A 57,671-nucleotide genomic window follows, 5' to 3' on the forward strand; every position below is an offset into this window, starting at 1 on the left:
TTCGGGCGAGGCGCAGCGCATGGAAACAACGGGGCGATCTCCGCCCAGAGGGCGTCGGGCAACAGCTTCTTGGCCATGCCCAACACAACGCCAAATATGGTTAACAAATCGTTTTGTTAGGCGCTCTTAGAGCCTTCTCTGATTGGGGTCGTTGAGGTCAAGCTGCTCGTTCAGGTCGCCCGGTCTTGGCTTGTCCGGCTCGTGTCGCCCCCTGGGTCACACGCTTCTCTTCGCGGTCGGCGCGAGCCTCTTTGAAGGCCAGCCGCCGCATGATGGGGTCAGAAGGGCGAGGCGTCTCAATCTGTTTCACGGCCTTGGGGTGTTTTGCCCCAGGTTCTGGATTCTCAACGAGATCGCCTTGCCCATCGTCCCCACGGGAACGATCCGGTTCACCCTTTCGGGATCATGGGTGGTATCCTTGGGTGGTGTCCTTGCGTGGTGTCTTTTGCCCCCCGTTTCGGCACTGCGGCGTCATGCAGCGGCCATGGCTCCATTGGCGGGGTCTTTGCCCCAGCAGAACTGCGAACCGTCACTCCACATGCGGTGGAGGATGACGGCGACACGCTCCCTGTCGCAGAGTGATTGCCTCTGGTGAGATGGGCCTGGAACAGGACGGGGCCGAAGCCCTCCCGCGCACCATGGCCGCAGATGCAGTGGGCGGAGGCCCCCGGGTCACCGGCGGTTCATATCCCGCAGATCATGAGATTGAGGGCGGGAAGATCAGAAGGAAATCCCGCCGCCCACCACCAGCACCTGCCCGCTGACATAGTTGGATTCCGGCGCGCAGAAGAGATAGACGCCGTCGGCGGCTTCCTGCGGCGTGCCGGCGCGGCCCAGCGGAATGAGGCTGCGGAAGCCGTCCAGCACCTTGGGCGGCAGGCCGATGGCCACCTCGTTGCCCTCCACGGTGATGGAGGCCTTGGTCTCGGTGGCCGCCGTCATCCGCGTCTCGATGAGGCCGAAGGCGACGCAGTTCACATTCACCTTGAAGCGCCCCCACTCCCTGGCCAGCGTCTTGGTGAGGCCGATGACGCCCGCCTTCGCCGACGCATAATTGGCCTGCCCCATGTTGCCGCCGGTGCCGGCGATGGAGGAGATGTTCACCACCTTGCGGAACACCTCGCGCCCCTCGGCGGCTTCCTGAGCCGCGCGGATGCGGATCGGCTCGGCGGCGGCGCGCAGGATCTGGAACGGGGCCTTCAGGTGCACGTCGAGGATGGCGTCGAACTGCGCGTCGCTCATCTTGCCGATCAGGCTGTCCCAGGTGTAGCCGGCATTGTTCACGATGATGTCCACGCCGTCGAAGGCCGCGATGCCGCGATCAAGGAAGCTTTGGGCGAAGCCCTTCGCCGTCACCGATCCGGGCACGGCGACGGCCTCCCCGCCCAGCGCCAGAATCTCGGACAGGACGGCCTCCGCCGGCTCCGCGTCGAGATCGTTGAGGACGAGGCGCGCGCCTTCGCCCGCCAGTTTCAGGGCGATGGCGCGGCCGATGCCGCGGCCGGCCCCGGTCACATAGGCGACCTTGCCCGCAAGCTTCTTCATGACTGCGCCCCTCAAAGGTCCCGGTCAGCAAGCGCGAGGACAGCCGCGCCCGCAAGCTTCTGTTCGCCCGCCTGGTCGCGGACGGCAAGGTCGAGGCGCGCCCGCCGCTCCCCCTCCGCCTCGAACAGCTCGGCCACCGTCGCGGTCAGGGTCAGGCGGTCGCCGAGATGGGTCATGGCGAGGAACCGCGTGCCGAACGAGCGCAGGGCGGTGAGGGGGGCGTTCGCCGTCAGCAGCCGGCTGAGGGCAGCCATCACGAACATGCCCTGGGCGAACACGTCCTTTTCCCCGGCGGCGTGGGCGAAATCGCTGTCGATATGGATCGGGTTGTGGTCGCCCGACGCCCCGGCATAGAGCGCCAACTGGGTACGGGTGACGGGAGCGAGTTCCAGCGTGGCGAAGATGTCGCCGACCGCGAGGGCGAGGGCGGGGGCCGCGAGATCTGTCATGGTTGCGAGCCCCTAGCCGTTGCGGATCACAAGGGTGGTCTTCAAATCGGCGACACGCCGGCCGGCCTCGTCCTCCACGGCGGTCTCGCGCAGCACGAATTCCAGCGCACCGTTCTTCTTGTCGTAGATGTCGGCCACGCGCTGGGTGAAGGTGAGCCGCTCTCCGGCGCAGGCCACCCGCTTATAGGCAAAGGATTGCTCACCGTGCAGGAGCCGCGCGAAGTCAAGGCCCAGGCGGTTGAAGAACAGGAACGGCTCCGGTCCCTCCATCTCCAGGCAGAACAATTGCGTCGGCGGGATCGGCAGGGAGGCATGGCCGGCCGCGCGGGCCGCCGCTTCGTCGGTGAAGACGGGATTGGTCTCGCCGATGGTGCGGGCGAAGAAGCGGATGCGCCCCTTCTCCACCTCCACCGTGAACGGATCGAACACGTGGCCGATGAAGCTGCGGTCGATCATCGCGCGCGCCGGTCCGCCGTATAGAGCGTGACCACACAGGCGCCGCCGAGGCCCAGATTGTGTTGGAGCGCGACCCGCGCGCCCTCCACCTGCCGCGCCTCCATGGTGCCGCGCAGCTGGCCGGTCAGCTCGAAGCACTGGGCGAGCCCGGTGGCGCCCAGCGGATGGCCCTTGGAGAGCAGCCCGCCCGAAGGATTGGTGACCACCTTGCCGCCATAGGTGTTGTCGCCGTCGAGGATGAACTTCTCCGCCCCGCCCTCGGGGCAGAAGCCGAGGCCCTCATAGGTGATCAGCTCGTTGGCGGTGAAGCAGTCGTGCAGCTCGGCCACGTCCACGTCGTCGGGGCCGAGGCCGGACTGGGCCCAGACCGAGGCCGCCGCCGCGCCGGTCATGTCGTAGCCGACCACCCGCATCAGGTCCGGCTCGAAGCTGGAGGGAAAGTCCGTGGTCATGGCCTGGGCGGCGATGGTCACGGTGGTGTCGATGCCGTGGCGCCGCGCGAACTCCGGCGTGCAGAGGATGGCGGCCGCCGCGCCGCAGGTAGGCGGGCAGCATTGCAGGCGGGTGAGCAGGCGCGTCACCGGCGGCGAGGCCATCACTTCCTCGACGCTCACCTCCTTGCGGAAGATGGCGCGGGCATTGTGGACCGCATGGCGGCTCGCCTTGGCGCGGATGGCGGCGAAGGTGGTGTCCCTGGTGCCGTACTTCTTCTGGTGGGCGATGCCGGCGCCGCCGAACATCTTCGGCGCCATGGGCACGTCGCCATCATAGGCCACCTCGGTGGCGACCCTGATGAAATCCTCCAGCGGCCCCGGGCGGTCCTTCCAGTGCTCCACGAGGGCGCCCGGCTGCATCTGCTCGAAGCCGAGCGCCAGCACGCACTCGGCCTGCCCGGAAAGGATCGCGTTGCGGGCGAGCCACAAAGCGGTGGAGCCGGTGGCGCAATTGTTGTTCACGTTCACCACCGGGATGCCGGTGAGGCCCACGCCGTACAGCGCCTTCTGGCCGCTGGTGGAATCGCCATAGACGTAGCCGACATAGGCCTGCTGGACCCTGGCATAGTCGATGCCCGCGTCGGCGAGGGCGCTGCGGACCGCTTCCCCGGCCAGCGCTACGTAGCTCGGGCTCTCGCTCGGCTTCACGAAGCCAGTCATGCCCACCCCGCCGACCACCACCTGTGCCATGCGTTTCCCCTGAATTTCGTGTTGTGCCAATGCTGTGGCTCGAACCGGCCGGGCGGTCGCGCCGCCGCCCGCTCATGCCTGTGCGGCTTATCGGTTTGTCGGACAACCTATTCCAGCCGCCCCCGGCCTTGTCAACGCGTTGGAACGAGAACCGGGCCGGCGGTGCGGCAACGCGTGCTCTTTCTTGAATTTAGAGCGCGATTCACCGATCAGATTGAGTCAATCTGATCGGATCGCGCTCTAGAGCACGCGCCGATCAGCTTGCATCGCAAGCTGATCGGGCAACGCGCTCTCTTTCTTGAACTTAGAGGGCGATTCACCGATCAGATTGAGTCAATCTGATCGGATCGCGCTCTGGCGTCAGGCGGCCGGCGTGAGGTGGGCGGACGCGGCGGCCTCCTCCTGCGCCACCTCGCGGCGGGCGGCGTGGTATTCTGCGATCAGCTGGCGGCAGAGCTCGGCTGCCGGCAGCACCTCGCGCACCGAACCGACGCCCTGCCCGGCCGACCACACGGTCTTCCAGGCCTTGGCCTCGCTGGCCATGTCCAGCCCGCCCTCGTGCGTCGGCTGGTCCAGGTCGATGCCGGCGGCGGCAAGGCTCTGGCGCAGGAAATTCGCCGGCACGCCGCTGACCTTGGGGGTGTAGACGATGTCGTCCGCGCTCGCCTCGACCACCATCTCCTTCTGGGCGTCGGGCACCATGCATTCCCGCGTGGCGATGAAACGGGTGCCGAGATAGGCCATGTCGGCGCCGAGCATGCGGGCGGCGGCGATGTGGCGGCCGGTGCTCATGGCTCCGGACAGAACAATGGTGCCGGTGAAGAAGCTGGCGATCTCGGGGATGAGGGCGAACGGGCTCAAGGTGCCCGCGTGTCCCCCGGCCCCCGCGCACACGGCGATGATGCCGTCCACGCCGGCCTCTGCCGCCTTGCGGGCGTGACGGATGCTGATCACATCGTGGAAAATCAGACCGCCATAGCTGTGCACCGCATCCACCACCTCGCGCACCGCGCCGAGGGAGGTGATGACGAGGGGCACCTTGTGCTTCACCGTCAGCTCGATGTCGGCGGCAAGGCGCGGGTTCGACTTGTGGACGATGAGGTTGACCCCGTAGGGCGCCGGGTGCGGGCCGGCCTGCGCCGCGGCGGCGAGCCGCTCCTCGATCTCGCCGAGCCAGGCCGCATAGGCTTCGCTGGTGCGCGCATTGAGGGCCGGGAAGGTACCCACGAGCCCGCTGCGGCACACCTCCACCACCAGGTCGGGGCCGGAGGCGAGGAACATGGGCGAGGCGATGGCCGGGATGGCAAGGTCGCGGAAGGCAGCGGGCAGGGCCATGGGGTTTCCTCCGTATTGTGGGCGAGGCTCAGCGCTTCGGCTGGCGTCGTTCTGGGGTGCGGGGCGCGAGCCCCTGGATGAGAAAATCGGCGGTCTGGTGGGCGATCTCAGCCGGCGAGAGGGGCCCGCCGGGCTTGTACCAGTGGGCGATGGCGTTCAGCGCCCCGGCGATGGTGAAGGCGGCGGTCCGCACGTCGCACGGGGCGATGGAGCCGTCGTCGATGCCGCTCGCGATCACGCCGCGCAGGGCCTGGTCGATCTGCGATTTCAGGCGCCGCAGCTCGGCGCGGTTCTCAGGGGAGAGGGCGGTGTCCGGGGTGCGGGTGATGCTCATGCCGAAATCCATGGTCATGGCCTCGGCATATTTCTCCATCAGCGCGCGCAGCCGTTCGAGGCCGCTGGCACGGGAGCCGGGAACCGGCGCCGCCGCCGCCTCGATCATCTCGAGGCCCATGCGGCAGCATTCGAACAGCACATCGTCCTTGCTGCGGAAGTAATGATAGAGGGTCGGCTTGGTCACGTTCAGCTGCCGCGCCACATCGTCCAGCGAGGTGGCGTGGAAACCCTTCTCGTTGAACAGCCGCGCCGCCGCCTTCAGCACCGCCTCGCGCTTCAAGGCCCGGTCGTGCCCGCGCTGCGCGGGGGAGCGCCAGGGCGAGGGTTCGGCCTGGGCGGTTCCGGTCTGTTTGGAGGGCGCCATCGCAGGGTCCGCTGGAGAAGGGGAGGCCCGCAGCCCGAGAGCGCGGCTCTACCAGTCAGAATATATGTTACTTATGGGTAACATCCAGGTCAAGCACGCCCCCGCGCAGACTCCAGGTGCCAGACTCCAGGTGCCAGGCGCGGCGGGTCTCAGTCTTCGGCGTAGGTGCGGTCGATGGCCTGGTCGATGGACTTGCCGATCAGCTCAAAGCCGCGCTTCCAGTCGTTGATGTGCCGCCGCATCCAGAGCACCGCCTTTGCCTTGTCGCGGGTGCGCAGGGCCTCGATGATGGCGGCGTGGGCCGCCACGTTGCGCTCGGCGGCGTGGGTGTTGCGCCGGAACAGCATCTCGGTGGTGGGGAAGAACAGCTTGTTCTCCGGCTCGCGGGCAAACTGGAGCACGCGGTTGCCCGAGGCGCGGGCGAGGATGGCGTGGAACTCGAGGTCAAGCAGGGCCAGTTCGGAGGGCTTCTTCATCGCCTTCTCCGACTTCTTCATGTTGTCTTCCAGCTTGGCCAGAAGCGCGTCGGTGATGCGCTCAGCGGCCAGCTCCGCCACCGCGGTCTCGATGGCCATGGTGGATTCCCACAGCTCGCGGAAGGTAATCTCATTCAGCACGAAGGCGCGGCTAATGTCTCCGGCGAACCGGTCGTAATGGGGCACTGCGGCAAACAGCCGGCGGCTGGAATCGCGCCGGATCAGGCCGCTCTGCTCCAAAAGCCTGATGCCCTCACGCACGGTGGAGCGGTTGACGCCGAACTGGCGCACCAGCTCCGCCTCGGTGCCGAGGGCATCGCCGGGCCGGACCCGGCCGGAGACGATCTGGCGCTCGATGGCATCCGCCACCAGCTTGTAGGCCGGTGCCGGCGTGATGGGCGCAAACATGCCGCAGGCGGGTTCCGCCGTCCCGGCCTCGCGCGCCTCCTTGGTCTGCGCCATCTTTCGCTCTCGTCCCTCGTTTCCGGCCATCAAGCCTCGTCCTGAGATAGGCTGGTTGGCGAATCCTGTCGAGGCGCCGCTTCCATGCGCTCTTCGCCGCCCGCGACCAGAAGAAGGACACAACCGCGAGCGCGGCGCTTGACACGGGCCGCCATTTGGCTGCTGCTGCACGTGCACATGGTTTTCCATCGGCGCGCGGCGACGTGTGCCGGCGGATATGGGAACGGGGAAGGGCCTGACCGCCCGAAGCCCCGACCGCCCCCGCGACTGTGAGCGGCGAGTAGCCTTCCTTGATGCCACTGGACCAGAGCCTTTCGGGGCGAGGTCTGGGAAGGCGGATGGTTGCGACGACCCGCAAGTCAGGAGACCGGCCATGGGCGCGTGTTCAATCTCACGCCGTCGGGTGAGACGGCAAAGGAGCCTTCAATGCATATCGAACCCGGCCTTGTGGACGGCGGAAAGATCTGGCTGAGCTACGTCACCGCCGCCGGCGCTGGCGGCTACACGATGAAGCTCGCCTTCGACGCGCTGCGGGAGCGCGGGGCGCTCTCCCTGCTGTCGCGCAGCGCGGCTGCGACGGCGCTGGTCTTTTCCTTCTTCGAGGTCCTGCCGCACTATCCGGTGGGCGTCTCCGAGGTGCACCTCATTCTCGGCTCGACCCTGTTCCTGATGTTCGGGGCTGCGCCGGCCGCCATCGGCCTCGCCCTGGGCCTGCTGATCCAGGGCCTGTTCTTTGCGCCGTTCGACCTGCCGCAATTCGGCATGAACGTCACCACCCTTCTGGTCCCGCTGTTCGCCCTCACGGCGCTGGCGCCCCGGATCATCGCGCCGAACACGGCCTATGTGGACCTGAAGTACCGCCAGGCGCTCGCGCTCTCCACGACCTATCAGGCCGGCATCGTCGCCTGGGTGGCGTTCTGGGCGTTCTACGGGCAGGGCTTCACCGTCGAGAACACCGCCGCGATCTCGTCGTTCGGCGGGGCCTACCTGCTGGTCATCATCGTCGAGCCGCTGGTGGATCTCGCGGTGCTGGCGGCAGCCAAGGCCCTCAATCGCTGGAAGGGCAGCGCGCTGCTCGAGCGCCGGCTCTACGAGGCGGCCTGACCGCCTCCCGATCGCCCAATGAGGCGGCGCCCGCAGGCGCCGCCTCCCTGTGTCTCAGTCCGGGGCATGGAGCGGCAGGCCGAGCCGGGCGCGGCGTTTCAGCCACGGGCTCGGGCGATAGCGCGGGTCGCGGTAGAAGTCGCCCATGGCCTCCAGGATCGCGAGGATCCGGCCGGGCCCCATCTCGTCGCCGAGCTTCAGCGGTCCGCGCGGATAGCCCAGCCCGAGTTCGACCGCGCGGTCGATGTCTCCGGGAGCGGCGATGCGCTGCTGGGCCATGTCGGCCCCCACATTCACGATGGCCGCGTGGATGCGCTGGGCGATGAAGCCCGGACTATCCTTGATGAAGGTGACGGCGGCGCCATCGGCCGCGAACAGCGCATGCGCCGCCGCGCGGACCTTCGGATCGGTCGCCGGGCTCGCCATCACCGTGCGCCGCCGGCCCAGCGTCGAGGGATCTATCGCCACCACGCGCGCCGGATCGAGCCCCTCCGCCAGGGCCGCCGTCCCGGCATCCTCTCCCCAGGGTGTGACCACCGCGATCGCGCCCGGGGACGGCCCCGCCCCCTCCTCCATCCTCGCCCCGGATGCGGCGAGGATGGCCCGAAGCGTCGCTTCTGCGGCCGGGTCGCGACGACTGATCCACATCCTCAGGCCGGAGGGGTCGATGGCCGGCGCCGGCGGCTCGGCCGGCTTCTGCGCCTTGCCGTCGGCATAGGCGTAGAAGCCGCGGCCCGTCTTGCGCCCCAGCAGCCCGCCGAGCCTTCGGGTGGCCACCAGCACCGAGGGACGGTAGCGCGGCTCCTCGTAATACTGGTGGTAGATGGCATCCATCACCGGCTGCGACACGTCGAGGCCGGTGAGATCGAGAAGCTCGAACGGGCCGAGCCGAAATCCGGCGGCCTCGGTCATCACCCGGTCCACGTCGGCGACATCCGCTATGCCTTCGGAAACGATCCGCAGCGCCTCCGTGAGGTAGCCGCGCCCCGCGTGGTTGACGACAAAGCCCGGCGTGTCGCTCGCCCGCACGGGATAATGCCCCATGCGGCGCGCCACTGCCGACAGCCTTTCCAGCACCGCCTCGGCGGTCAGCACGCCGCCGATCACCTCCACGATCTTCATCAGCGGAACCGGATTGAAGAAGTGGAAGCCGGCAATGCGCTCGGGCACGCGCGCGGCGGCGGCGAAGCCGGTCACGCACAGCGAGGAGGTGTTGGTGGCGATGATGCAGTCCTCGCGCACCGCCGCCTCGACCCCGGCGAGCACCTGGTGCTTGATGTCCATGCGCTCCACCACGGCCTCCACCACCAGGTCGCAGGCCGCGAAGGCAGCGTAGCCCGGCTGCGGCCCGGCCGGTGACGCAGCGATGCGCGCGATGGCGGCGTCCGCCGCGCCGGACGAAAGCTGCCCTTTCTCGGCCTTGCGACGGATCAGGGCGCCGCAGGCGGCCACGGCCTCCGCAACCCGCGCGGGCTCGGCGTCCGCCAGCAGCACGCGCATGCCCGCTTCGGCCGCGACCTGGGCGATGCCCCGCCCCATGATTCCGGCACCGACGATGCCGATCGTGGTGTCGGTACGGGTTGCGTCGTCACTCATGTTGACCCCACGGACCACCAGAGAAAAATCCCGCTCCGGCCGAAGCGGCCGGCAACGTCTGCCCCTCCCGCCTCAGCCCTGAGGCGCCTTCCTGCGCGCGGCGAAGAACGCCTCCCTCAAGGCTTTGGCCTGCGGGCTGTCCCGCAGCGCGAGGAAGGCGGCGCGCTCGACGGCGAGGCCGGCATCGAGCCCGTGCTCCATGCCGGTCTCCACCGCATTGATGAGGTGCCGCCAGGCGATCTGGTCACCCTGCGCCCGTTCAAGCTCCGCGCACAGGTCCGCGATGACCGCGCGGTTCCGCTCGCGGTCCCCGAGCGCGCTCGGGCGTCCGCCGCAGGGCACGGCGGCATGGCCCTCCCGGCGCAGCGTTCGGGCAAAGCCAAGCGCGGCGCCGAGGAGGTCATCGGTTTCCACCACGCGGTCGATGGCGCCCATGGCATGGGCCTGCGACGCCTCCACCGGCGTGCCGGAGAGAAGCAGGCGCAGGGCCGGCTCGACGCCGATCAGGCGCGGCAGGCGCTGGGTTCCGCCCGCGCCGGGAATGAGGCCGAGGCGGATTTCCGGCAGTCCCATTTTCGCCGACGTCAGCGCCACCCGAAAATGAGCCGCCAGCGCCACCTCGAAGCCACCGCCGAGGGCCGAGCCGTGGATGGCGGCGATGACCGGCTTTCGCAGCGCCGCGATGGCCCGGAGCACGTCCGGCAGCGCCGGCTCCAGTGGCGGCTTGTCGAATTCCGAAATGTCGGCGCCGGCGATGAAGGTGCGGCCGGCACAGCGCAGCACCACCGCCTCCACCGCCGGATCGGCTTCGGCCGCGCGGATGGCGCCGAGAAGCCCGGCCCGCACCTTGTGGGACAGGGCGTTGACCGGCGGATTGTCCACTGTCACGACCGCGATGGCGTCCGTCACCTCGGTGCGCACCACAATATTGTCCGTCATCGCCATCGCTCCGGGAAACCGCGTCAGCGGGCGAGAAACGCGGTGACGCGCCGGCGGGTGCCCGGTTCGCGCATCAGCGCGCCGATGCCCCCGATCTCGGCCTGCGCGCCGTCCGCCGCGATGGCCGCGGCGATGCCGATGCAGCGCTTGGCTTCCCGCAGCGCCTCGGGCGAGAGCGCGGCGATACGCACGGCCACCTCGTTCGCCTTCTCCGCGAATTCCGCCGCGGGCACCGCCCACTGCACGAGGCCGAGGCGCTCGGCCTCCCGCCCGTCGATCACGTCGCCCGACAGGATGATGCGCGCGGCAACGCCCGGGCCGCACAGCCGGGTGAGCCGCTGCGTGCCACCGGCGCCGGGCAGCAGCCCCACCTTGGCCTCGGGCAGGCCCAGTTTCGCCTCCCAGGCGGCGATCCTGAGATCGCAGGCGAGCGCAAGCTCGAGGCCGCCGCCCAGCGCGTGGCCCTCGATCTCGGCCAGCGTCACCGCGGGAAGCGCCGCCAGCCGGTCGAAGACCTCATGGAAGCGGCGGACGGAAGAGACCATCTCCTCCGCGCCGGTGTCGCGCGCCACGCGGGCGGCCACCATTTCCAGATCCGCCCCGGCGCAGAACAGCTTTCCCCGGCTGCGGAACCGCAGCAGCGAGACCTGCCCATTGGCCTCCACGCGCGCGATGGCCGCGAGCAGCGCATCGAGCATGGCATCGTCGATGGCGTTGACCGGAGGGCGGCACAGGGTGACGGTGGCCACCGCACCGTCGAAGGCGAGCGTCAGCCGATCGTCGCCGCCGCGCGGAGCCAGGGAAGTCATGGGCATGCCTCGTGATCGGGTTGCTTGCAACGGCGGAGCCGCATCATCCATCGCCCGGCGGCGCGCTGGCGGCCTCCCGCGCCGGGCGCCCCTGAGAACCCGGCGCGGGAGGATCCTTCCGGCCCGTGCCGGCGTCAGCCGACCATGCTCAGGCCGCCGGACACCGACAGCACCTGGCCGGTGACATAGGCCGCCGCATCGGAGGCGAAGAAGGTGATGGCGCCGGGCAGGTCCTCCGGGTCGCCGATGCGGCCGAGGGGGATGGAGCGGCGGAACGCCTCGGCCAGCTTGTCGGCATTGCCCGCGCCCTTCTTGTAGCCCTCGAACAGCGCGGTCTGGGTGGGGCCGGGACAGACCACGTTGAAGGTGATGCCGTCACGGGCATGCTCGCGCGCGAGGGTCTTGGAGAGCGCCACGAGCCCGGCCTTGCAGGCGGCATAGACCGCCTCGCCGCTCGACCCCACGCGCGCCGCGTCGGAGGCGATGTTGACCACCCGCCCCGCCTTGCGCGCCACCATCAGCGGCAGCACCACGTGATGCATGTGGAGCGCTCCGACGAGGTTGATGGCGATCAGGCGCTGCCAATCCTCCGGCGAGGTGGCGAGGAAGGGGCGGAACACGTCCCAGCCGGCATTGTTGACGAGCACGTCGATGGGGCCGAGGTCCGCCTGCGTCGCCGCGACGGCGGCTTCCACCGCGCCGCGATCGGTGATGTCGCAGGCATAGGCGCGGGCGACGCCGCCCTCGGCCTCGATCTGCGCCGCCGTCCGCGCCGCCGCGTCGAGGTCCCTGTCCATCACGGCCACATGGCCGCCCTTGGCAGCAAAACGTCTTGCGGTCGCGCCGCCGATACCGCCGCCACCACCGGTTATTACGATCACACGTTTTTCGAAATCTTTCACGGCAGACGCTCGCTTCAAACTAGACGCCGGCATTATGGGCCGACAATTTGATATGTCAATTTATTGATATAAAATTGTGTTGCGTTGGAAGGGGTCATCTCCTAACCGGCGATGGAGAGAGGGCCGCAATCATGCCGCGTCGCAAATCCATGTCCGAGCCCAGTGGCTTCGAGATCGCCAACAGGCTGTTCTTCCGCCTGTATCAATGCTCGAATCTGCTGCACAAGAACGGCACCCGCTACATGGGCGATTTCGGCGCCACCACCCAGCAATGGGCCGTGCTCGGCGCGCTGGCGCGCCCGCTGGTGCGCGAGAAGGGCATGAGCGTGAAGGACCTGATCGAGTTCCTCATGCTCAGCCGCCAGAACCTCACCGCGGTGCTCGACCGGCTGGAGGCCCGCGACTGGGTGGAGCGCGTGAAGGACCCGGAGGACGGCCGCAGCCGCCTCGTCCGCCTCACCTCCGAGGGCAACCGGACCTGGGATGCCATGCAGGGCACCATCGAGGCCTTCTATGCCCAGGCGCTGACACCCCTGAACGATGCCGAGCAGGTCCAGCTCTACCAGCTCCTCGACCGCCTGAGGGACGGCCTCAACGACGTCTGACCCGCCTCACGACGCCTCCAGCAAACCGGGCCCCTCGCCGAGGCACGCGAGGTGGTGGTCCACGTCGCCGAACTCCTTGTCGATCATGGTCAGCCGCTTGAAGAGATGGCCGACCTTGTATTCCATGGTCATGCCGATCCCCCCGTGCAGCTGGATCGCCTGCTGGCCGATGAAGCGGCCGGAGATCCCGATCTGCACCTTGGCCGCCGAAAGCGCCGCGGCGCGCCGGACCGCATCGGGTTCCGCCACCGACATGACCGCATAGAGCGCCATGCTGCGCGCCTGCTCCAGCGCCACGAACATGTCCGCCGCCCGGTGCTGGAGCGCCTGGAACGAGCCGATGGTCACGCCGAACTGGGTGCGGGTCTTCAGGTAGTCGACCGTCATGGCGAGGGCTTCGTCCATGGCGCCCACCGCCTCCGCGCACAGCGCCGCGATGGCCTCGCCCACGGCACGCGCGATGACCGGAAAGGCCCCCGCGGGATCGCCGATGACGTCCGCGTCGGCGACGAAGACATCATCGAGGCCGATGTCCGCCGCGCGCCGCCCGTCATGGGTCGCATAGGCGGTCACGCTCACCCCGGCCGAGGCCGGATCCACCAGGAACAGGCCGATGCCCTGCGCCTCGGTCCGCCCGCCCGCCGTCCGGGCGGAAACCACGAGCCGGTCGGCGATGCCCCCCGCCACCACCAGCACCTTGCGCCCCGTCAGGCGATAGCCGCCGTCCACGCGCACCGCGCGGGTCGCCACGTCGGACAGGGCCCAGCGCGCCTGCGTCTCGCCATGGGCGAAGGCGAGGACGAGGCGCCCCTCCGCGACCTGCGGAACGAGATGCGCCCGGAGCGCCGCCGACGCCCCATGGCGCAGCACCGCGCCGGCCAGCACCACGGTCTGCGCATAGGGCTCCAGCGCCAGCGCCCGCCCGATGGCTTCCATGACGATCATGGTCTCCACCGGGCCGCCATCGAAGCCGCCGTCCCCGGCGGCGAAGGGCAGGCCCAGCAGGCCGAGATCCGCCATCTGCGTCCAGGCCTCCCGGCTCCAGCCCGGCGCGGAGCCGAGGACCTGCATGCGCCGCTCGAAGCCGTAGGACTTCGCGAAGGCGCGATCGACGCTGTCCTTCAGGAGGTTTTGTTCCTCGGAGAATTCAAAGTTCATGTGTCACGCTCCCGGCGTCACAGCCCGAGGATGGCCTTCGCGATGATGGTGCGCTGGATCTCGTTGGATCCGCCATAGATGGAGAGCTTGCGCAGGTTGAAGTAGGTCGAGGCGCCGCCGCGGGCCCAGTCATGGCCCTGCGGCCCCTCGTCCGCGTGGCGCACCAAAGCGGCGGGGCCGATGAGGTCCATCAGCAGCTCGGTGGTGGCCTGCTGCAGTTCCGAGCCGCGGATCTTGAGGATGGAGGAGGCCGGATCGGGCTTGCCCTCCCCCCGCCCGCGCTCGGCGGCGATGACGCGCAGCTGGGTCATCTCCAGGGCCTTGATCTCCACCTCGAGCGCGGCAAGCCGGCGGCGGAAGACCGGGTCGGCCATGCGCGGCTCGCCAGCGTCGCAGGGGGCCGTCGCGAGGTCGCGGATGCGGCGCGCGCGGGCCTTGGAGAGGCCGACCCGCGCCTGCCCGTTGCGCTCGTTGCCCAGCAGGAACTTGGCGTAGTCCCAGCCCTTGTTCTCCTCGCCCACGAGGTTTTCCGCGGGCACGCGCACATCCTCGAAGAACACCTCGTTGATCTCGAAGCCGCCGTCGATGGTCTCGACCGGGCGCACGGTCACGCCCGGCGTCGTCATGTCCACCAGCAGGAAGGAGATGCCGTTCTGCTTCCTGGCCGAAGGATCCGTGCGGGCGAGGACGAAGATCCAGTCGGCGTGCTGGGCGAGCGTGGTCCAGGCCTTCTGGCCGTTGACCACGTAATGGTCGCCGTCGCGCACCGCGCGGGTCTTCAGGCTCGCGAGGTCGGAGCCTGCGCCCGGCTCCGAGAAGCCCTGGCACCACCAGTCGTCGAGGCGGGCGATGCGCGGCAGGAAGCGCTCCTTCTGCGCCCGCGAGCCGAAGGTGTAGATCACCGGCCCCACCATGGAGGTGCCGAAGGACAGGGTCTCCGGCGCGGGAAACTGCTGGACCTCGTCGCGGAAGATCATCTGCCGGATAGGATCCCAGCCGGTGCCGCCCCACTCCAGGGGCCAGTGGGGCACCGCCCAGCCCCTGGCATGGAGGATGCGCGTCCAGGCGACGAGTTCCTCCTTACCGAGCCGGCGGCCCTCTCTCAGCTTGCGGCGAGCCTCCTCCGACAAGGCGGAGCCAAGAAAATGCCGGACCTCGCCCCGGAAGGCGATCTCCTCATCGGTGAAGCCGAGCTGCATGGGTGTTCCTCCGGGTTCTCACGCCTGTTCGCCGCGGGACGGCACGACAGGCGCAAGATCTGGCGCCCGCTCACGCCTTCTTCGCCGTCACGTGCCGGCGGAAGTCGGGCTTGCGCTTCTCGCGGAAGGCGACGCCGCCTTCCCTGGACTCGTCGGTGTCGTAATAGAGGCTCAGCGCCGCCATCCCCATGGAGGAGATGCCCCGGATACTTTCCGTGTCGGCGTTGAAAGAGCGCTTGGCCAGGGAAAGGGCGGTCGGGCTGCGCTCCAGAAGCTCGGCGCACCAGCGGTCCACCTCCGCGTCCAGTTCCTCGTGCGGGACCACCGCGTTCACGAGGCCCATGGCCAGCGCCTCGGCCGCGGTGTAGCGCTTGCACAGGTACCAGATCTCCCGCGCCTTCTTCTCGCCGACGATGCGGGCGAGGTAGGCGGTGCCGAAGCCGGGATCCACCGAGCCCACCTTGGGGCCCACCTGGCCGAGCTGCGCCTTGTCCGAGGCGATGGTGAGGTCGCAGATGGTGGCGAGCACGTTGCCGCCGCCGATGGCGAAGCCGTTGACCCGGGCAATGACAGGCTTGGGCACGTCGCGGATGAGGCTCTGCAGTTCGTCGATGGGCAGGCCGATGGTGCCGCGCCCGTCATACTGGCCGTCATGGGCGCTCTGGTCGCCGCCGGTGCAGAACGCCTTGTCGCCGGCGCCGGTGAGCACGATGACGCCGATGGACCGGTCCCAGCCCGCCGTCTGGAAGGCGTGGATCAGCTCGTCCACCGTCTGGCCCCGGAAGGCGTTGTACTTGTCCGCGCGATTGATGGTGATGCGGGCGACGCCGGCCGGGCGCACTTCGTAGAGGATGTCTTCATAGGTCATCGGGGCTTCTCCGGAGACGTGCGATACGGATAGGGAAGGGTCCGCCGGCTCAGTTCCCGTCCCGCGCCATCTCGCGCAGGCGGAATTTCTGGATCTTGCCCGACGGGGTCTGCGGCAGCGCATCCACCACCTGGAGCCGCTCGGGGATGTACTGCATGGCCATCTTCTGGGCCTTGAGATACTCGACCATGTCTTCAAAGCTGAAGCTCATGCCCGCGCGCGGGATGACGAAGGCACAGGCCCGCTCGCCGAGGCGGGAATCCGGATAGCCCACGATCGCCACCGCCGAGACGGCGGGGTGCTTGAAGAGCAGGTTCTCCACCTCGACCACCGGGATGTTCTCGCCGCCGCGGATGATGATGTCCTTGGAGCGTCCGGCAATACGGATGTAGCCGTCGGCATCCATGCGGGCGATGTCGCCGGTGTCGAACCAGCCGTCGCGATCCACCTGCGCGAGGCCGGGGCGCTTGAGGTAGCCGACGAAATTGGAGCAGCCGCGCACCTGCAGCATGCCGTCCTCGCCGACGGCCAGCGGCTGCCCGGACACATCCACCACCCGGACCTCCATGCCCGGCAGCGGGCAACCGTCGGTGGCGGTGACCTTCTCCTGCGGATCCTCGAGGCGGGTGGTGGTCACCGCGCCGTTCTCCGACATGCCCCAGGCCGAGATGACGGCGGCGCCGAGCGCGTCCTGCGCCTTCGCCACCAGCGGCCGCGGAATGGGCGCCCCCGCCGAGACGAAGACGCGCAGGGTGGGCGTCCTGGTGCCGGTGCGGATGCAGTGGTCGGCGAGGTCGTTCAGGAAGGGGGTCGCCCCCATGGTGAAGGTGGCGCCCTCCTGCGTGATCTGGCGCGCCATCTCCTCGGCGACGAAGATGTCCTGCAGCACGGCGGTGGCGCCCAGCATGGCGGGCAGCACGAGGCCGTACATGAAGCCCAGCTGGTGGGCCATGGGCGAGGGCATATGCACCACGTCGTCCGGCCCGAGGCGCAGCCGCTCGGCGAACGGCACCAGGTTGGCCAGCATGGTGTTGGAGGTGTGGCTCACGCCCTTCGGCTCGCCGGTGGTGCCCGAGGTGTACAGCAGCTCGATGACCGCATCCGGCGACAGGCGACGGGCGGCGAGGGTCGCGCGCTCCGCCTCGGTGATGTCGGCGGCCAGCAGCCGGTCGAACGCCTCCTCGCCCTCGCCATCCACCACGAAGACGTACGCCAGCGACGGCAGCTGCGCCTGCACCGCCCTGGCGATGGCGCCATGATCCACGTTCCGGAACCGGTCTGGAACGACGAGGACCTTCGTCTCCGCGAGCCCCAGCATGAAGGTGAGCTCGCGCTCGCGGAAGATCACCATCAGCGGGTTGGAGACGGCGCCGACCTTGAGGCAGGCGAGGTGCAGCACCGGGAACTGCCACCAGTTCGGAAGCTGGAAGGCGACCACGTCGCCCTCCCCCACCCCGCGCCGCATGAGGCCGATGGCGAGCCGGTCGGAGAGGGCATCCAGCTCGCCATAGCTGATGCGGACCGTATCGCCGGCCTCCGCGCGGCTGGCGATGACCGCCGGCTTCCGCGGCCCGGCGGCCACGTGGCGGCGAAAGGGGTCGAGCAGCGTCTCGTCGCGCCACAGACCGGCCGAGGTCATGGCATCGCGACGCGTTGCCGGCATCAGATCGAACGTCATTGGGTTATTTCCTCCCGGCCGCATCCTGCGCGGCGTTTGCGCCGTCTTGACTTCAGCTGGAGGCCGCCTTCAGCGCCTCGCGGGCGATGATCATCTTCATGATCTGCGCGGTCCCGTCGCCGATCTGGAGGCCCAGCACGTCGCGCAGGCGCTGCTCGAACGGAAGCTCGGTGGAATAGCCGGCGTGGCCGTGCATCAGCAGGCAGGTCTGCACCACCTCGAAAGCGAGCTTGGGCGCCCACCACTTGCACATGGCGGCTTCCCTGGTGTGGGGCGCGCCGGCGTCCTTGGCGGCGAGGGTGCGGTAGCAGAGCAGCCGTGCGGCCTCCACCATGGTCTCCGCCTCCGCCAGCGGAAAGGTCACGCCCTGGTTGTCGGCGAGCGGGCGGCCGAACGCCTTGCGGTCCTTCACATAGGCCCAGGTCTCGGCCAGCGAGACGCGGGCCACGGCGAGGCACTGGAGGCCGATGAGGGCGCGCGAGAAGTCGAAGCCCTGCATCACCTGCACGAAGCCCGATCCCTCGGCCCCCAGCCGGTGGGAGGCGGGGACGCGGACCTTGTCGAAGAAGATGGAGCCCCGGCCGATGGCGAGCTCGCCGATGTCGTTGAAGCGGGTCCGGCTGATGCCGGGCAGCCCCATGTCCACCAGGAAGGCGGACACGCCATGCGCGCGCTCGGCGGCGGTGCCGGTGCGGGCGAAGACCACGGCCCAGTCCGCCTGGTCGGCCATGGAAATGGAGGTCTTCTCGCCGTCGAGGAGATAATCCTCCCCGTCGCGGGTGGCCTTCAGGGCGAGGGAGGCGGCGTCCGAGCCGCCCCGGGGCTCGGTGAGCGCCAGGGCGATGAGCAGCTCTCCGGCGACCACCTGCGGCAGGATCTCCGCGGCAATGGCGGGCGCGGCGTGGCGGGCGACGATGGCGCCGCAGAGCGAGGAGAGGAGCTGGATGTAGCCGACGTTGAAATCCCCTTCCGAGATGGCCTCGAGGACCACGCCGGCGGTGACGTGGTCGGCGCCGAGGCCGCCATATTCGGTCGGGAACTCCACGCCGATGAGGCCGAGCGCGCCCATCTGCCGGCGCAGCTCCAGCGGCACGCTCGCGCTCAGCTCGCGGGCCTTGTAGCCGGGGGCGAGGACATCGGCGGCGAAGCGCCGGGTCGTCTCGGCGAAGCTCGCCTGGTCAGCCGTCAGGCCGAACGGGACCTCCGGGGCGGTGTCCAGGGGGCGGGATGCTGTCACGTTCATGGTCGCTGCCTCAGGCGGGGGCGAGGAAGGACGCGGCGGCCCGCCCGGCGTTCCGCACGCTTCTCGCGGGCGGCACCGGCGCCTTGGCGACCCGTCCCGCCCCGAGCATCCCTCACCTAATATATAAATACATTGTTATAACTTCCGGCAACCTTATGGCCCTCGAATTTTAATGTCAAGACATTGATATATTTTTCGGCTTCCGGGAAAGTCCGCCCCTGCCTCCACCTCCTGAAGGAAGCCAGGAACCCCATGCATCCCTTGATTTTCGATGGCCTTCGCAGCCCCTTCGGCCGCCATGCCGGCGCGCTGGCAAACGTGCGCCCGGATGATCTTCTCGCCGGCGTGATCTCCGCCGTCCTCGCCCGCAGCCCGCTCCCTGCGGAGGAGATCGAAGACGTCATCGCCGGCTGCACCAACCAGGCCGGCGAGGATGCCCGCAACGTGGCCCGTCATGCCGGCCTCCTGGCCGGTGTTCCGGAACGCGCGGGCGGCATCACCCTCAACCGGCTGTGCGGCTCGGGGCTTGCGGCGGTGGCGGACGCGGCGCGGGCGATCCGATGCGGCGAGGGCGAACTGTTCATGGCGGGCGGCGTCGAGGTGATGAGCCGCGCCCCCTTCGTCATGGGCAAGGCGACGAGCGCCTTCAGCCGGGAGGTGGCGGTGTTCGATTCCACCATCGGGGCGCGCTTCTCCAATCCGCGGATCGACGCCGCCTTCGGCACCGATTCCATGCCCCAGACCGCCGACAACATCGCGGCGGAGCTCGGCATCGGCCGCGCGGAAACGGACGATTTCGCCCTGCGCTCCCAGCAGCGCTACGAGGCCGCCCGCACCGCCGGCTTCCATGACGGGGAGATCGCCCCGGTCGCCGTTCCGCACGGACGCGGCAAGCCAGCGGTCATCGTGACGGCCGACGAGCATCCCAGGCCCCAGACCACGTCCGCCTCGCTGGAGAAGCTGCCGCCCCTGTTCGCGGGCGGCGTGGTGACCGCGGGCAACGCCTCCGGCATCAATGACGGCGCGGCGGCGCTCCTGATCGGTTCGGAGCGGATGGCGGCGCGTTTCGGCGCGCGTCCGCGCGGGCGCATCCTGTCGGCGGCCGTCGCTGGCGTCGCGCCGCGCGTCATGGGCCTGGGGCCGGTGCCCGCCACGCAGAAGGCTCTGGCGCGGGCGGACCTGACGCTGGCGCAGATGGACGCGATCGAGATCAACGAGGCCTTCGCCACCCAGGTCCTCGGTTGCCTGCGGGGCCTCGGCCTTGCAGCGGACGACCCCCGCGTCAATCCCAATGGCGGTGCGATCGCCATCGGCCATCCGCTGGGCGCCTCGGGCGCGCGCCTCGCCTTGACGGCGCTGCGGCAGCTGGAAGCCACCGGCGGCCGCTACGGGCTCGTCACCATGTGCATCGGCGTGGGCCAGGGGATCGCGATGGTGCTCGAACGGATCTAGAGCACACGCCGACCATCAAGCCGGAGCGCGATCCGGACGCCGCCACGCCTGGGTGTCGCGTCCCGGCCGCAATTAATATCAACTACTAGACATATATTATATCATATGATTGATATAAATGAGAGCGCCAAAAACCTGCTGAACAGGCGCCTTTCAGGGAGGATTCCAATGGTCGGTCGCGCGTGCATCTGCGGGCTTTTAGCCGGCCTGGTCCTGTGGGCCGGGCCGGGACAGGCCGAGACGAACATCAAGATCGGCGTGCTCAGCGACATGTCCGGCCCCTATTCCGATCTCGCGGGGCCGGGCTCGGTGGTCGCCGCGCGGCTGGCGGTGGAGGATTTCAAGGGGGCATCTAGGGGGATCACCGTGGATATCCTCTCCGGCAATCACCAGAACAAGGCCGATATCGGCTCGGTGATCGCCCGGTCCTGGATCGACCAGGACGGCGTGGATGTCATCGCCGACGTCACCGGTTCGCCGGTGGCGCTGGCGGTCAGCCAGATCGTCAAGGACAAGAACCGGATCCAGCTCAATGCCGGAGCGGCAACCGCCGACCTGACCGGCTCCAGGTGCAGCGCCAATACCATCCACTGGACCTACGACACCTGGGCCAACGCCAACGGCACCGGCAGCGCCTTCGTCAGGCAGGGCGGGACGAGCTGGTTCTTCATCGCCGTGGACCAGGCCTCCGGCCATGCCATGGAGCGGGACACCGCCGCCGTGGTGAAGGCCGCGGGCGGGACCGTGCTCGGCTCCGTCAAGCACCCGCTCGGCACCAGCGACTTCTCGTCCTACCTGCTGCGCGCCCAGTCATCGGGCGCCAGGGTGCTGGGGCTCGCCAGCGGCGGCGAGGACATGATCAACGCCATCAAGCAGGCGTCGGAATTCGGCATCGTGCAGGGCGGCCAGTCCATCGCCGGGCTGTTCACCTTCATCACCGACATTCACGCCCTCGGCCTGAAGCTCGCCCAGGGCCTCGTGCTCACGGAAGCCTTCTACTGGGACCGCGATGATGCGAGCCGCGCCTGGTCCAGGCGCTTCGCCGCGGCGTTCGGCGGCAAGATGCCGACCCAGGTCCATGCCGGCGTCTACTCCTCCACCATGCACTACCTCAAGGCGGTCGAGGCCGCCGGCACCAAGGACACCGCGACGGTGCTCGCCAGGATGCGCGAGATGCCCATCGACGACCCCCTGTTCGGCAAGGGCGAGGTGCGGATCGACGGGCGCGCGGTGCACGACATGTTCCTGTTCCGCGTCAAGACCCCGGCCCAGTCCAGGGGCGAGTGGGACCTCTACGAGACCCTCGCCACCATCCCGGCGTCGCAAGCCTTCCGGCCCCTGTCGCAGGGCGGCTGCCCACTCGTCAAATAGGCGCCGGGCGGCACGGCTCGCCCGCCGGGCGTCCCTCAGTGCCCGTGCCCCTCGTGATCATGGCGATCGTGATCATGGCCATCGTGATCGTGCGCGGGCAGGGAGACGCCGAAGACCTTGACCAGGTCGGCCACCTGCTCCGGCGACAGATAGCGCGGGTTCAGGCCGCGCAGCAGCAGATAGAGCCGGGCGGTTTCCTCCAGCTCCTCGGTGGCGAACACGGCGGCCTCCAGCGTGTCGCCGGCCACCACCGGGCCGTGATTTGCAAGCAGCACCGAGGAATAGCGCCCCGCCAATCCCCGGATGGCATCGGACACCGCCGGATCGCCGGGCCGATAATAGGGCACCAGCGCGGTCTGGCCGCAGCGCATCAGGTAATAAGGCGTCATGGGCGGCAGAACCGCCCTCGGGTCGATCTCCGGCAGCATGGTGAGCGCCACCGCATGGGTGGAGTGCAGGTGCACGATGGCCTTCGCGGTCGAGCGCGTGTCGTAGAGCGCCTGGTGCAGCGGGATCTCCTTGGTGGGCGCATCCCCGGAGACGATCCGCCCCGCCGCGTCGAGGCGGGAGATGCGCGCCGGATCGAGGAAGCCCAGCGAAGCATTGGTGGGCGTCACCAGCCAGCCGCCATCATCGAGGCGCAGGCTGATATTGCCCGACGAGCCGGGGGTGAGGCCGCGCTCGAACAGCGAGCGGGCGAACATGCAGATGCTCTCGCGCAGTTTCGTTTCCGACATGGCAGGTCCTCGGCCCGGCCCCAGGATGAGGTCCGGGCTCCCAAGCGGGAATGGAAGAGATCGGACCGGCCGAACCAGAACGGGCCGGCTCCGAAGCGACGGAACTTAAGTGGTCGCCCCCTCAATCAGCTCGAAATCGAGCGTGATGACGGCCGGCGGCCCATCGGATGAAACGAGCCGCGCGCTGGTCTCGCCGACCTCGACGCGCGGCGTGCGGATGGTGGACAAAGGCTGCGGCGCGCAGCGGGCGACGTCGAGGCCGTTATGGCCGAACAGCGCCAGCTGGCCGGGAATGCCGATGCCCCGGGCCAGGCAGAGAAAATAGCCGCCGATGGCCATGTCGTCGTTGGAGAAGTAGACCGCGTCGAGGTCCGGGCATTGCGCGAGGAGGCGGGCGAGCCCGTCGCGCCCCGCCTCGATGGACGACGGCGCCGCGCCGATCGCCTCGGCCGCCACCTGGAGGCCGGCCTCGGCCAGCACCGCTCGGAAGCCCTCGAACCTCTTGGCGGCGCGCAGGTCGAGGGCAAGATCATGGCCCACATAGCCAATCCGCCGATAGCCGCGCCCCAGAAGGTGGCGCGCGCTGACGCGGCCGGCCTCGCGGTTGGAGAAGCCCACCACCATGTCGATGCCGACGCCGTCCGTGTCCAGCATCTCGACGATGCGGATGCCCGCGCCGCGCAGCATGGCATCCGCCCGCGGGGTGTGCTCCAGCCCGGCCACCAGCAGCCCGGTGGGACGCCAGCTGAGGAGGGACGAGATCAGCCCTTCCTCACCGTCAAGGTCATAGTCGGTGACGCCGATGACCGACTGGAAGCCGGCCTTGCCAAGCACCGAATTGGCACCCCTCAGCAGGTCCGGGAACACGATGTTGGCGAGGGAGGGAACGATGATCCCCACCAGCTTCGATCCGGTGGAGGCGAGGGTGCCGGCGATCCGGTTGGGCACATAGCCGAGCCGGGCCGCCGCCTCCAGCACGCTGGCGCGGGTCTTGGAGGAAAACGAGCCGTGGCTGCGCAGGACCCGCGAGGCCGTGCTCTCGCCGACGCCGGCCTCGCGGGCGACATCCGTGAGGGTCACGCCCGCGCCTGAGCCCATGGGAGAGCCTACGTGCGGGCCTGCGCTCGCGCGGCGCCCGGCCAGCGCGTCGTCATGCATTGAAAGGGCGTCCTTGTCGGCCACGCCTGCCCTCCCCCGCCCGGACGGGTGCACCCTGGATGCGCGACAACCGCACTTGGGGTTTTCGTGTTTGATTTCCGTTGTGTCACGCTCCTAAGGAGGCATCAAGGCGGTATTTTGGCAGCGCTACCATTTTCCATTTGGCAGCGCTGCCACTGTTTGCTATGTCCTGATGGCAGCGCTGCCATGCCTTGCGCGCAGCCCAAGACGACAGCCAACACAAACGCCACCTCCAGGGAGGACCCGATGAGCACCCAAACCGCGCCCCTCGCGGCGCACGTCGCCGTAGAACCGGACACGCAGAAGGCGGCTTACGCCAAGGTGTTCTGGCGCATCGTCCCGTTTCTGATGCTGTGCTACGTGGTCGCCTACCTCGACCGCGTGAACGTGGGCTTCGCCAAGCTCCAGATGTCCCAGGACCTCAACTTCAGCGAGACGGTGTACGGGCTCGGCGCGGGCATCTTCTTCCTCGGCTATTTCCTGTTCGAGGTGCCGAGCAACGTCATCCTGCACAAGGTGGGCGCGCGCATCTGGATCGCCCGCATCATGGTGACCTGGGGCCTCATCTCGGCCGCCTTCATGTTTGTCACCAACGCGCCCATGTTCTACGCCCTGCGCTTCCTGCTCGGCGTGGCGGAGGCCGGCTTCTATCCCGGCATCATCCTGTACCTGACCTACTGGTATCCCTCGCACCGCCGCGCCAGGATCATCGCCATCTTCATGTCGGCGATCCCGATCTCCGGCATCTTCGGCAACCCCCTGTCCGGCTGGATCATGGACAGCTTCCACGGCACCTCGGGGCTGGCCGGCTGGCAGTGGATGTTCCTCATCGAGGCCATTCCGGCCATCGCCATCGGCCTCGCCATCTATTTCTACCTCGACAACGGCATCCGCGACGCCAAGTGGCTGAGCGCCGAGCACAAGGCCGTGCTGGAGCATGAAATCGCCCAGGAGGAGCGCACCAAGGAAGGCCACCACTCCATCGCCGGCGTGTTCCGCGACAGGCGGGTGTGGCTCATGAGCTTCATCTATTTCTGCTTCGTCATGGGCCAGTACGCCCTGACCTTCTGGATGCCCACCCTGGTGAAGTCCACGGGCGTCACCGGCAACTTCCATATCGGCCTCGTCAGCGCCATTCCGTTCATCTGCGCCGTCATCGCCATGAACCTGATCGGCCGCAGCTCGGACCGCCATCGCGAGCGGCGCTGGCACCTCGTTATCCCGGCGCTGATGGGCGCGGTGGGGTTCACGGTGGCCGCCACCTCCACCAGCACCACGGTGGCCATCGTCTTCCTGTCCGTCGCCGCCGCCGGAGCCATCTCCTGCGCACCGCTGTTCTGGTCCCTGCCCACCGCCTTCCTGGCCGGAACGGGCGCCGCCGCCGGCATCGCGCTGATCAATTCGGTGGGCAACCTCGCCGGCTTCGTCAGCCCCTACCTGATCGGCTTCCTGAAGGACCTCACCGGCTCGACCCAGGTGGGCATGTATGCCCTCGCGGCGATCCTGGTGGCGGGCGCGGCGGCGGTGCTGACCACTTCGCCCAGGCTCGTCAACAAGTGAACGCACGTCCTCCCGCGGGGCGCTCCGCGGGAGGTCCCGTATGGGCACGCCGCCCCAGCGCAGCTCCCTTTCCGAGGATCAGGTCATGGCAGAACAGTTCTCGCCCGAGGTCGCCAAATCGGGTGCGGTCAAGTCGGGGGCGACGGGGACCGGGCGCGCCGCCGTCATCGGGCTCGGCTCCATGGGCTACGGCATGGCCCAGTCCCTGAAGCGCGCCGGCTTCGACGTGGCCGGCTTCGACGTGAACCCCGCCGCCGTGGAACGCTTCGCCGCCGAGGGCGGGCGCGGCGCCACGAGCCCGGCCGAGGCCGCCCGCGACGCCGACATGGTGGTGAGCGTGGTGGTGAACGCCGCCCAGACCGAGGCGATCCTGTTCGGCACCGACGGCGTGGCGCAGACGCTGGCGGACGGCGCCGTCTTCCTCTCCTGCGCCACCATGGACCCGGAGGTCGCCCGCGCCCTCGCCGCCCGCATCGAGGCCACCGGCCGGCTCTATCTCGACGCCCCCATCTCCGGCGGCGCCCAACGCGCGGCGGAAGGCGCCCTCACCATCCTCGCCTCCGGCAGCCCGGCGGCCTTCGCCAAGGCGCGGCCGGCGCTGGATGCCATGGCGGCGAAGCTCTATGAGCTGGGCGATGCGCCCGGCCAGGGCGCGGCCTTCAAGATGATCAACCAGCTGCTCGCCGGCGTGCACATCGCGGCGGCGAGCGAGGCCATCGCGTTCGCCGCACGGCAGGGGCTCGACATCGCCAAGGTCTATGAGGTCATCACCGCCTCGGCCGGCAACAGCTGGATGTTCGAGAACCGCATGCCCCACGTGGTGGACGGCGACTATACGCCAAAAAGCGCCGTGGACATCTTCGTGAAGGATCTCGGCATCATCCAGGACATGGCGCGCAGCGCCAAATTCCCGGTGCCGGTCTCCGCCGCCGCGCTGCAGATGTTCCTGGCCACCTCCGCCGCCGGCATGGGGCGCGACGACGACGCCTCCGTCGCCCGGCTCTATGCCCGCATCACCGGCACCAGGCTGCCCGGCGATCCGGCCTGAGCCGGGCCCCGCTTGCGCCCGCGCGCGGATTGGTGCGTCCTTCCAGCCGCACCGACCGCCGCGCAACCGACCCCTTTCGGGAAGATCCCCATGCCGCGCTTCGCCGCCAACCTCACCATGATGTTCACCGAGTGGCCGTTCCTCGACCGCTTCGCCGCCGCCGCCGATGCCGGCTTCACCGCGGTGGAATTCCTCTTCCCCTACGAGCACGCGCCGGACGCGGTGGGCGAGCGCCTCGCCCGCAACGGCCTGACCCAGGCCCTGTTCAACCTGCCCCCCGGCGACTGGGCGGCCGGCGAGCGCGGCATCGCCGCCTTTCCCGAGCGCTTCGACGAAGTGAAGGCGAGCGTCGCCACCGCCCTCATTTATGCCGAAGCCACCGGGGTGAAGCGGCTGCATCTCATGTCCGGCCTTGCCGACCGCAACGACCCCAAGGCCCGCGCCGCCTATCGCGAGGCGGTAGCCTACGCCGCCGGCGCGCTGGTGGACAAGGGCCTAGACCTGGTGCTGGAACCCATCAACGCCCGCAACATGCCGGGCTATTTCCTCAACGATTTCGGCTTCGCGCAAGTGCTCATCGCCGAGCTGGGCCTGCCCAATTTGAAGCTTCAGTTCGACATCTATCACTGCCAGATCATCCATGGCGACGTGACCATGCGGCTGCGCCAGCTCATGCCCATCACCGGCCATGTGCAGATCGCCAGCGTGCCCTCCCGCAACGAGCCGGACGGCGAGGAGCTGAACTATCCGTTCCTGTTCGCCGAGCTGGACCGCCTCGGCTATGACGGCTTCGTGGGCTGCGAGTACAATCCGCGCGCCGGCACGGTGGAAGGGCTCGGCTGGTTCGCGCCTTATGCCGCCGCCCCGGCCCTCAAGGCGGGAGCGAACGGATGACCCTCGCCCTCGGTACCATCGCCGACGACTATACCGGCGCCTCCGACCTCGCCAACACTTTGGCCAAGAACGGCCTGCGCACGGTGCAGACCGTGGGCATCCCGGCCGACGACCTGCCGCTCGGCGACGTGGACGCGGTGGTGGTCTCGCTGAAGATCCGTTCCGTGCCGGCCGCCGAGGCGGTGGAGAAGGCCCGCGCCGCCGACCGCTGGCTCAGGGCGCGGGGTGCCGGCCACGTCATGTACAAGATCTGCTCTACCTTCGATTCCACCGACGAAGGCAATATCGGCCCGGTGCTCGACGCGCTCTCCGCTGACGCCGGGGCGGCGGCGGTGCTGGTCACCCCCGCCTTTCCGGAAACCGGGCGCACGGTCTATCAGGGCCATCTTTTCGTCGGCGCGGTGCCGCTGAACGAGAGCCCGCTGAAGGACCACCCCCTCAACCCCATGCATGACGCCAACCTCGTGCGCGTGCTGGCCCGGCAGAGCCTCCGTCCATCCGGCCTGCTGCCGCTGGCCACGGTGGCGGACGGCGCCAATGCCATCCGCGCCCGTCTCGCCGCGCTCGCGGCCGACGGGATCGGCGGCGTGATCGCCGACGCCGTGTTCGAGCGTGACCTCGAAGCCCTCGGCACCGCCGCGCTCGATGCCAAAGTCTCGGTGGGCGCATCGGGCCTCGGCCTCGGCCTCGCCCGCGGCCTCGTCTCGGCGGGCCGCGTGCTGCGCGTGGATGCGACGGCGTCGGTCATGGCCGGAGTCGGCGGGCTGGCGGCCTGCATCGCCGGCAGCTGCTCCAAGGCCACGCTGGAACAGGTCGCGCGGGCCGAGGCGACCATGCCGGTGCTGCGCCTGTCCGCCGAGGCGCTGGTCTCCGGCCCGGCCGAAGCCGCGCGGGCTCTGGAATGGGCCGCGAGCCGCATCGAAAGCGGTCCCGTCCTCGTCGCATCGAGCGCCTCGCCGGACGAGGTGGCGCGCCTTCAGGCCCTCCACGGGCGCGAGGCCGCCGGCCATGCCATCGAGCAGGCGCTGGCGACCATCGCCGAAGGCCTCGTGGCGGGCGGCGTCCGCCGGCTGGTGGTGGCCGGCGGCGAGACCTCCGGCGCCGTGGTGGACCGCCTGCGCATCCCCGCATTCGCGCTGGGGCCGGAGATCGCGGCCGGCGTTCCGGTGCTGCGGACCATCGGCGGCGGGCATGGCGACCTTCTCATGGCGCTGAAGTCCGGCAATTTCGGCGGCACCGACTTCTTCACCGACGCCCTGGGCCTGATGTCGAAATAGCCGCAAGGCCTGCCACGCATACACCGGGCTTCGCTGCGCGGGCTCCGACCGGGTCGAAACGGCCCCGTCGGAGCCCGTTCGCGTTTCCGGGTCCCCCGCCGGCTCCTGCTTGCATTTCTGCAAACCCAGCTGTCGCACCACCTCTCTTTGCTTTGCCCGGCGCCAACCTAATATCCACCCCGACACCTCTTGGGCCGCCTGGACGGCCACGGAACACACACATGATCGAGCATCGCCCCTTCGACAGCCTCGGCAAGGCCGACCACGGCTGGCTCAAGGCCCGCCACCATTTCTCGTTCGCCAGCTATTTCGATCCCGCCCGCATGAGCCACGGCAAGCTCAGGGTCTGGAACGACGACGAGATCGCGCCCGGCACCGGCTTTCCGCCCCACCCGCACGCCGACATGGAAATCATCACCTATGTCCGCGAGGGTGCCATCACCCACGAGGACAGCCTGGGCAATCGCGGCCGCACCGTCGCCGGCGATGTGCAGGTGATGAGCGCCGGGCGCGGCATCCGGCACTCCGAATACAATCTCGAAGCCGGTCCGACGCGCATCTTCCAGATCTGGATCGAACCGGACCAGGCCGGCGGCGCGCCCGCCTGGGGCACCCACCCCTTCCCCAGGGCCGACCGCTCCGGCCGCTTCGTCGCCCTGGCGAGCGGCATCGAGGGGGATGCCGAGGCCCTGCCGATCCGCGCCCGGGCCCGCGTCCTCGGCGCCACGCTGAAGGCAGGCGAGACCATCGACTACGCCCCCGCCGTCGGCCTCAACACCTATCTGGTGCCCGCCTCCGGCGCGGTGGAGGTGAACGGCGTCCGCGTCGCCACCCGCGACGGCGCCGCCATCTCCGGCGAGGCCGCCCTCACCATCACCGCGCTGGAAGACAGCGAGCTGGTGCTGGTGGAAGCCGCCTGACCCCCTCCCCGATCACTCCCGATTTCTCAAGGAGCCCACCATGGCCAAAGTCCTCGTCCTGTATTATTCCGCCTACGGCCACATTGAGCAGATGGCGGAAGCCGTCGCCGCCGGTGCCCGCGAGGCCGGCGCCACCGTCGACATCAAGCGCGTGCCGGACCTGGTGCCGGAAGAAGTGGCCAAGGCGGCCCACTTCAAACTCGACCAGAAGGCCCCCATCGCCACCGTCGCGGAACTGGCCGAGTACGACGCCATCATCGTGGGCACCGGCACGCGCTTCGGGCGCATGGCTTCGCAGATGGCCAATTTCCTCGATCAGGCCGGCGGCCTGTGGGCGCGCGGCGCGCTGCACGGCAAGGTGGGCGGCGCCTTCACCTCCACCGCCACCCAGCACGGCGGCCAGGAGGTGACGCTGTTCTCCATCATCACCAACCTCATGCATTTCGGCATGGTGATCGTGGGCCTCGACTATGGCTATGCCGGCCAGATGACCCTCGACGAGATCACCGGCGGCAGCCCCTATGGCGCCACCACCATCACCGGCGGCGACGGCTCCCGCCAGCCGTCGAAAATCGAGCTGGACGGCGCCCGCTACCAGGGCCGGAAGATCGCCGAGACCGCCATCAAGCTGCACGGCTGACGGCTCGGGCCGGCAGGGCCCGTTCTTCAACTGGAGGACGGCCGGGGCCAGGGCTCCGGCCGCTTTTTCATATCCATACACCGGCTGTTCAGCCAACCGATGCCGTGCCATAAATCGTTTTAGAAGATGCGACCGAAGCCGCTGGGGCCTGGGGAGGACAGCCGCCGTGTCACGGAACGACCGGCCTCGCGCAGGTGCGCCCGGCCTTGCCGCATCATGAGAGAGGAGACCGGGGCCAAGCCCGGATCGCCGATGCCGCGCGACACTCACTGAAGGTGACCCATGCCCACATTCCCTGCCGCGCGCCCGTTCAAGGGCGTGTTCCCGGTGGCGCCCACCGTGTTCGACGCTGCCGGCGCCCTTGACCTCGACGGCCAGAAGCGCGCCATCGACTGCATGATCCATGCCGGCTCCCACGGCATCTGCATCCTCGCCAACTTCTCCGAGCAGTTCGTGCTGACCGACGACGAGCGCGACCGCGTCATGGTCACGGTGCTGGAGCATGTGGCGGGACGGGTACCGGTGATCGTCACCACCACCCATTTCTCCACCGCCGTCTGCGCCGGGCGCTCGCGTCGGGCGCAGGATCTGGGCGCGGCCATGGTAATGATCATGCCGCCCTATCACGGCGCCACCTTCCGGGTGCCGGAGGCCTCCATCTACGAGTTCTACAAGGCGGTGTCCGACGCCATCTCCATCCCCATCATGGTGCAGGATGCTCCCGTGGCGGGCACGCCCCTGTCGGTGCCGTTCCTCGCCCGCATGGCGCAGGAGATCGGCAACCTCGCTTATTTCAAGATCGAGGTGCCCCAGGCCGCCGCCAAGCTGCGCGCCCTCATCGAGGCGGGCGGCGCGGCCATCGAGGGGCCGTGGGACGGGGAAGAGGCCATCACCCTCATGGCCGACCTCGACGCCGGGGCCACCGGCGCCATGACGGGTGGCGGCTATCCGGACGGCATCCGCCAGATCACCGATCCCTATTTCGCCGGCGACCGCGAGGCTGCCATGGACGCCTACCAGCGCTGGCTCCCCCTCATCAATTACGAGAACCGCCAGTGCGGCCTCGCGGCCTGCAAGGTGCTGATGAAGGAAGGCGGCGTCATCGCCCACGAGACCGTGCGCGCGCCTTTGCCGGCCATGCACCCCGCCACCCGCGCCGGCCTGATCGAGATCGCGCGGCGGCTCGATCCGCTGGTGCTGCGCTGGGGGAAATGATCATCAAAGACTGATCCGGGTCGTCATCTTATTTGCCATCGCCCTCGGTCTTCGACCGAGGCCAAGTGGGCCGCTCGAACGCCGCGCGGGCTTGACCGATGGCCCACGAGCTAAGCTCATGGGCCATCGGCAGACCCATGCCGGACCGCTGCCGTTCGAGGGCGAGACGCGATGACGACCTCCATCCTGCGCGAGAATTTCGGCCTGCTGCCCCATGGCCCGGTGGTGGAGCGGGTGCGGCTCACGGGCGCTGGCGGCTTCGAGGCCTCGGTCATCACCTATGGCGCGGCGCTCCAGGCGCTGCGCGTGCCCGATGCCCATGGCGTGCTCGCCGACGTGGTGCTCGGCCATGAGGACGCCGCCGGCTATGGCCGGACGCGCGATTTCTACGGCGTCACCGTGGGCCGCTTCGCCAACCGCATCGCCGGGGCCGGCTTCGAGCTGGACGGCGCCCGCGTCAGCCTCGACGCCAATGACGGCGCCAACATGCTGCACGGCGGCTTCGAGGGCTTTGACCGGGCGCTGTGGACCATCGAGGCCCTGGACGAAGCCCCGGTGCCCGCGGTCACCCTGCGCCACACCAGCCCGGACGGCGCCGGCGGCTTTCCCGGCACGCTGGAGGTCCGCGTCACCTACAGCCTCTCCGGCCCGGGCGAACTGACCATCGCCTTTTCGGCGGTGACCGACCGGCCCACCGTGGTGAACCTCACCAATCACGCCTTCTTCAACCTGGACGGGGTGGAGACCGGCGGCGACATCCTCGGCCATCACCTCACCATCGCCGCCGAGAGCTTTCTCGCCACCGACGCTACGGCGATCCCCCTGCCCGGCCCGCCGCGCACGGTGGACGGCACGCCGTTCGATTTCCGCGCCGGCGCGCTCATCGGCGCGCGGATTCGGGACGACGACGAGCAATTGCGCTTCGGGCGCGGCTACGACCACAATTACTGTCTTGAGCCCGCCACCACGCCCCGCCTCGCCGCCCGCGTGCGAGCCGCGAAGTCGGGCCGGGTGATGGAGCTGCTGACCGACCAGCCGGGCGTGCAATTTTATTCGGGCAACGTCATCGACGGCGCGGCGCAGGGCAAATATGGCCGGCTGCACCGCCAGTCCGATGCCTTCTGCCTGGAGCCGCAAGCCTGGCCCGACGCGCCCAACCGGCCGGATTTTCCCTCCGCCCGGCTCGATCCCGGCGAGACCTACCGCCACGTCTCCCTCTACCGCTTTTCCACCCTCTGAGACTGGGTCAGGCGCCGCCCTGAAGGCCCAGGACTGCGCCGACGATAGCCGGTGAGCAAAGCTCATCGGCTATTGGGCCAGCCCGCGCGGCGCCCGAGCCGACCCGCCTGGCGTCGATTGAAGACAAACCGGTGGTATCAGGCCGCAAGCACCGCCGCGGCCCGGCTGAGGGCCTCGATGGCGGCCCAGTCGCCAGCGGCCACCTGGGCCTTCGGCAGCATCCAGGAGCCGCCGACGCAGATCACGTTGGGCAATGCGAGATAGCCCGGCGCGGTGGCAAGGCTGATGCCGCCGGTGGGGCAGAAGGTGAGCTGCGGCAAGGGCGAAGCAATGGACGCGAGATAGGCGCTGCCGCCCGCGGGCTCGGCCGGGAAGAACTTGGCGTAGCGATAGCCGTGCTCGATCAGCCGCATGGCCTCCCCCGCCGTGGCGATGCCGGGCAGAAGCGGGATGCCGGACGAGGCGGCGGCATCGAGCAGGCGCGAGGTGGCGCCGGGCGAGACGGCAAAGCGCGCGCCGGCCTTCTCGGCCTCCGCGAGCTGGGCGGCGTCGAGCACCGTGCCGACGCCGGGAATGGCGCCCTCCACCTCCTGTGCCACGGCGCGGATGGCATCCATGGCCGCGTCGGTGCGCAGGGTGATCTCGATGGCCGGCAGGCCTCCGGCCACCAAGGCGCGGGCGAGCGGGACGGCGTCTGCGGCACGCTCCACCACCACCACGGGCACCACCGGCGCGCGGGACAGGATGCTGTGGAGACCGGACTGGATCTGATCGTTCACGCGAAAACCTCCTGGAAAATGCTTGCGCCGTCGCGGGAGAACAGGAACGGCGTCCTGCCGGCCCCGCCTTGGGTGATGCCGCCGCACAACCGGCAGGGACCGGCCGCAATGTCAGTCGTCGCCGGCCCAGGTTCGCCCGTCGCGCTCGATGAGGGCGATGGCGGCGGCGGGGCCCCAGGTTCCCGCCGTATAGGGCTTGGGCGCCTCGCGGGACGCACGCCAGGCGTCCAGGATCGGATCGATCCAGCGCCAGGCGGCCTCCACCTCGTCGCGACGCATGAACAGGGTCTGGTTGCCGCGCACCACATCCATGATGAGGCGCTCGTAGGCGTCGGGGTTGCGCACGCCGAACACGCTGGCGAAGCTCATGTCGAGGGGCACGTGCTCAAGCCGCATGCCGCCGGGGCCGGGATCCTTGATCATCAGCCACAGCTTCACCCCCTCCTCCGGCTGCAGCCGCAGCACCAGCACGTTGGAGCGCAGCGTGCCGGCGGAGGCGTCGAACACCGAGTGCGGCACCGGACGGAAGGTGATGACGATCTCGGAGACCCGCGAGGCCAGCCTCTTGCCGGTGCGCAGGTAGAACGGCACGCCCGACCAGCGCCAGTTGCCGATCTGCGCCTTCAGCGCCACGAAGGTCTCGGTGTCCGAGGCGCCGGACCCCAATTCCTCCAGATAGCCCGGCACCGCCCCGCCCGCCGACGCGCCGGCGCGGTACTGGCCGCACACCGTGAGCTGGGCCGCATTGGCCTCGGTGATGGGTTCGAGGGCCTTGAGCACCTTCAGCTTCTCGTCGCGCACCGCGTCGGCGTCCAGCGACACCGGCGGCTCCATGGCCACGAGGCAGAGCAATTGGAGAATGTGGTTCTGCACCATGTCGCGCAGGGCGCCGGCGGTATCATAATAGCCGGCGCGGCCGGCGGTGCCGATGTCCTCGGCCACGGTGATCTGCACATGGTCCACATGCGCGCTGTTCCACACCGGCTCGAACAGGGTGTTGGCGAAGCGCAGCGCCATCAGGTTCTGCACCGTCTCCTTCCCCAGATAGTGGTCGATGCGGTAGACGTGGCGCTCCTCGAAGACCTTGCCGATGGCGTCATTGAGCGCGACGGCGCTTTCGAGGCTCTTGCCCAGCGGCTTTTCCACCACCACGCGCGCGCCTTCCGCCGCGATGCCGTGGGCGCCCAGCCGGGTGCAGATGGGGCCGAACAAGGCCGGCCCGGTGGCAAGATAGAAGACGCGGATGACATCCGCATGGGCGGCGATGGCGGCCGCAAGCTCCGGCCATCCGCTCTCCCCCTCGGCCTCCACCGGCACATAATCGAGGCGGGCGAGGAAGCGTGCCACGTCGGCGTCGTCGAGGTCTGCGGCCGGCACATATTCCGCCAGCGCCGCGCGGGCGAAGGCGACGAAGGCGTCCGGTGTCATCTGCTGGCGCGATGCCCCGACGATGGCGGCCTCCTCGGGCAGCTGGCCGGCGCGGTCGCGCTGGTACAGCGCGGGCAGCAGCTTGCGGCGGGCAAGGTCGCCGGTGGCGCCGAACACCGTGAGGACAAAGGGTTGCACCGGGATGACGCGACTCGACATCGGAGATTCGCCTTGCAGTGAGGCCCACCGGTTGCTTCGGACCCGCATCCTGGGTGGCGGCACGAGCCGGGCCGGCTCGGCGAGATTTATGCGGCGGACCCCGCCCCCGTCAATTAATAACTTAAAGTGATTTATATATTAACGGAAGAATCGCGCGAAATACATGCCGCCGGCCCGGCCGACCGGAGCCTCGGACAGCGGCCACGGCAGCGGCGCGATCGACCGGGAGCGAAAATGCCGCTTCCGTCCTCCGGATGCCGTCTCGGAAAGGCCGGCGGGGCGCAGGGCATTGCGGGCCTGTCATCGCCATGCGCATCTTCCTGCGCAAGATCATTCGGGGCCGGACGGCCCGCGGCGCGAAAGGCGGATCCATGACACGCGCGGTTGCTTCCGGCGCCAAGGCGCAGTCTGCGGCTCCGGATCCCGAGTGGTGGCGCGGCGCCGTGATCTACCAGATCTATCCGCGCTCGTTCCAGGACACCGACGGCGACGGCATCGGCGATTTGGCGGGCATCACCTCCCGGCTCGCTTATGTGGCCGACCTCGGCGTGGACGCCATCTGGCTCTCGCCCTTCTTCACCTCGCCCATGAAGGATTTCGGCTATGACGTGTCCGATTATCGCGGCGTCGATCCCGTGTTCGGCACGCTCGCCGATTTCGACGCGCTGGTGGCGCAGGCCCACCGGCTGGGACTGAAAGTCATCATCGACCAGGTGCTGAGCCACACCTCCGACCAGCATCCCTGGTTCGCGCAGAGCCGCGCCGACAGGACCAACGCCAAGGCCGACTGGTACGTCTGGGCCGATCCCGAGCCGGACGGCACGCCCCCCAGCAACTGGCTCGCGGTGTTCGGCGGCCCCGCCTGGGAATGGGACAGCCGCCGCAGGCAATATTACCTGCACAATTTCCTGACCTCGCAGCCGGACCTCAACCTGCACAATCGCGCGGTGCAGGATGCGCTGCTGGGCGAGGTCCGGTTCTGGCTCGACCGGGGCGTGGACGGGTTCCGCCTCGATGCCTGCAACTTCTACTTCCACGACCTCATGCTGCGGAGCAATCCGCCGTTCGCGGGCGAGAGCGAGGTGTCGCGGGCCAACCCCTACGCCTTCCAGGATCATGTCTTCGACAAGAACCGCCCCGAGACCCTCGGCTTCCTCCAGCGGGTGCGGGCGCTGATGGCGCTCTATCCCGGCACCATGACCGTGGGCGAGATCGGCGAGAGCGGGGCGCGGGCGCTCGCCTTGATGGCGGCCTATACCTCCGGCGGCGACAAGCTGCACATGTGCTATTCCTTCGATTTCCTCGCCGAGCCGTTCTCGGCCGCCCACTTCCGCGGGATCGTCGAGCGCTTCGAGGCCGCCGCCGCCGACAGCTGGCCGTGCTGGGCCTTCTCCAACCACGACGTGCCGCGCCACGTCTCCCGCTGGCGCGGCGGAGGGCGCGAGGGCACCCGCCTCGCCCGGCTGATGGCGGCGCTGCTCCTGTCGCTGCGCGGCTCCATCTCGCTCTATGAGGGCGAGGAACTGGGCCTTCCCGAGGCCGACCTCGCCTTCGCGGATCTGGTAGACCCCTACGGCGTGCGCTTCTGGCCGGACTTCAAGGGCCGCGACGGCTGCCGCACCCCCATGGTGTGGGAGGCCGGCGCCCCGCAGGGCGGCTTCACCACCGGCAGGCCCTGGCTCCCGGTGCCCGCCGCCCATCTGCCGCTGGCGGTGGACCGGCAGAGCGCCGACCCGTACTCCGTGCTTCAGCACTACCGCCGCCTGCTGCGCTTCCGGCGGGCCCATCCGGCCCTGGGCAAGGGCACCATCACCTTCCTCGACAGCGCGGGCGAGGTGATGGCATGGCGCCGCGACTTCGAGGGCGAGGCGCTGCTGTGCGCCTTCAATCTCGGGGCGGAGGCGGCCGCCCTTAACCTGCCCGGGGGGTGGGCGGCGCGGCCCATCGAGGATCTCGGCTTTGCCGGAACCATCGCCGGCGGGCGGGTGTCCCTCGGCCCGCTGGACGCGGTCTTCGCCCGCCTCGACCCGCTTGGCTGAGGGGAGCGAGGTGGCCGCGCACGATGCTCACCTCGCCGGATCGGACGCCGCGAACGCCAAGGCGAGCACCTGCTCGGCCGCCACCAGATGCCAGGTCACCGGCGTCGGCGAACGGACCGCCGCGGCCAGCAGGTGTCCCGGACCCAGGTCGCGCTGGAAGAGCTGCCAGTCCCCGGCCGCCCCGAACCGTTCCGCGAGACGGCCCACGCTTGGCCCCGCGCTGCCGGAAAGGCGGAAGCACACGTCGTTGCGCGGCAGCGACAGGCCGATGCCGACCGCCTTGGCGAACGCCTCGCGCAGCGTCCAGTAGGCGAAGGCCTTCCGCCGGTCGGGCGCGCAAGCCGCGAGGTCCGCGACATCCTCGTCGGCCATGATCGAGGCCAGCACCGGGAGCGGAACGTCGCGATCGTGCGCCTCCACATCCACGCCGACCAGGGGCGACAGGGCGACGGCAAGCACGACGGCTCCGCCCGAATGGGACAGGCTGAAGCCCGGTCCGGCGCCGGGGTCGCCGGCGATGCAGGGCTTGCCATACTCGCCCCGGCGGAAGGCGAGGTCCACGGGCGCGACACCCAGGCAGCGGCCGAGCACCAGCCGCTTCAGCGCATGCGCCAGCAGGAAATGGTCGCGGTCGCGGGGGAAGACGAAGGCCCGGCGGTGGTCCTCCTCCTCGGGGGTGAGGCATGCCATGAGGCGCTCGCGCAGGCCGTCGCGCTCCAGCACGCCGGTGAAGCCGTGGACGATCAGCACTTCTCCCGGACCCGGCGGCGGAAAGCCGGCGCACCCTGCATCCCCCATGGGCGCGTTCTCTTTCTTTGAGTTAGAGCACCGAGCGGACGAAGGCGATGATCGCCTGCTGCGCGGGGGTGTCCCAGAGCAGGGGCGCGTGGCCCTCGTCCGCCACCTCGTGGATCACGAGGCCCGGATGACGCTCCGCCATCCTGGCCACCGTGGCGGCGGAGAGTACGTCGGACAAGGCGCCCCGCACCACCATGGCCGGGACATGGGCGAGGGCGTCGAAGCCGGGCCACATGTCGGGCTGGGGCTGGCTCGGATCGAACGCCTTGAATGCCTCCCGGAGGGCGGGATCGTAGGCAAGGCAGGGCTTGCCGCCGGCATCGCCGTGGATCTGCCGGGCGAAGCGCTCCCACTGCGCATCGCTCAGGCCGGGGAACATGAAGCCCTGGCTTGCCTTCAGCGCCGCGACGGCCTCCGGCCAGGTCTGCGGCGGCGCGACACCCACATAGCCGGTGATGCGCAGGATGCCTTCCATCTCCACGAACGGGCCGATGTCGTTGAAGACGGCGGCGGCGAACAGGTCCGGGCGCAGCATCGCCAGCACGAACATCACGAGCCCCCCGCGCGAGGTCCCCAGGATGACCGCCCGCGAGATGCCGCGGTCGGCAAGCCCGGCCAGGATGTCCTGCGCCTCCTGGATGGGGGTGTAGGTGGTGTATGGCGCATGGCCCGAGCCGCCGCGGCCGCGATAGTCGAACGCCACCACGCGGGTAGGATGGCCGCCATCGGCCACCAAAGCCTCGGCAAGGGCCTCGTAGTCCCGCGAATTGCGGGTGAGGCCCGAGAGCAGCACCACCGGCAGCGGCGCCTGCGGATCTCCCCATTCGCGCCCGAACAGCGCAACCCCGTCCGCGCTCGGATAGGCGAAGAAGCGCGCCGGGGCCGCCTTTGGATTGTCCCCGTCTGGCTGGTCCATGTTCCCCCCCTTGCCCGGCCATTGCGGCCGCATGTCATTGCCCCGCCGCCGGCCGGGACGCCGCGCGGCGGCGCCCCTCCATGGCCGCTCCCGATGGAGCGGCCCCGGCGCGATGCGGGCGAGCCGCCCTATTCCGCCGGTGCGGCGGGCGCCTTCGCTGGGGCCGGATGCTCCCAGCCCTGGGCCTTCAGCCAGTCCACGGTGGCATCGAGCACCACATTACTCTCCGGCGCATCCCAGGCCGGCCCGGTGAAGACCGGCGGATCGACGCGCTGGAAGCGGGCGCCCAGCAGCTGGGCGCACTGCGCGCTGGTCGCCGTGGCGCCGGACTGCAGGAACAGGTCCACCAGGACCAGCGGGTTGAAGGGGTCCAGCAGCCACTGGCGATAGCCCCAGTCGGCGCTGCCCTCGGAGAGGCGGGGCGCGAGATAGCGGGACTGGCCGGCGAGATTGCGCGGCGTGCCGATGGACAGGAGAGCGATATCCTCGAGCTTCCGGCCCTGCCCCAGCGCGGCGGCGAGCGCGGTCATGGCCGGGTTGTTGGAAGCCACCGCGCCGTCCACGTAAGCCGGTCCGCTCTCGGTGCCGCCCTGGTAGATGGGATATTGCAGCGGCATGGCCATGGTGCGCAGCACCACGTCGACGATCAGCTCCACCCGGCCGATATCGCCGGCGAAATTGGTGAAGGTGCGGGGCGACCAGCTGCGCTGGGCGTCCACCAGCGCATTGTCGAGCTGCACCGTGCTGACCATCACCGGCCGCTTCACATCGGCGAGGATGGCGCCGGGGCCGAACACGTCGTCGCAGAACGCCTTGATGCGCCCGGTGGTCATGGCGGCATTGTTGCCCATGACGGTGCCGGCGATGGACCAGGGCGTCTGACTCTCCCGCACCTCGTCGTCGAAGCGCAGCACCGCCTCGAAGGCGAGGACGGGATCGTCGAACCACGCCATCAACAGCGCATTGACGGCGCCGTTGGAGGTGCCAGCGAACAGGTCGATCTGGCCCAGGACGCTGAAGCCAAGCACGTCGGCCCGGCGCTCCAGCGTCGAGAGGAACACGCCGGCCTTGCCGCCATTGCCGCCGTCCAAGGACAGGATGCGATACGTCATTCCCCTTCTCCCTTTCGTTCTAGGCATGGGGGTGAACCTCCAGCACCCGGGCGAGGATCGCCCGACTTCAAACCTCAAGATGAAGAACGCGGTACGCGGTCCGCCTGCGGTGAAGGCGCGCCGGCCTCGCCATCGAGAAACGGCTTCAGGCGGGCGGCGAGAGCCGCCGCCCCCTCGGGATCGAGAAGGATCGACATGTGGTTGCCCGCCAGATCCACGCGCACCACACCGCCGCCCACATGGGCGCGCAACTCCGCGTCCAGCGGGTCGTCCGCCCCGCGCGAGGAGCCCGCGCGGAACAGCACCGCGCCCCCGGCGATGCCGGAAGGACAATAGCGGTATCCCATCGTCGTGTTGAGGTTGAAGATGCGCAGGGAGCGGCCGACCCCCGCCCAGAAGGCGCGATCGAGCCTCACATCGCGGAAGGATGCCGGCAGGCTGAGCCCGATGAGGCGCGCCAAAGCGGCGAGGTCGCCATAGGAGCGCGGCAGGCGCACCTGGGTCAGGAAGGTGCCCATGCGCCACAGCGCCTTCACATGGCGCAGGGGATCGCGCGAGCGCACGAAATTCTCGGCCTCCATCACCGCGCAGTCGAAGAAGGCCAGCGTCGCCACGCGCTCGCCGCTCGCCTCCAAGAGCCGCGCCATCTCGAACGCCACCGGCCCGCCGGAGGACCAGGCGGCAACGCGGTAGGGCCCCTGGGGCTGGCGCACCCGCATGGCCTCCACATAGAGGCGCGCCATCTCCTCCACGCTCGACAAGGGCGGCGTGTCGTCGATCAGCCCCGGCGCCTGGAAGCCGTAGAGCGGCTGGTCGCGGCCGAGGTGATCGGCGAGGAACAGGTAGCACCACGGGCTGCCGCCGGCGGGATGGACGCAGAACAAAGGCGGCCGCGCGCCCTCCGGCTGCACCGGCACGAGGCAGCCGGAGGGCGGCCTGCGGTCCGCCTCGGCGGGGGCGTGGGCGCCGATCCAGCGGGCCATGGCGCGCAGGGTCGGGGCCTCGAACAGGATGCGCAGGGGCAGGTCCACCCCGAACGCCTCGCGCACCCGGTGGACGAGGCCGGCCGCCACCAGGGAATGCCCGCCGCAGGTGAAGAAATTGTCGTCCGGGGCGATGGCGGGGCGCTTCAGCAGCGCGCGCCAGATGGCGGCCAGCTGCGCCTCCACCTCATCCTGCCCGCCCGTGACGGCCAGCGCCGCGCCGTCATGGCGCGACAGGGCGGCGGTGTCGAAGGCGCCGTCCGCCGACCGGGGCAGGGCATCAAGGACGCGCAGCGGGCACGGGACCGGTGTGCCGAAGCGGTCGCGCACCTCGTCGTGGGCGGACACGGCCGGCGCGGCGCCGGGCCGCGGCACCACGAAGCCGGCCAGTCCATGGAGCGGACGCGCCGGCTGGCGCACCCGCGCCCGGACAAAAGGCGAGGCGCCGTCGAGGCCGATGGACAAAGGCGATGCGCCCAGCGCCAGCGCCGCGTCGAGGCTGGCGAGGGCATCTTCCACCGGCAGGGTGCGGAAGCCGCGCGCGGCGGCAAATTCCGCCGCCCCGTCGGCGCCCGCCGGGGCGCTCATACCGAGGTCCGCCCAGCGGCTCCAGTGGAGGCAGAGCACGCGTGTCTCCTCGCCCGCCCTGCCCTCCGCCTCCATCCCCGCCAGCGTGGCATTGGCGGCGGCATAGGCCCCCGCCTCGGCGCCACCGAAGATGGCATTCACCGACGACCACAGCACGACGAACCCGCCGGGCCGCCGCGCCATGGCCTCGATCACCACCCTGGCCCCCACCGCCTTCGGCGCGAAGGCCGCCGCCAGCCCTTCCGGCGTCTCGTCCGCCAGCATCCGGGCCGGGGCGACACCGGCAAGGTGGAAGGCGCCGTCGAGGGGGCCGCCGAAACGGTCTTCCGCGGCGCGGATGGCTTCTTCCAGCGCGACGGCGTCGGTGACATCCACGGCGCGATGGAGCAGGTCCGGCCCATCCGGCACGTCGCCCGCAGCAGCACGCCCGACGACGAGGAGCTTCGCCCGGCAGCGGGCCGCCAGATGCTTCGCCAGCACGCGGCCGATGCCGCCATTGCCCCCGGTGACGAGATAACGCCCGCCGGTCTTCAGCCGGAGCGCGGGCTCGCGGGGCGCCTGGCCGGGGTCCACCGGCTCCAGCCGGGGCACGAAGCGGCCGGCGGGCCGCAGCGCCACTTCGGCCTCGCCATCCGGCGCGCGGATCTCGCGGGCCAGCCGTGCCATCAGGTCGGGGATGGGGGCGTCATCCAGCCCGCTGATATCAACTTGCCGGCAGGCGAGGCCGGGCATCTCCTGCGCGGCGGTGCGCAGCAGGCCGCGCAGGGCGGCACGGGCCGGGTCGATCCTCTCCCCGCTCCCGGCCCCGCCCCGCGTCACCACGACGAGCGCGGCGGGCGACGCCTCCCGTCCGCGCCCCATCTGCCGGAGCAGGGCGAGGGCGGTCGCCAGCTCCGAGCCGGCCCGCGCCCGGAACGCATCCAGCGTCTCGCCGGCGGGAACAGGTGCAAGCGGGCGCAGATCGACCACCACGTCCGCCCGCGCACCGGGCGCGGCACCGTTCAAAGCCGCCTGAAGGCCCCCATCCACATCGGCCCCCGCCGGCACCACCGGCACTCCTTCCCGCTCCAGCGCCTGCGCCAGCGCGGCGGCGGCCTCGGCCGGACCGCCCAGAAACACCACGCCGTGCGGCGGCACGGGGTCCGCGTCGAGATCGCGACGCACCCAGGTTTCCGCATGGAACCACGCCGGCACGGTGCGGGCGCCGGCGCCCTGCGCCAGTTGCGCCATGAGGCCGGCGCGCAGTTGCATGCGCTGGATCTTGCCGCTGGTGGTCTTGGGGAAGTCCGGCCGGGGGATCACGCTCACATGGGCCGGCGCGATGCCGAGCCGGCCCGTCACCGCCGCGCGGATGGCATCGGCCACCGCCGCCGCGTCCGCCTCCGGGCGGGGCGAGAAGAACAGGGCCAGCGCCTCGCTGCCCGTGGCCGCGTCCGGCACCGCGCAGGCGGCAGCAAAAGTGGGCTGGACGCCGGGAACGCCGTTCACGAGATCCTCGATCTCGTGGCAGTAGAAATTGGCGCCGTTGACGATGATCAGCTCTTTCTCGCGGCCGGTCATGGTCAGGTTGCCGTCGCGGATGAAGCCGAGATCGCCGCTGTTGAACCAGCCGTCGCCCACGAAGGCCTCGGCATTGGCGGCCTCGTTGCGCAGATAGCCCGGCGTGATCACGCCGCCCTTGATCTGGAACCGCCCGACGACGCCCTCCGGCACCAGCGCGCCCGCCCCATCCACGATGCGGATGGCCACACCGGGCACCGGCGGGCCGAGCCTGACGAAGCTCACCGCCTCGGGCGCGGCCGCCGCCACCGGCCGCAGCCGGCCGCCGAGGGAGGCCTTGTCGATCCAGTGCACCGAGCGGGCGGGATCAAAGCCGGTCTCGTAGGTCATGCAGGTGCAGGCCTCGGCCATGCCGAAGGCCGGCTGCATCGCCTCGGGGCGGAGGCCGAAGGGCGCCGTGAGGGCGAGGAATTCGGCGATCACCGGCGCCGTCGCCTGCTCCCCCGCATTCATGAGGGTCCTGACATGGCCGAGCGCCCATGTCCGCTCCGGCGCCTGCCGCACGGCATCGGACACCAGCTTGAAGCCGAAATTGGGCGACCAGCTGCGGGTGACCCCATGGCGCTCCATCAAATCGAGCCAGAGCAGGGGATCGGCCAGCACCGCCGCGGTCTCAACCTCGATCTGGGTCATGCCCAGATAGACGTCGCGCAGATGCCAGGTGAGCATGGGTACCACATGGTCCAAGGGCAGCCAGTTCAGCGCCACGTCGGCGGCGCCGTAGCCGTTGACGCGCACCGTCGCATGGATGTGCGCCACCACCCCGCCATGGGTGATCTGGATGCATTTCGGCGTGCCGGTGCTGCCGGAGCTGAGCTGGAGGAACAGCACGTCCTCCGCCGCCGCATGCAGCACATGGAGCGGCGCGTGGCCTGAGAGCTGTTCCAGCGCCAGCACACGGGGCGCGGCTTCGGCGAAGCGCGCCAGCCCCGCGAGCGGTTCGGCGAGCGCGGCCGGCGCCAGCACCACCGGGCGACCCAGCAGCTCCCAGGCGTTGACGAGCTTGCCCACCAGCGCGGTGTGCTCCGCGAAGGTGGCGCTCACGGCCACCGTCACCGGCTGCACCCCGGCCAGCACGCAGCCCCAGAATGTGGGAAGATGCGCCCGCAAGTCCGGCACCTGCAGGATGGCGGTGTCGCCGGGCTTCAGCCCCGCCGCCTTGAGCCCGCCTGCGATGCGCCGCGCCTCATCGAGCAGCGCCGCATAATCCAGCCGCCGGACGGGTCCCGCGCCATGGAAGAGGATGCCCTTGTCGCCGGCCCGTTCGGCGGTGCGCAGCAGGGCGTCGGTCAGGGTGCGGGGGGCGTCGTCGGGCAGGTCCAGCGGGCCGCCATCCGCCAGCGCCCAAGGGCCTAGCGCCCAAGGGCCTAGCATCCAAGGGCCTTCGGGGGTGGGCGGCTCCGGCGCGACGATTGCGGCGGGCGAGAGCGGCGCCACCGCCCGCAGCGTGACGGAGGCCGCCTCCGGCGCCAGCGCCTGCGCCACCACGGCGGATTCCGCGACACCGTCCATGCGCTCCAGCCGCTGGCGCCACAGGGCGGCGGCGAAAGCATCGGGCACCGGCAGGCGGGCCAGCGCCGCGTCATCCACCGCCCCGGCCTCGGTGAGCGGCAGGGCCGCCATCGCAACCCACGCCGCCGGCCGCTGCCAGAGGGGCAGAACGCTTTCGGCATGGCGCCCCCACGCCTCCGGCGTCGCATGGCCCTGCGGCACGACGTAGGCGACAAGGCGGGTTGCGCCCGCCGTATCCGCGCGCGCCAGAACCCGACACTCGGCGATGCCGGCCTCGCCGCGTAGCTCCGCCTCGATGGCGGCGAGGCTGAAGCGCAGGCCGCCCGCGTCTACGCGACGCCCGCCGTCGGGGCGGCGCTCGAAACGGCCATCGGCGCGCTGCCGCGCCCGCACGCCCGGCGCCACCTCCGGCAGTCCCGGCGCGGGGATCACCACGAGGCTGCCCACACCGCCCAGCGGCACCGGCGCGCCATGGCGATCGAGGATGCGCAGGGTTGCACCCAGCAGCGGCGCGCCCGCGCCCACCGGCTGTGCCAGCACCGGCCCGCCGGCTTCGGCGACCTGCCACAGGGTGAAGACATCAGCCCCCGCCGGGCCGGCGATACCGGGGGGCGGATCGCGATCGAGGAATACCAGCCGCAGCACGCCTTCGTCCAGCTGCGGCAGGGCGGCGGCCGACAGCAGCGCGACCGACGCCCCCGAGGTGCGCGCAAGCGCGGCCGGCTCGCCCTCCAGCGGCGCCAGCGCCACCTTGGCCCCCACCGTCAGCGGCCAGAACAGGCCGGCGACGGCCGATATGTCGTGGAGCGATGCGGCGAACAGGCTGACATCGCCAGCCCCGAGCCGGAAGGCCCCCCGCAGCCACGCCAGCCGCTCCGCCACCGCCCGCTCCGACACCGCGAGGAGCGCCCGCTCCGGCGCGATCAGGGCGAAGGCGGATGGGTCGGCGGGAGCTTCCGCCACGCTGCCCCGGTTCGCGACGCCTTCTTCCGCCAGCACGAACCCCGCCGATGTCCGCAACCGCGCAAGCCGCGCCGGCGCATCATCCGGCTCCAGCGGCAGGACCGCGCAGCCGGCTTTCAGGATGGCGATGACACCGGCGATCAGATCAGGCCCGCGCGCAAGGGCAAGTCCCACCGCGTCGCCCGGCCTCGCCCCCCGCGCGCGCAGGGCCTGCGCCCACTGCGCCGCGCGGGCGTCCAGCTCGCCATAGGTGAGCCCAGCCCGGCCATCGGACACCGCCGGGGCGTCCGGCGTCAACCCGACCTGACGCTCGAACAGGGCCACGAAGCCCTCGGCCGGGGCGACGGCACGCCCTTTCCCTTCCGCCATCAGCCGCGCCAGCAAGGCACGCTTCTGGGCGGCGGAAAGGCCGGTGCCGGCCCCGGCGGGGCCATCGTCCCGGGCGATGCTCATGACGCCTGTCTCATGGTGCGTTGTCGACGCCCTCGTCCATCATCTCGCGCAGCAGGGCATCCACCTCGGCATCGCTGAGGTTCTCGATCTGCTGGAGCGTCAGCGCCAGCGCATCGGGGCCGTCGGGCGCGGCGGCGAGGGGCAGCTGCGACACCGGCAGGTCGGGGGCTTCCACCATGGCCGCGAGCACCGCCGCGAACTGGCGCTCCAGTTGCGCGATGCTGGCGGCGTCGAACAGGTCGGCATTGTAGATGAAGGAGGTGGAGAGGCCCTGGTCGGTCTCCCAGACATGCACCTCGAGATCAAAGCGCACGGTGCCATTGTCGAGGTCCCAGACCGGTCCGATCTTGAGGTCCCGCGCGTCGAGATCGGGCTTCGGCACGCCGCGCTGGAGCACGAGGATCACGTCGCAGAGGGGATTACGGCCGCTCTGGCGCTCGGGCTTCAGCTCCTCCACCAGCTTCTCGAACGGCACCTCCTGATGGGCGAGGCCGCCGCGCACCGTCTCCGCCTCGCGGGCGAGGGCCGCGCGCACGGTGGGGTCACCGGAAAGATCGCCGCGGAACACCACCATGTTGGCGAAGAAGCCGATGAGGCCCTCGATCTCCGGCCGGTCGCGATTGGCCACCAGCGAGCCGACGACGATATCCTGCGCCTCGGTGAGGCGATGCAGCAGGATGCGGAAGCCGGCCAGAAGGGTGGCGAACAGGCCCGCCCCGGCGCTGCGGCCGAGCGCCTTCAGGCCGTCCGCCAGCTCCTTCGGCAGCATCACGGTGAAGGCGCCGCCCCGGTGCATGACGGCGCCGGTGCGCGGCCGGTCGGTGGGCAGGTCCAGCACCGGCAAAGGCGCCGCGAGCTGCCCGCGCCAATAGTCGAGGTCCGCCGCGAGGCGCGGCCCGCCGAGCCAGTCCCGCTGCCACACGGCAAAGTCGGTGTATTGCACCGGCAGCTCCGGCAGCGGCGAGGCCTCGCCCCGGGAAAAGGCGCGGTAGAGCGCCCCCAGCTCCTGGATGAACACCACCGCCGACCAGCCGTCCGTGACGATATGGTGGATGGCGACGATGGCCCGCTGCAGCTCGGCGCCCAGCTTCAGCACCGTGAGCTTGAACAGCGGCCCTTCGGCGAGGTCGAAGGTGCGGCGGGATTCGCCGTCCACCCACCGCGCCATCTCGCGCGTGCGCTCCGCCTCGGGCAGGCCGGAAAGGTCCACCCACTCCAGCGGCAGCGGAAGATCATCGCAGATGCGCTGCACCGGCTCGCCGTCCACCACCGGGAAGCGGGTGCGCAGCGCGCCGTGCCGGCGGACGATTTCCGCCACAGCGCGGGCGAAGGCGTCGGGCTCGAACGGGCCTTCCAGGAACAGGGAGAAGGTGACCGTGTAGAACGCCGACCCCGGATCGAGCCGCGACAGGAACCACAGGCGCTGCTGCGCGAACGACAGCGGCGCCTCGGCAAGGCGAAGCGGCACGATGCCGGCGGTTGGCGCCGCGCCTTCCCCCGATGCCGGCGCGATCTTGCCGGCGGCCACCGCCACCAGCTGGGCGAGGCTGCCGGCCTCCATCATCTCCGCCACCGGCAGGTCGATCTCCAGCTCGGTGCGGATGCGGTTGCGCAGCTGGATGCTGACGAGGGAATCCAGCCCCAGCTCCTGCAGCGGCTGGGTCTCGGAGAGCACCTCCCCGCCCTCCAGCCGCAGCAGGCGGCCGACGACGCCGCGCAGGTAATCCAGGAGCAGGCCGTCGCGGCGGGCGGCATCGGCGCTGCGCAGGGCGGTGCGCAAAGCGGCGAAGGTCTCGGCGGCGGCGGCCGCCTGCTCAAGCTCCCGCTCCACATGGGCGAGCACCGAGAGGCGGCGCGGCAGGCCCTCGAAATAGAGCCGCCAGTCGAACGGGGCGACGCCCACCTCGGCGGCGCCCTCCCGCAGCAGTTGGCCGAGAAGGGAGAGCCCCTTCGCCGGCGGAATGCTGCCGCCATAAGCAAGGTTCGCGGCCACCGCCCCGCCGGCGGTCATGCCGGTGTCCTGCCAGCCGCCCCAGTTGATGGCAAGGGCCGGCAGGCCCTTGGCGCGGCGGGCGTGGGCCAGCCGGTCGAGGAAGGCGTTTGCGGCAGCGTAATTGGCCTGCCCCGGCGCGCCCAGCACCGAGCCGAGCGAGGAGAACAGCACGAACAGGTCCAGCGGCCGGTGCGCCGTGGCCCGGTGCAAAGCGTAGGCGCCGCGCACCTTGGCGGCGAACACGCTTGAAAGCCGCGCCGGATCGAGCGCGGTGAGAACGCCGTCATCCAGCACCCCGGCGGCATGGATGACGCCGCGCAGCGCCGGCATGCCGGCATCCACGGCGGCGAGCACGCGAGCCAGCGCGGCCTCGTCCCCCACGTCGGCGGCGAACACCTCCACCCGCGCGCCGGCGGCGCGCAGCGCCGCGATGGCGGCCTCGGCCTCCCGGTCCGGCGGGCGGCGGCCCACCAGGGCAAGACTGCGGGCGCCGCGCTCCACCATCCAGCCCGCCACCAGCCGGCCGATGCCGCCGAAGGCGCCGGTGACGAGATAGGTGGCGTCGGCGGCGAAATCGCCCCGCCGCGCGCCGGCGGCGGGGGTGGCCAGCACCAGCTTGCCGATGTGCCGCGCCTTCTGCATGGATGCCATGGCGTCGAGCGCGTCCTCCACCCCGTAGACGGTGGTGACGGGCCGGCCCAGCGCGCCGCTCGACATGAGCTCCAGCGCCTCGGCGAGCAGGGAGCGCACCAGCTCGGGCTCCTCCACGGCGGTGATGTCGAAATTGACGATGGAATAGGCGATGTCGCCCCGCGCCGCGCGGGCCTCGTCCACGCTCCAGATGTCGCGCTTGCCGATCTCCACGAAATGCCCGCCCGGCGTCACCACCGAGAGGCTGGCGGGGATGGCTTCGCCCCCCAGGCTGTTGAGCACGATGTCGACGCCGCGCCCGCCGGTCAGCCGCATGATCTCGTCGGCGAAGGCGGTGTCGCGCGAGTTCATGATGTGGGTGACGCCGAGCGAGCGCAGGAAATCGTGCTTGTGGGGGCTGGCGGTGGCGAAGATCTCGGCGCCCACCATCTGGGCGATGCGGATGGCGGCGATGCCCACGCCCCCCGAGGCGGAATGGATCAGCACCCTGTCCCCCGCCTTGATGCGGGCGAGGTGGTGAAGCCCATACCAGGTGGTGAGATAGACGATGGGCAGGCCCGCCGCCTCCACCACCCCCATGCCCTGCGGCACCTTGAAGACCACCGCCGCCGGCAAGGTGACGTGGCTGGCGAAGGTGCCGAAATGCATGGCGACCACCTCGTCGCCCGGCGCAAGGCCGGTGACCCCCGGCCCCACCCGCAGCACCCGCCCGGAGCATTCGCCGCCGAACGGGCCGGCCTCGCCGGGATAAAGGCCCATGGCGTTGAGCACGTCGCGGAAGTTGAGGCCCATGCCCAGGACTTCCAGCTCCACCTCCCCCGCCTGCGGACGGCGGCGGGCATGGGGCACCACCAGGAGCCGGTCGAGGCCGCCCTCGGGCGTCCGGTCGATGCGATAGGGGGTGTCGGGGATGTCCAGCCGGCTCCGCGCCGCCGTGCTGTCATGGCGCTTCAGCCGCGCCACGAAGCGGGTGCCGGCGCGATAGGCCACCTGCTGCTCGCCATCTGAGCCGGTGAGTTCGGCGGCGATCTGTGCGGCCTCGTCCGCCGCAGCTTCGGGGCCAAGGTCGAGGACGGTTGCAGGCAGGTCCGGATATTCGTGCCACACGGTGCGCACCAGGCCCCAGAGCGGGGCGGCGGCAAGTCCCTCTTCGGCCGGCGCCTCGGCCGGCACAACGCCGCCCTGGGCGCCGCGGGTGAGCACGAACAGCGCAAGGTCGCGGGTGCGGCCGGCGGCGATCATGGCCTGGACGAGGCCCAGAAGGTCCGCGCCGGCGCGCTCCGCCGCATCGGCGACGCCGGCCTCGCCCGTGTCCGGCGCGCCCAGATCCAGGGCCCGCAGGTCCAGCGCCCTCAGGTCCAGCGCCCTCAAGTCCACAAGGCCGGCGAGGGCGCCCTCGGCGAGGAGGTCCGGCAGGCGGGTGACCTCATCGCCAGGCAGGAGCAGCGCGGACCAGCCCAACGCCTCCAGCCGCGCGGCGATGGCGCCCGCGAGCCCGTCGCCGCCCACGAGGAGCCACGGCCCCGCCCCCGGTCCCGCGACGGCGGAGGGCGTTTCGGCCGGCTCCCAGGCGAGGTCGTAGAGCCAGGTGTCGATGGCGCCGGCCTCCTGCGGCAGCACCACGTCGCGGGTGACGCGGCGCGATTTCAGGCCCACCGCCTCCGCCGCCATCGCGCCATGCGCATCGAACAGGCGCAGCGTGGAGACGTGGTCCGCCACGCCCGCGCCTTCCCCTTCCGCGCCATGCAGGCGGGAATGGCTGAAGATGTCGCCCGGCACGCGGCCGCGCACCGTGAGGCGGTCGAGGCTGACCGGCAGATAGGTGTCGCGATCGTCCATGGCGCCGAACGCGGCGCCCAGCGCCTGGAAGCAGGCGTCCATCAACGCCGGATGCAGGCGATAGGTGTCGCTCCCGTCCCGCGCCGCATCGGGGAGCACGATATGGGCCAGCGTCTCGCCTTCCCCGGCGGCGAGGTCGGCGATGCCGCGGAAGGCGGGGCCGTAGGCCAGCCCGCGCTTGAGGTAGTTTTCATAGACCGACGCCACCGGCACCGGCGCGTCGCAGCGGCGGCGGGCGGCGTCCAGCGTCTCGTCGTCGGCGGGCAGGTCGGCGTCGTCCGCCGCCGGCTTCACGGTGCCGGAACAATGGAGCGTCCACTCTTCCCCCGCCGCATCGCCGCTGAAGATCTCGAAGGCATAGGCCTTTGCAGCAGCGGGCACGAACACCGCCTGCACGATGCGCTCGCCCGCGTCCGGCAGGGTCATCACCTGCTTGAAGGCAATGTCCTCCAGCGTCAGCTCGTCGGTGGCGAACAGGTGGGCGCCACCGGCCAGCGCCATCTCCAGATAGCCGGTGGCCGGCAGCACCACCGCATCGAACACCCGATGGTCGGTGAGAAAGGCGGGATCGGTGGCGTTCAGCGCCGCCTCGAACCGCACCTCCCGGGTGCCGGCCTGCCGCAGCCGCTGGCCCAGCAGCGGATGGTCGGCGCCGGTGGCGACGCCGCGCACCTTGCCGCCGGCAGACCCTCCGACGCGGGGCTCCGCCCAGAAGCTGCGGCGCTGGAAGGCATAGCCCGGCAGCCACACCCGGCGCCGCGCATAGTCCGCGTCGAAGCCGGCCCAGTCGATCTCCACGCCGGCCACATGGAGCCGGCCGAGGCTGTCGAGCATGGTGCGCCAGTCGGTGCCGGGCCGGCGCAGGCTCGCCAGCCACTGCCGCCCGTCGGCATCCGGCGCCCCATCCAGCGTCTCGCGGCCCAGCGCACACAGAACGGGGCGCGGCCCGATCTCCACGAACAGGCTTATGCCCCGCGCAGCGGCGGCGCTGATGCCGTCGAGGAAGCGCACCGGCGCCAGCACGTGGCGGCACCAATAGTCGGCGCTCGCCAGCGCCGTGGTCTCCAGCCGGCCGGTGAGGTTGGAGAGGATGGGGATGTCCGGCGCGCCATAGGCCACGCTCTCCGCCAGCGCGCGGAACGCCGCCATCATGGGCTGCATCAAAGGCGAGTGAAACGCGTGGGACGTGGTGAGCGCCCGCGCCTTCACGCCCTTCGCCTCGAAGCCGGCGGCGATGGCCTCCACCGCCGCCCGGCGGCCGGAAATCACCGTGCTGCGCGGGGCGTTGACGGCGGCGATGGAGACATCGGCGGCATAGGGCGCCACCACCGCCGCCACCTCGGCCTCGGCGGCGAAAAGGGTCATCATCACCCCATCGCGGGGCAGCGCCTGCATGAGGCGGCCACGGGCGGCGATGAGCTTCAGGCCCTCCTCCAGCGTGAACACGCCGGCAAGCGTCGCGGCGGCATATTCGCCGACGCTGTGGCCCAGCATCACCGAGGGCTTCACGCCCCATGAACGCCACAGGTCCCCCAGCGCATAGCCAAGGCTGAACAAAGCCGGCTGGGTGTAGATGGTCTCGTCGATCAGCCCTTCGTCGCCGGCTGCGGGAAACAGCACGCTGAGCAGCGGCCGGTCCATGTGCGGGCGGAGGATGGCGTCGCACCGATCCAGCGTGCGGCGGAAGCGCGGCGAGGCCTCGTAGAGCGCGCGGCCCATGCCGGCATATTGCGAGCCCTGGCCGGAGAACAGGAAGGCGACCTCGGGCGCCGCGCCCGCCGCCTCGCCCGACCCCTCCCTGGAGGTGCCATCGGCGAAGGCGGCGAGTTGCGCGGCCAGATCCTCCGCCGCGCGCGCCGTCACCGCCAGCCGATGCGGGAAATGCCGCCGGGCGGTGGCGGCGGTGAAGGCGATATCGCCCAATGGCCCGGCGCCCGCCTCCGCCACGGCCCCGGCATAGGACCGCGCCAGATCGCGCAGGGCGGAAACGCTGCGGGCGGAGAGGACGAGGAGATGCTCGGGCCGCTCCACCTGCGGCACCACCGTTGGCACGGCGGGAGCCTGCTCCAGCACCATGTGCACATTGGTGCCGCCCATGCCGAAGGAATTCACCCCGGCGCGGCGGGGATGGCTTTCCACCGGCCATGGCGTCAGGGCATCCACCACCCGGAACGGGGTGGCGGGAAAGTCGATCTCGGGATTGGGCGTCTCGAAATTCAGGCTCGGCGGGATCACGCCGTGCTTCACCGCCAGCGCCGCCTTGATGAGGCCGGTGATGCCCGCCGCCGATTCCAGATGGCCCACATTGGTCTTCACCGAGCCGATGCCGCACTTGTCCGCGCGCCGCGCCCCCGAGCCATAGGCACGGGTGAGCGCCCGCACCTCTATGGGATCGCCCAGAGGCGTGCCGGTGCCGTGGGCCTCCACATAGGAGATGGTATCGGGCGAAACGCCCGCCTGCGCCAGCGCGGTGGCGATGACGCGGGCCTGCCCGTCCACGCTGGGGGCGGAGAAGCCCACCTTGTGGTCGCCGTCATTGTTGACGCCCCAGCCGCGGATCACCGCGTGGATCGGATCGCCATCGGCCACCGCATCCTCCAGCCGCTTCAGCGCCACCACGCCCACGCCGCTGCCGAAGATGGTGCCCCGCGCCTTGGCGTCGAACGCCCGGCAGTGGCCGTCCGGCGACAGGATGCTGCCGTCCTCGAACAGGTAGCCGCTTTTCAGCGGCAGCTTCACCGTGACCCCGCCCGCCAGCGCCACATCCGCCTGCAAATTCAAGAGACTGTCGCAGGCCATGGCGACGGCGGTGAGCGAGGTGGAGCAGGCGGTCTGCACGCTCACGCTCGGGCCCCTCAGGCCCAGCTTGTAGGAGACGCGGGTGGCGAGATAATCCTTGTCGTTGCCCAGCACGGTCTCAAGGCTGCCCACCGAGCCGATCTCGGCGCGCAGGTGCAGCAGGCCGTAGGTGGAGAAGCTGGCGCCGCCGAACACCGCGATCTCGCCGGCAAAGCGCTCGGGCACGATGCCGGCGTCTTCCAGCGCCAGCCACGCATGCTCCAGGAACAGGCGCTGCTGCGGGTCCATCAGCTCCGCCTCGCGGGGGCTGATGCCGAAGAAGGCGGCGTCGAACAGGTCGATGGCGTCGAGATAGGAGCCGGCCTTCACATAATTGGGCTGGCGCAGCACGGCGGCGGGAATGCCCGCCTCCAGAAGCTCCTCATCGGTGAAGCGGGTGATGCACTCGCGGCCCTCCACCAGCGCGCGCCAGAAGGCGGCGATGTCGCCGCTGCCGGGAAACCGCCCGCTCATGCCGATGATGGCGATGCCGTCCGAGGACGCATCTACGGGCGCGTTGAGGGCCGCGTTGCTCATGATGCCGCTTCCGCTTCTGTCGATGTGTCGGCGCCGCGCCGACGGGCGAGCCGTCTCGCGCGGTCCTGCTTCGCGCGTTCGACGCGCGCGACGATGTGGTCGGTCTCAAGCTCCGCCGCGCCGCCGTCGAGGAACAGGGCGAGGCGGCGGATGGAGGGGTTCTGGAACAGGTCCACCAGCGGGAAGGTGCGCTCCAGCTGCTCCTGCAGCCGGCGGTGGATCTGCACCAGATGCACCGAATTGGCGCCGAGGTCGAAGAAGTTGCTGTCGAGCCCCAGCGCCGGCAGCTGCAGCACCGCCTCCACCACCTGCGCGATGGTCTTCTCCACGTCGGTGGAGGGAGCTGCGCCCGCATCCGCCACGGGCAGGACGGCATCGGGGGATGGGAGAGCGTCGCGGTCCACCTTGCCGTTGGCGCTCAAGGGCAGGGCATCGAGCAGGATGATGCTCGACGGCAGCATGTAGTCGGGCAATTTGCGGCGCAGGTAGGTGCGCAGCGCGTCCACGGGGCTCGCCTGCTGCGGCACCTCCTCGGGAGACCAGCTTTCCAGCTGGGCCGCGCTGATGCCGCCGCCGGCGAAGCTGTGCAACACCACGTCCGCGTCATCGAGCCCGAGCAGGGCCCGCGCCGGCCCTTCCGCGAGGAAGCCCAGCGGGCACAGGCCGAGCTTGTGCTCCGGCGCGGCGGCGGAGAGCAGCTGACCCATATAGCCGGCTTCCAGCAGGCAGAAGTCGCGCCACAGCGGGCCGTAGAGAGGCTCCACCGCCGCCCGCCGCCCCACCAGCACGAGGGAGAAGGCCGAGGCCTCCACCAAAGGCCGGTTGGGGCCGGGATAGAGCCCGGTCATCTGCGCACCCGGCCCCACCGCGACGAGGCGATGGCGGCTCGGGTCGTAATAATAGGCCCCGCCCGCAAGGCCGGCGACGCGGCCTTCCTTCGCCACCACATAGGCCTGCACCGGATAGAGGCTGCCGGCCGAGGGATAGCGGAACTTGGGCAGCGGCGCGCCCTCCATGGGCAGTTCCTGCAACGCCCCCAGCAGCGCGCCGAGGCGCTCCATGGTGACGTCCTCGCCCTCGAAATGGCGGAAGCTCTGGCGTGCCAGCCACGCCGCGCGGCGCGCGGCATCGAAGCTGCCACCGGGTAGCGGAACGGTTTCCGCGTCGGGCCCCGCCGGGCGCAGGCCATGGCGGTCGAGCTTGAAGGCGACCCGCGCGATGGGGTCGGCAAGCACGTTGTCCGTGCTCAGGTCCCCGCCCGGTTCCTCCTCCGCCTCGGCCTGCGGCTTGAGCACCACATAGGCCACCAGCCGGCGATGGCCGAGCCCATCCGCCGGCGCCGCCGCCACCGCGTGCTCCACGCTCGGATGCTGCGCCAGAACGGCCTCGATCTCGCCCAGCTCGATGCGGTGGCCGTTCACCTTGATCTGGGTGTCGCGCCGGCCGAGGAACTCGATGTTCCCGTCCGGGAGGAAACGCCCGTAATCGCCGGTGCGGTAGAGCCGCTCGCCGGTGCGGGGATGGCGGATGAAGGCGGCGCGCGTCTTCTCCTCGTCCTTCCAATAGCCGTCCGCAAGGCCGGTGCCGCCGATGTAAAGCTCGCCTGGCACATAGTCCGGGGCGGGCTCCATGAGGGCGTTCAGGATATGGGCAGTCTGGTTGGCGAACGGCTTGCCGTAGGGAATGGAGCGCCACGCCGGGTCCACCGCGCCGATGGGATAGACCACCGCATTGATGGAGGTTTCCGTCGCCCCGCCCTGGCCGTGGAGCGCGATGGCGGGGTCGAAGGCGCGGATGCGGTCCGGCAGGGACACCGGGATCCAGTCGCCGCTCATGACCACGCAGCGCAGGGACGCGGGCCACAGGTCGCGGCGCGGCTCCAGCGCCTCCACCATCATCTGCATCAGCACCGGCACCGACTGCCACACGGTTACGTTGTGGCGGCGGGCGATATCCGCCCAGTGCCCGGGATCGCGCAGCCGGTCGGCGTCCGGCAGCACGATGGCGCCCCCGGCGGAGAGCGGGCAGAACATGTCGAACACCGAGAGATCGAAGCCCAGCGCCGAGAGGCCGAGTGTGCGGTCGTGGGGCGTGAAGCCGTAGCGGCGGGTGAAGTCGGCGATGGAATTGGCGATGGCCCGCTGGCGGATCATCACCCCCTTCGGCACCCCGGTGGAGCCCGAGGTGAAGAGCACATAAGCGAGGTCGTCGAGGCCGAGCGGACCGGGATCGGCACTCTCGCCGCCCGTTCCCTCCAGCAGGTCCACGGCGATGCGCGCGATGCCGTCGGGCCAGTCCAGCGCCCCATCCACGGCGGACTGGGAGAGGGCGGTGGTGACATCGCAATGGTTCAAGAGATACGCCCGGCGCTCGCTCGGCAGGTCGGGATCCACCGGCAGGTAGGCGGCCCCCGCCATGAGGATGCCGAGCACGGCGGCCACCTGCTCCCAGTCCTTGCGCATCACCACCGCGACGAGGCTGCCCGGCCCGTTGCCCCGCGCCCGCAGCAGGCCGGCGATCTCCACTGCGCGCCGGTGCAATTCGCCATAGGTCACGGCGCGGCGGCTGGTGAGGATGGCCACGGCTTCGGGATGAGCGGCGGCGTGGGCGCGGAAGGCGTCTTCCAGCCGGTGCGGCGGGAAATCCTCATGGGTCCGGTTGATTGCGGCGCGGCGGGCGATCTGGGCGGCGGGGGCAAGGCTGCCCTGCGCTTCACTCCAGGCGCTGTCGGACGTGGCGAGGCGTTCCACCAGATCGCCGTGGGCCGTGGCAAAATCATCCAGCAGGCCCGGCGGGAAGATGGCCTCCACCGCGTCCCAGTTGAGCACCAGCGATCCGTTCCACTCCATCACCTGATGGTCGAGCCAGACCTGCGGGGTCTGCGACACGCTCTCCACCACCTCGCCGAAGCGCTGGGCCTTCTGGCCGGCGGGGTCGATGTCGAGGGCGCTGGTGAACACCACCGGCATCAGCGCCGAGACGCCGCTGCGGCGGCGCTGCGCCAGCACGCGCAGCACGTCGATGCCGCTGATATAGCGGTGCTCCAGATCGTCCCACAGCCGGGCCTGCAGCGCCCGCGCCCGCTCCAGGAACGAGGCCGGCTGGCTGTGGTCCACCTCCAGCAAGGTGAGGGTGGTGAAGTCGCCCATCAGGCCGGTCACGTCGGGGTGCAGCGGCAGGCGGTTGAAGGTGGTGAGGTTCAAGGTGAAGCGCGGGCTTGCGCTCCAATTGCCCAGCGCCTGCGCATAGGCAGCGATCAGCACCAGCGAGGGCGTCAGCCCGGCCTTGGCGGCGCGCTCCTTCAGCGCTGCCCACAGGGCGGGGGGGAGCCGGCGGGAGCGGCGCACGAAATGGGGCTTGTCCAGTGCGGCCGCCGCCGCCCGGTCCACCGGCAATTCCGGCGCCGGCGGCAGGGTGTCCAGCCGGTCGAACCAGTAGCGCCGCGCGGCCTGATAGAGGGCGCCCCGGTGCAGGTCGCGCTCGGCCAGCACATAGTCGCGGAAGCCGATGGAAAGCGGCGGGCGGGTGTCCGCGTCCGCCTCGTAACTCCGGCGCCATTCGTCGAACAGCAGGAACAGGCTGGCGGCGTCCGCGATCAGGGCATCCACGCCCACATGCAGGCGCACCCTGCCGCCGTCCATGAGGGTGGCGCGGATCTGGAACAGGGGCCAGCGGTCGGCGGGCAGGGTCTGCCCGCTCATGGCCGCGCGCACCGCCGCAAGATGACGCTCCACCTCACCGGCGGGACGGCCGCGCATGTCCTCGAAGGCGATGGGATAATACGGCACGTCCGCCAGCACCTGCTGGCGCGCCTCGCTGAGGATGACGGCGCGCAGCATGTCGTGGCGCTTCACCAGCCGGTTCCAGGCCGCCTCGATCCGCTTGAGGTCCCAGCCGACCTGCTCCAGCTCCAGATAGATCTGGGTCGCCGCCTGCCCCAGCTCGAAGGTAGCGGTGCGCCCCATCCAGTAGGCTTCCTGGATGGGGGTGAGCGGGAACGGCTCATGCCATGCGGCGGGGTCGGGCGTCAGCTGCGGCAGGCCGGCGACGGCCTCCGCAGCGCCCTCCGCCGCCGGCTCGGCCTCGATGCGCGCGGCGAGCCGCGCCACCGTAGGCGCCTCGAACAAGGCGCGCAGGGGCAGGGCCACGTTGAAGCAGGCGCGCAGCTGCGCCATCAGCAGGGTCGCCAGAAGCGAATGCCCGCCGATGCGGAAGAAATCGTCGTTTATGCCCACGGCCTCGCGATGCAGCACCTCGGCCCACAAGGCCGCAAGGCGCCGCTC

The 57,671-nt window shown here is 70.4% G+C and carries 39 protein-coding genes, 1 pseudogene and 1 riboswitch (1 of these 41 running past the window's edge); of the genes and pseudogenes, 13 read left to right on the forward strand and 27 right to left on the reverse strand.

The features are described from left to right. Positions 1-471: 471 nt before the first annotated feature. From K9U40_RS24780 to K9U40_RS04350, 8 genes and pseudogenes are all read right to left on the reverse strand, one after another. Positions 472-564, reverse strand: a pseudogene (locus K9U40_RS24780) (NAD(P)H-binding protein); the annotation flags it as partial. 156 nt (positions 565-720) lie between these two features. Beyond that, the gene (locus K9U40_RS04320; protein ID WP_282888983.1) at positions 721-1,545 is read right to left on the reverse strand and encodes an SDR family NAD(P)-dependent oxidoreductase; all 825 of its coding nucleotides are present in this window, start codon (positions 1,543-1,545) and stop codon (positions 721-723) included. Between the two features lie 11 nt (positions 1,546-1,556). Next, the gene (locus tag K9U40_RS04325; protein WP_282888984.1) at positions 1,557-1,994 is read right to left on the reverse strand and encodes a MaoC/PaaZ C-terminal domain-containing protein; all 438 of its coding nucleotides are present in this window, start codon (positions 1,992-1,994) and stop codon (positions 1,557-1,559) included. Between the two features lie 12 nt (positions 1,995-2,006). Continuing rightward, positions 2,007-2,450: a MaoC family dehydratase N-terminal domain-containing protein gene (locus K9U40_RS04330; protein ID WP_282888985.1), complete on the reverse strand. Its 444-nt coding sequence runs from the start codon at positions 2,448-2,450 to the stop codon at positions 2,007-2,009. Then, positions 2,447-3,634: a lipid-transfer protein gene (locus tag K9U40_RS04335; RefSeq protein ID WP_282888986.1), complete on the reverse strand. Its 1,188-nt coding sequence runs from the start codon at positions 3,632-3,634 to the stop codon at positions 2,447-2,449. The genes K9U40_RS04330 and K9U40_RS04335 overlap by 4 nt, the downstream gene beginning before the upstream one ends. 360 nt (positions 3,635-3,994) lie before the next feature. Beyond that, entirely contained in the window at positions 3,995-4,969 is a 975-nt protein-coding gene (locus K9U40_RS04340) for an NAD(P)H-dependent flavin oxidoreductase (protein WP_282888987.1), read from the reverse strand. A 28-nt stretch (positions 4,970-4,997) separates the two neighbouring features. Then, complete coding sequence (locus K9U40_RS04345; RefSeq protein WP_282888988.1) at positions 4,998-5,669, reverse strand: TetR/AcrR family transcriptional regulator; 672 nt, start codon at positions 5,667-5,669, stop codon at positions 4,998-5,000. A gap of 149 nt (positions 5,670-5,818) precedes the next feature. Beyond that, positions 5,819-6,607, reverse strand: coding sequence for a FadR/GntR family transcriptional regulator (locus tag K9U40_RS04350; RefSeq protein ID WP_282888989.1), 789 nt, complete (start codon positions 6,605-6,607; stop codon positions 5,819-5,821). Positions 6,608-6,768: 161 nt separating this feature from the next. Further along, positions 6,769-6,997, forward strand: a riboswitch (cobalamin riboswitch). 36 nt (positions 6,998-7,033) lie between these two features. Between K9U40_RS04350 and K9U40_RS04355 the strand changes: the two genes are divergently transcribed. After that, positions 7,034-7,711 (forward strand): energy-coupling factor ABC transporter permease, encoded by a 678-nt coding sequence (locus tag K9U40_RS04355; RefSeq protein WP_282888990.1) that lies wholly within the window; start codon positions 7,034-7,036, stop codon positions 7,709-7,711. Between the two features lie 54 nt (positions 7,712-7,765). Here K9U40_RS04355 and K9U40_RS04360 read toward each other — a convergent pair whose 3' ends face one another. The 4 genes from K9U40_RS04360 to K9U40_RS04375 form a co-directional block, all read right to left on the reverse strand. Next, positions 7,766-9,307: a 3-hydroxyacyl-CoA dehydrogenase gene (locus K9U40_RS04360; RefSeq protein ID WP_282888991.1), complete on the reverse strand. Its 1,542-nt coding sequence runs from the start codon at positions 9,305-9,307 to the stop codon at positions 7,766-7,768. A 72-nt stretch (positions 9,308-9,379) separates the two neighbouring features. After that, complete coding sequence (locus tag K9U40_RS04365; RefSeq protein ID WP_282888992.1) at positions 9,380-10,246, reverse strand: enoyl-CoA hydratase/isomerase family protein; 867 nt, start codon at positions 10,244-10,246, stop codon at positions 9,380-9,382. Between the two features lie 23 nt (positions 10,247-10,269). Continuing rightward, positions 10,270-11,055 carry an enoyl-CoA hydratase/isomerase family protein gene (locus tag K9U40_RS04370; RefSeq protein WP_282888993.1) on the reverse strand — a complete coding sequence of 262 codons (786 nt, stop codon included), beginning with the start codon at positions 11,053-11,055 and terminating at the stop codon, positions 10,270-10,272. Between the two features lie 134 nt (positions 11,056-11,189). After that, positions 11,190-11,936, reverse strand: coding sequence for an SDR family oxidoreductase (locus K9U40_RS04375; RefSeq protein ID WP_282888994.1), 747 nt, complete (start codon positions 11,934-11,936; stop codon positions 11,190-11,192). Between the two features lie 152 nt (positions 11,937-12,088). Here K9U40_RS04375 and K9U40_RS04380 point away from each other — a divergent pair, with 152 nt between their 5' ends. Next, a complete protein-coding gene (locus K9U40_RS04380; RefSeq protein ID WP_282888995.1) occupies positions 12,089-12,562 on the forward strand; it encodes a MarR family winged helix-turn-helix transcriptional regulator in 474 nt (157 codons plus the stop codon). 6 nt (positions 12,563-12,568) lie between these two features. On the opposite strand, the gene K9U40_RS04385 is transcribed toward K9U40_RS04380, so the two are convergent. The 5 genes from K9U40_RS04385 to aliB all read right to left on the reverse strand — a co-directional run bounded on the left by K9U40_RS04385 (position 12,569) and on the right by aliB (position 18,708). Continuing rightward, on the reverse strand, positions 12,569-13,720 hold the full coding sequence (locus tag K9U40_RS04385; protein ID WP_282888996.1) for an acyl-CoA dehydrogenase family protein: 1,152 nt from the start codon (positions 13,718-13,720) through the stop codon (positions 12,569-12,571). 17 nt (positions 13,721-13,737) lie between these two features. Then, positions 13,738-14,919, reverse strand: a complete 1,182-nt coding sequence (locus K9U40_RS04390) for an acyl-CoA dehydrogenase family protein (protein WP_282888997.1) — start codon at positions 14,917-14,919, stop codon at positions 13,738-13,740. Between the two features lie 70 nt (positions 14,920-14,989). After that, a complete protein-coding gene (badI, locus tag K9U40_RS04395) occupies positions 14,990-15,787 on the reverse strand; it encodes a 2-ketocyclohexanecarboxyl-CoA hydrolase (RefSeq protein WP_282888998.1) in 798 nt (265 codons plus the stop codon). Positions 15,788-15,836: 49 nt separating this feature from the next. Continuing rightward, complete coding sequence (locus K9U40_RS04400; RefSeq protein ID WP_282888999.1) at positions 15,837-17,465, reverse strand: cyclohexanecarboxylate-CoA ligase; 1,629 nt, start codon at positions 17,463-17,465, stop codon at positions 15,837-15,839. Between the two features lie 52 nt (positions 17,466-17,517). Further along, positions 17,518-18,708, reverse strand: coding sequence for a cyclohexanecarboxyl-CoA dehydrogenase (aliB, locus tag K9U40_RS04405; RefSeq protein WP_282889000.1), 1,191 nt, complete (start codon positions 18,706-18,708; stop codon positions 17,518-17,520). Positions 18,709-18,960: 252 nt separating this feature from the next. On the opposite strand from aliB, the gene K9U40_RS04410 reads away from it, so the two are divergent. Then, positions 18,961-20,160 (forward strand): 3-oxoadipyl-CoA thiolase, encoded by a 1,200-nt coding sequence (locus K9U40_RS04410; protein WP_282889001.1) that lies wholly within the window; start codon positions 18,961-18,963, stop codon positions 20,158-20,160. Positions 20,161-20,328: 168 nt separating this feature from the next. Next, positions 20,329-21,531, forward strand: coding sequence for an ABC transporter substrate-binding protein (locus K9U40_RS04415; protein ID WP_282889002.1), 1,203 nt, complete (start codon positions 20,329-20,331; stop codon positions 21,529-21,531). 35 nt (positions 21,532-21,566) lie between these two features. On the opposite strand, the gene K9U40_RS04420 is transcribed toward K9U40_RS04415, so the two are convergent. Together K9U40_RS04420 and K9U40_RS04425 are read right to left on the reverse strand one after the other, a co-directional pair. Next, complete coding sequence (locus tag K9U40_RS04420) at positions 21,567-22,268, reverse strand: aldolase (protein ID WP_282889003.1); 702 nt, start codon at positions 22,266-22,268, stop codon at positions 21,567-21,569. 105 nt (positions 22,269-22,373) lie between these two features. Continuing rightward, positions 22,374-23,366, reverse strand: a complete 993-nt coding sequence (locus K9U40_RS04425; protein ID WP_282889021.1) for a LacI family DNA-binding transcriptional regulator — start codon at positions 23,364-23,366, stop codon at positions 22,374-22,376. Between the two features lie 327 nt (positions 23,367-23,693). Here K9U40_RS04425 and K9U40_RS04430 point away from each other — a divergent pair, with 327 nt between their 5' ends. The 8 genes from K9U40_RS04430 to K9U40_RS04465 all read left to right on the forward strand — a co-directional run bounded on the left by K9U40_RS04430 (position 23,694) and on the right by K9U40_RS04465 (position 32,240). Then, positions 23,694-25,007, forward strand: a complete 1,314-nt coding sequence (locus K9U40_RS04430; protein WP_282889004.1) for an MFS transporter — start codon at positions 23,694-23,696, stop codon at positions 25,005-25,007. An 85-nt stretch (positions 25,008-25,092) separates the two neighbouring features. After that, entirely contained in the window at positions 25,093-26,055 is a 963-nt protein-coding gene (ltnD, locus tag K9U40_RS04435) for an L-threonate dehydrogenase (RefSeq protein WP_282889005.1), read from the forward strand. 90 nt (positions 26,056-26,145) lie between these two features. Further along, on the forward strand, positions 26,146-26,949 hold the full coding sequence (otnI, locus tag K9U40_RS04440; protein WP_282889006.1) for a 2-oxo-tetronate isomerase: 804 nt from the start codon (positions 26,146-26,148) through the stop codon (positions 26,947-26,949). Then, positions 26,946-28,226, forward strand: a complete 1,281-nt coding sequence (gene otnK / locus K9U40_RS04445) for a 3-oxo-tetronate kinase (protein ID WP_282889007.1) — start codon at positions 26,946-26,948, stop codon at positions 28,224-28,226. Before otnI ends, otnK begins: the two co-directional genes overlap by 4 nt. A 221-nt stretch (positions 28,227-28,447) precedes the next feature. Then, on the forward strand, positions 28,448-29,146 hold the full coding sequence (locus K9U40_RS04450) for a pirin family protein (RefSeq protein ID WP_282889008.1): 699 nt from the start codon (positions 28,448-28,450) through the stop codon (positions 29,144-29,146). A gap of 40 nt (positions 29,147-29,186) precedes the next feature. Next, positions 29,187-29,786 carry an NAD(P)H:quinone oxidoreductase gene (gene wrbA, locus K9U40_RS04455; protein WP_282889009.1) on the forward strand — a complete coding sequence of 200 codons (600 nt, stop codon included), beginning with the start codon at positions 29,187-29,189 and terminating at the stop codon, positions 29,784-29,786. A gap of 282 nt (positions 29,787-30,068) precedes the next feature. After that, positions 30,069-31,001, forward strand: coding sequence for a dihydrodipicolinate synthase family protein (locus tag K9U40_RS04460; RefSeq protein WP_282889010.1), 933 nt, complete (start codon positions 30,069-30,071; stop codon positions 30,999-31,001). Positions 31,002-31,172: 171 nt separating this feature from the next. Next, positions 31,173-32,240 carry an aldose epimerase family protein gene (locus K9U40_RS04465; RefSeq protein WP_282889011.1) on the forward strand — a complete coding sequence of 356 codons (1,068 nt, stop codon included), beginning with the start codon at positions 31,173-31,175 and terminating at the stop codon, positions 32,238-32,240. 137 nt (positions 32,241-32,377) lie between these two features. On the opposite strand, the gene eda is transcribed toward K9U40_RS04465, so the two are convergent. Together eda and zwf are read right to left on the reverse strand one after the other, a co-directional pair. Then, a complete protein-coding gene (gene eda, locus K9U40_RS04470) occupies positions 32,378-33,019 on the reverse strand; it encodes a bifunctional 4-hydroxy-2-oxoglutarate aldolase/2-dehydro-3-deoxy-phosphogluconate aldolase (protein WP_282889012.1) in 642 nt (213 codons plus the stop codon). Positions 33,020-33,130: 111 nt separating this feature from the next. Then, positions 33,131-34,606 (reverse strand): glucose-6-phosphate dehydrogenase, encoded by a 1,476-nt coding sequence (gene zwf, locus K9U40_RS04475; RefSeq protein WP_282889013.1) that lies wholly within the window; start codon positions 34,604-34,606, stop codon positions 33,131-33,133. Between the two features lie 371 nt (positions 34,607-34,977). On the opposite strand from zwf, the gene K9U40_RS04480 reads away from it, so the two are divergent. Next, the gene (locus K9U40_RS04480; RefSeq protein ID WP_282889014.1) at positions 34,978-36,645 is read left to right on the forward strand and encodes an alpha-glucosidase; all 1,668 of its coding nucleotides are present in this window, start codon (positions 34,978-34,980) and stop codon (positions 36,643-36,645) included. Positions 36,646-36,672: 27 nt separating this feature from the next. Here the strand turns inward: K9U40_RS04480 and K9U40_RS04485 are convergent, their stop codons facing one another. The 6 genes from K9U40_RS04485 to K9U40_RS04510 form a co-directional block, all read right to left on the reverse strand. Beyond that, complete coding sequence (locus tag K9U40_RS04485) at positions 36,673-37,443, reverse strand: 4'-phosphopantetheinyl transferase family protein (RefSeq protein WP_282889015.1); 771 nt, start codon at positions 37,441-37,443, stop codon at positions 36,673-36,675. Between the two features lie 22 nt (positions 37,444-37,465). After that, positions 37,466-38,359, reverse strand: a complete 894-nt coding sequence (locus tag K9U40_RS04490) for an alpha/beta fold hydrolase (protein ID WP_282889016.1) — start codon at positions 38,357-38,359, stop codon at positions 37,466-37,468. Positions 38,360-38,487: 128 nt separating this feature from the next. Beyond that, the gene (locus tag K9U40_RS04495; RefSeq protein WP_282889017.1) at positions 38,488-39,471 is read right to left on the reverse strand and encodes a patatin-like phospholipase family protein; all 984 of its coding nucleotides are present in this window, start codon (positions 39,469-39,471) and stop codon (positions 38,488-38,490) included. A gap of 74 nt (positions 39,472-39,545) precedes the next feature. Continuing rightward, a complete protein-coding gene (locus K9U40_RS04500; RefSeq protein WP_282889018.1) occupies positions 39,546-45,530 on the reverse strand; it encodes an SDR family NAD(P)-dependent oxidoreductase in 5,985 nt (1,994 codons plus the stop codon). A 10-nt stretch (positions 45,531-45,540) separates the two neighbouring features. Next, positions 45,541-53,388, reverse strand: coding sequence for a type I polyketide synthase (locus K9U40_RS04505; protein ID WP_282889019.1), 7,848 nt, complete (start codon positions 53,386-53,388; stop codon positions 45,541-45,543). Then, the coding region annotated (locus K9U40_RS04510) for a non-ribosomal peptide synthetase (protein WP_282889020.1) crosses the window boundary (this coding region is incomplete at its 5' end): on the reverse strand, positions 53,385-57,671 show 4,287 of its 4,310 nt. Its footprint extends 23 nt past the window's final position. The genes K9U40_RS04505 and K9U40_RS04510, both read right to left, overlap by 4 nt.

It is taken from the genome of Xanthobacter autotrophicus, from assembly GCF_030015065.1.
Lineage (GTDB): Bacteria > Pseudomonadota > Alphaproteobacteria > Rhizobiales > Xanthobacteraceae > Xanthobacter > Xanthobacter autotrophicus_D.

Excerpts from the sequence above, each read along its gene's own strand:
- K9U40_RS04320 (WP_282888983.1), bottom strand. The coding sequence starts at position 1,545 with ATGAAGAAGCTTGCGGGCAAGGTCGCCTATGTGACCGGGGCCGGCCGC.
- K9U40_RS04325 (WP_282888984.1), bottom strand. The coding sequence starts at position 1,994 with ATGACAGATCTCGCGGCCCCCGCCCTCGCCCTCGCGGTCGGCGACATC.
- K9U40_RS04330 (WP_282888985.1), bottom strand. The coding sequence starts at position 2,450 with ATGATCGACCGCAGCTTCATCGGCCACGTGTTCGATCCGTTCACGGTG.
- K9U40_RS04335 (WP_282888986.1), bottom strand. The coding sequence starts at position 3,634 with ATGGCACAGGTGGTGGTCGGCGGGGTGGGCATGACTGGCTTCGTGAAG.
- K9U40_RS04340 (WP_282888987.1), bottom strand. The coding sequence starts at position 4,969 with ATGGCCCTGCCCGCTGCCTTCCGCGACCTTGCCATCCCGGCCATCGCC.
- K9U40_RS04345 (WP_282888988.1), bottom strand. The coding sequence starts at position 5,669 with ATGGCGCCCTCCAAACAGACCGGAACCGCCCAGGCCGAACCCTCGCCC.
- K9U40_RS04350 (WP_282888989.1), bottom strand. The coding sequence starts at position 6,607 with ATGGCGCAGACCAAGGAGGCGCGCGAGGCCGGGACGGCGGAACCCGCC.
- K9U40_RS04355 (WP_282888990.1), top strand. The coding sequence starts at position 7,034 with ATGCATATCGAACCCGGCCTTGTGGACGGCGGAAAGATCTGGCTGAGC.
- K9U40_RS04360 (WP_282888991.1), bottom strand. The coding sequence starts at position 9,307 with ATGAGTGACGACGCAACCCGTACCGACACCACGATCGGCATCGTCGGT.
- K9U40_RS04365 (WP_282888992.1), bottom strand. The coding sequence starts at position 10,246 with ATGACGGACAATATTGTGGTGCGCACCGAGGTGACGGACGCCATCGCG.
- K9U40_RS04370 (WP_282888993.1), bottom strand. The coding sequence starts at position 11,055 with ATGACTTCCCTGGCTCCGCGCGGCGGCGACGATCGGCTGACGCTCGCC.
- K9U40_RS04380 (WP_282888995.1), top strand. The coding sequence starts at position 12,089 with ATGCCGCGTCGCAAATCCATGTCCGAGCCCAGTGGCTTCGAGATCGCC.
- K9U40_RS04385 (WP_282888996.1), bottom strand. The coding sequence starts at position 13,720 with ATGAACTTTGAATTCTCCGAGGAACAAAACCTCCTGAAGGACAGCGTC.
- K9U40_RS04390 (WP_282888997.1), bottom strand. The coding sequence starts at position 14,919 with ATGCAGCTCGGCTTCACCGATGAGGAGATCGCCTTCCGGGGCGAGGTC.
- badI (WP_282888998.1), bottom strand. The coding sequence starts at position 15,787 with ATGACCTATGAAGACATCCTCTACGAAGTGCGCCCGGCCGGCGTCGCC.
- K9U40_RS04400 (WP_282888999.1), bottom strand. The coding sequence starts at position 17,465 with ATGACGTTCGATCTGATGCCGGCAACGCGTCGCGATGCCATGACCTCG.
- aliB (WP_282889000.1), bottom strand. The coding sequence starts at position 18,708 with ATGAACGTGACAGCATCCCGCCCCCTGGACACCGCCCCGGAGGTCCCG.
- K9U40_RS04410 (WP_282889001.1), top strand. The coding sequence starts at position 18,961 with ATGCATCCCTTGATTTTCGATGGCCTTCGCAGCCCCTTCGGCCGCCAT.
- K9U40_RS04415 (WP_282889002.1), top strand. The coding sequence starts at position 20,329 with ATGGTCGGTCGCGCGTGCATCTGCGGGCTTTTAGCCGGCCTGGTCCTG.
- K9U40_RS04420 (WP_282889003.1), bottom strand. The coding sequence starts at position 22,268 with ATGTCGGAAACGAAACTGCGCGAGAGCATCTGCATGTTCGCCCGCTCG.
- K9U40_RS04425 (WP_282889021.1), bottom strand. The coding sequence starts at position 23,366 with ATGGGCTCAGGCGCGGGCGTGACCCTCACGGATGTCGCCCGCGAGGCC.
- K9U40_RS04430 (WP_282889004.1), top strand. The coding sequence starts at position 23,694 with ATGAGCACCCAAACCGCGCCCCTCGCGGCGCACGTCGCCGTAGAACCG.
- ltnD (WP_282889005.1), top strand. The coding sequence starts at position 25,093 with ATGGCAGAACAGTTCTCGCCCGAGGTCGCCAAATCGGGTGCGGTCAAG.
- otnI (WP_282889006.1), top strand. The coding sequence starts at position 26,146 with ATGCCGCGCTTCGCCGCCAACCTCACCATGATGTTCACCGAGTGGCCG.
- otnK (WP_282889007.1), top strand. The coding sequence starts at position 26,946 with ATGACCCTCGCCCTCGGTACCATCGCCGACGACTATACCGGCGCCTCC.
- K9U40_RS04450 (WP_282889008.1), top strand. The coding sequence starts at position 28,448 with ATGATCGAGCATCGCCCCTTCGACAGCCTCGGCAAGGCCGACCACGGC.
- wrbA (WP_282889009.1), top strand. The coding sequence starts at position 29,187 with ATGGCCAAAGTCCTCGTCCTGTATTATTCCGCCTACGGCCACATTGAG.
- K9U40_RS04460 (WP_282889010.1), top strand. The coding sequence starts at position 30,069 with ATGCCCACATTCCCTGCCGCGCGCCCGTTCAAGGGCGTGTTCCCGGTG.
- K9U40_RS04465 (WP_282889011.1), top strand. The coding sequence starts at position 31,173 with ATGACGACCTCCATCCTGCGCGAGAATTTCGGCCTGCTGCCCCATGGC.
- zwf (WP_282889013.1), bottom strand. The coding sequence starts at position 34,606 with ATGTCGAGTCGCGTCATCCCGGTGCAACCCTTTGTCCTCACGGTGTTC.
- K9U40_RS04480 (WP_282889014.1), top strand. The coding sequence starts at position 34,978 with ATGACACGCGCGGTTGCTTCCGGCGCCAAGGCGCAGTCTGCGGCTCCG.
- K9U40_RS04485 (WP_282889015.1), bottom strand. The coding sequence starts at position 37,443 with ATGGGGGATGCAGGGTGCGCCGGCTTTCCGCCGCCGGGTCCGGGAGAA.
- K9U40_RS04490 (WP_282889016.1), bottom strand. The coding sequence starts at position 38,359 with ATGGACCAGCCAGACGGGGACAATCCAAAGGCGGCCCCGGCGCGCTTC.
- K9U40_RS04495 (WP_282889017.1), bottom strand. The coding sequence starts at position 39,471 with ATGACGTATCGCATCCTGTCCTTGGACGGCGGCAATGGCGGCAAGGCC.
- K9U40_RS04500 (WP_282889018.1), bottom strand. The coding sequence starts at position 45,530 with ATGAGCATCGCCCGGGACGATGGCCCCGCCGGGGCCGGCACCGGCCTT.
- K9U40_RS04505 (WP_282889019.1), bottom strand. The coding sequence starts at position 53,388 with ATGAGCAACGCGGCCCTCAACGCGCCCGTAGATGCGTCCTCGGACGGC.